The 55,759-nt window shown below is 65.2% G+C and carries 56 protein-coding genes (1 of these 56 cut by a window edge); 26 read left to right on the forward strand and 30 right to left on the reverse strand.

The features are described from left to right. From AO684_RS17420 to AO684_RS17440, 5 genes are all read right to left on the reverse strand, one after another. Positions 1-297, reverse strand: a 297-nt coding sequence (locus AO684_RS17420; protein WP_152968462.1) for an ATP-binding cassette domain-containing protein, incomplete at its 3' end; no start/stop codon positions are given. Further along, a complete protein-coding gene (locus AO684_RS17425) occupies positions 294-1,985 on the reverse strand; it encodes an ABC transporter permease (RefSeq protein WP_054304093.1) in 1,692 nt (563 codons plus the stop codon). The genes AO684_RS17420 and AO684_RS17425, both read right to left, overlap by 4 nt. After that, entirely contained in the window at positions 1,982-3,172 is a 1,191-nt protein-coding gene (locus tag AO684_RS17430; protein ID WP_152968463.1) for an ABC transporter substrate-binding protein, read from the reverse strand. The genes AO684_RS17425 and AO684_RS17430 overlap by 4 nt, the downstream gene beginning before the upstream one ends. Before the next feature lie 14 nt (positions 3,173-3,186). Beyond that, entirely contained in the window at positions 3,187-3,795 is a 609-nt protein-coding gene (locus AO684_RS17435) for a CDP-alcohol phosphatidyltransferase family protein (RefSeq protein ID WP_054304004.1), read from the reverse strand. Then, a complete protein-coding gene (locus AO684_RS17440; protein ID WP_054304005.1) occupies positions 3,792-5,942 on the reverse strand; it encodes an FAD-dependent oxidoreductase in 2,151 nt (716 codons plus the stop codon). Before AO684_RS17440 ends, AO684_RS17435 begins: the two co-directional genes overlap by 4 nt. 210 nt (positions 5,943-6,152) lie before the next feature. Here AO684_RS17440 and AO684_RS17445 point away from each other — a divergent pair, with 210 nt between their 5' ends. From AO684_RS17445 to AO684_RS17475, 7 genes are all read left to right on the forward strand, one after another. Beyond that, entirely contained in the window at positions 6,153-6,614 is a 462-nt protein-coding gene (locus AO684_RS17445; protein ID WP_054304006.1) for an Rrf2 family transcriptional regulator, read from the forward strand. Between the two features lie 72 nt (positions 6,615-6,686). Beyond that, positions 6,687-8,210 carry a 2,3-bisphosphoglycerate-independent phosphoglycerate mutase gene (gene gpmI / locus AO684_RS17450; RefSeq protein ID WP_054304007.1) on the forward strand — a complete coding sequence of 508 codons (1,524 nt, stop codon included), beginning with the start codon at positions 6,687-6,689 and terminating at the stop codon, positions 8,208-8,210. Beyond that, the gene (locus AO684_RS17455) at positions 8,210-9,358 is read left to right on the forward strand and encodes a peptidoglycan DD-metalloendopeptidase family protein (RefSeq protein ID WP_054304095.1); all 1,149 of its coding nucleotides are present in this window, start codon (positions 8,210-8,212) and stop codon (positions 9,356-9,358) included. Before gpmI ends, AO684_RS17455 begins: the two co-directional genes overlap by 1 nt. A 52-nt stretch (positions 9,359-9,410) precedes the next feature. Next, positions 9,411-10,760 (forward strand): S41 family peptidase, encoded by a 1,350-nt coding sequence (locus tag AO684_RS17460; protein WP_054304008.1) that lies wholly within the window; start codon positions 9,411-9,413, stop codon positions 10,758-10,760. Between the two features lie 40 nt (positions 10,761-10,800). Then, the gene (locus AO684_RS17465) at positions 10,801-11,283 is read left to right on the forward strand and encodes an RNA pyrophosphohydrolase (RefSeq protein ID WP_054304009.1); all 483 of its coding nucleotides are present in this window, start codon (positions 10,801-10,803) and stop codon (positions 11,281-11,283) included. 12 nt (positions 11,284-11,295) lie between these two features. Then, positions 11,296-12,345: an A/G-specific adenine glycosylase gene (mutY, locus tag AO684_RS17470; RefSeq protein WP_054304010.1), complete on the forward strand. Its 1,050-nt coding sequence runs from the start codon at positions 11,296-11,298 to the stop codon at positions 12,343-12,345. 45 nt (positions 12,346-12,390) lie between these two features. Next, positions 12,391-13,497, forward strand: a complete 1,107-nt coding sequence (locus tag AO684_RS17475; protein WP_054304011.1) for an alkane 1-monooxygenase — start codon at positions 12,391-12,393, stop codon at positions 13,495-13,497. 212 nt (positions 13,498-13,709) lie between these two features. Here AO684_RS17475 and AO684_RS17480 read toward each other — a convergent pair whose 3' ends face one another. Both AO684_RS17480 and AO684_RS17485 read right to left on the reverse strand, forming a co-directional pair. After that, entirely contained in the window at positions 13,710-14,366 is a 657-nt protein-coding gene (locus AO684_RS17480; protein WP_054304012.1) for an HAD family phosphatase, read from the reverse strand. Then, positions 14,363-16,441 carry a glycoside hydrolase family 65 protein gene (locus tag AO684_RS17485; protein WP_152968465.1) on the reverse strand — a complete coding sequence of 693 codons (2,079 nt, stop codon included), beginning with the start codon at positions 16,439-16,441 and terminating at the stop codon, positions 14,363-14,365. Before AO684_RS17485 ends, AO684_RS17480 begins: the two co-directional genes overlap by 4 nt. Before the next feature lie 254 nt (positions 16,442-16,695). Between AO684_RS17485 and AO684_RS22630 the strand changes: the two genes are divergently transcribed. After that, complete coding sequence (locus AO684_RS22630) at positions 16,696-17,454, forward strand: hypothetical protein (protein ID WP_369814617.1); 759 nt, start codon at positions 16,696-16,698, stop codon at positions 17,452-17,454. A gap of 115 nt (positions 17,455-17,569) precedes the next feature. On the opposite strand, the gene AO684_RS17495 is transcribed toward AO684_RS22630, so the two are convergent. After that, positions 17,570-19,843 carry an adenosylcobalamin-dependent ribonucleoside-diphosphate reductase gene (locus AO684_RS17495; protein WP_054304015.1) on the reverse strand — a complete coding sequence of 758 codons (2,274 nt, stop codon included), beginning with the start codon at positions 19,841-19,843 and terminating at the stop codon, positions 17,570-17,572. Positions 19,844-19,970: 127 nt separating this feature from the next. Between AO684_RS17495 and AO684_RS17500 the strand changes: the two genes are divergently transcribed. Next, a complete protein-coding gene (locus AO684_RS17500) occupies positions 19,971-20,402 on the forward strand; it encodes a DUF1489 family protein (protein ID WP_054304016.1) in 432 nt (143 codons plus the stop codon). A gap of 68 nt (positions 20,403-20,470) precedes the next feature. After that, positions 20,471-21,355 (forward strand): DMT family transporter, encoded by an 885-nt coding sequence (locus AO684_RS17505; RefSeq protein WP_054304096.1) that lies wholly within the window; start codon positions 20,471-20,473, stop codon positions 21,353-21,355. Here the strand turns inward: AO684_RS17505 and hisG are convergent. The 3 genes from hisG to hisS are packed head-to-tail and all read right to left on the reverse strand — an operon-like array spanning position 21,330 to position 24,628. Continuing rightward, the gene (gene hisG, locus AO684_RS17510; RefSeq protein WP_054304017.1) at positions 21,330-22,040 is read right to left on the reverse strand and encodes an ATP phosphoribosyltransferase; all 711 of its coding nucleotides are present in this window, start codon (positions 22,038-22,040) and stop codon (positions 21,330-21,332) included. The genes AO684_RS17505 and hisG overlap by 26 nt on opposite strands. A gap of 3 nt (positions 22,041-22,043) precedes the next feature. Then, the gene (locus AO684_RS17515) at positions 22,044-23,144 is read right to left on the reverse strand and encodes an ATP phosphoribosyltransferase regulatory subunit (RefSeq protein WP_054304018.1); all 1,101 of its coding nucleotides are present in this window, start codon (positions 23,142-23,144) and stop codon (positions 22,044-22,046) included. Continuing rightward, a complete protein-coding gene (gene hisS / locus AO684_RS17520) occupies positions 23,141-24,628 on the reverse strand; it encodes a histidine--tRNA ligase (protein WP_054304019.1) in 1,488 nt (495 codons plus the stop codon). Before hisS ends, AO684_RS17515 begins: the two co-directional genes overlap by 4 nt. Positions 24,629-24,708: 80 nt before the next feature. Between hisS and AO684_RS17525 the strand changes: the two genes are divergently transcribed. From AO684_RS17525 to AO684_RS17570, 10 genes are all read left to right on the forward strand, one after another. Next, the gene (locus AO684_RS17525; protein ID WP_082401090.1) at positions 24,709-24,909 is read left to right on the forward strand and encodes a SlyX family protein; all 201 of its coding nucleotides are present in this window, start codon (positions 24,709-24,711) and stop codon (positions 24,907-24,909) included. A 273-nt stretch (positions 24,910-25,182) separates the two neighbouring features. After that, positions 25,183-26,781: a glucan biosynthesis protein gene (locus AO684_RS17530; protein WP_054304021.1), complete on the forward strand. Its 1,599-nt coding sequence runs from the start codon at positions 25,183-25,185 to the stop codon at positions 26,779-26,781. Continuing rightward, a complete protein-coding gene (locus tag AO684_RS17535; protein ID WP_145693593.1) occupies positions 26,781-26,960 on the forward strand; it encodes a hypothetical protein in 180 nt (59 codons plus the stop codon). The genes AO684_RS17530 and AO684_RS17535 overlap by 1 nt, the downstream gene beginning before the upstream one ends. A 3-nt stretch (positions 26,961-26,963) precedes the next feature. Continuing rightward, a complete protein-coding gene (gene mdoH, locus AO684_RS17540; protein ID WP_054304023.1) occupies positions 26,964-28,754 on the forward strand; it encodes a glucans biosynthesis glucosyltransferase MdoH in 1,791 nt (596 codons plus the stop codon). Continuing rightward, a complete protein-coding gene (locus AO684_RS17545; protein ID WP_054304024.1) occupies positions 28,741-29,886 on the forward strand; it encodes an OpgC family protein in 1,146 nt (381 codons plus the stop codon). The genes mdoH and AO684_RS17545 overlap by 14 nt, the downstream gene beginning before the upstream one ends. 166 nt (positions 29,887-30,052) lie before the next feature. Continuing rightward, positions 30,053-30,688 carry a TetR/AcrR family transcriptional regulator gene (locus tag AO684_RS17550; RefSeq protein WP_229825329.1) on the forward strand — a complete coding sequence of 212 codons (636 nt, stop codon included), beginning with the start codon at positions 30,053-30,055 and terminating at the stop codon, positions 30,686-30,688. 5 nt (positions 30,689-30,693) lie between these two features. Then, entirely contained in the window at positions 30,694-31,869 is a 1,176-nt protein-coding gene (locus tag AO684_RS17555) for an efflux RND transporter periplasmic adaptor subunit (protein WP_054304097.1), read from the forward strand. 11 nt (positions 31,870-31,880) lie between these two features. Then, positions 31,881-35,192: an efflux RND transporter permease subunit gene (locus AO684_RS17560; RefSeq protein ID WP_054304026.1), complete on the forward strand. Its 3,312-nt coding sequence runs from the start codon at positions 31,881-31,883 to the stop codon at positions 35,190-35,192. A gap of 97 nt (positions 35,193-35,289) precedes the next feature. Next, positions 35,290-35,859 carry a DUF4202 domain-containing protein gene (locus AO684_RS17565; protein WP_054304027.1) on the forward strand — a complete coding sequence of 190 codons (570 nt, stop codon included), beginning with the start codon at positions 35,290-35,292 and terminating at the stop codon, positions 35,857-35,859. Next, positions 35,856-36,842 (forward strand): MDR family oxidoreductase, encoded by a 987-nt coding sequence (locus tag AO684_RS17570; protein ID WP_082401092.1) that lies wholly within the window; start codon positions 35,856-35,858, stop codon positions 36,840-36,842. Before AO684_RS17565 ends, AO684_RS17570 begins: the two co-directional genes overlap by 4 nt. Before the next feature lie 15 nt (positions 36,843-36,857). Here the strand turns inward: AO684_RS17570 and dxs are convergent, their stop codons facing one another. From dxs to AO684_RS17600, 6 genes are read right to left on the reverse strand one after another with little or no spacing between them, the layout of a single operon-like run. Continuing rightward, the gene (dxs, locus tag AO684_RS17575) at positions 36,858-38,771 is read right to left on the reverse strand and encodes a 1-deoxy-D-xylulose-5-phosphate synthase (protein ID WP_054304028.1); all 1,914 of its coding nucleotides are present in this window, start codon (positions 38,769-38,771) and stop codon (positions 36,858-36,860) included. A gap of 31 nt (positions 38,772-38,802) precedes the next feature. Then, entirely contained in the window at positions 38,803-39,672 is an 870-nt protein-coding gene (locus AO684_RS17580) for a polyprenyl synthetase family protein (protein WP_054304029.1), read from the reverse strand. Next, positions 39,669-39,908, reverse strand: a complete 240-nt coding sequence (locus tag AO684_RS17585; protein WP_054304030.1) for an exodeoxyribonuclease VII small subunit — start codon at positions 39,906-39,908, stop codon at positions 39,669-39,671. The genes AO684_RS17580 and AO684_RS17585 overlap by 4 nt, the downstream gene beginning before the upstream one ends. Next, on the reverse strand, positions 39,908-40,840 hold the full coding sequence (locus AO684_RS17590) for a histone deacetylase family protein (protein WP_235451315.1): 933 nt from the start codon (positions 40,838-40,840) through the stop codon (positions 39,908-39,910). Before AO684_RS17590 ends, AO684_RS17585 begins: the two co-directional genes overlap by 1 nt. A gap of 58 nt (positions 40,841-40,898) precedes the next feature. Then, positions 40,899-41,612: a response regulator gene (locus AO684_RS17595; protein ID WP_054304031.1), complete on the reverse strand. Its 714-nt coding sequence runs from the start codon at positions 41,610-41,612 to the stop codon at positions 40,899-40,901. Continuing rightward, positions 41,609-42,109, reverse strand: a complete 501-nt coding sequence (locus AO684_RS17600) for a MarR family winged helix-turn-helix transcriptional regulator (RefSeq protein WP_054304032.1) — start codon at positions 42,107-42,109, stop codon at positions 41,609-41,611. The genes AO684_RS17595 and AO684_RS17600 overlap by 4 nt, the downstream gene beginning before the upstream one ends. A 151-nt stretch (positions 42,110-42,260) precedes the next feature. On the opposite strand from AO684_RS17600, the gene AO684_RS17605 reads away from it, so the two are divergent. Next, complete coding sequence (locus tag AO684_RS17605; RefSeq protein ID WP_054304033.1) at positions 42,261-43,127, forward strand: branched-chain amino acid aminotransferase; 867 nt, start codon at positions 42,261-42,263, stop codon at positions 43,125-43,127. Between the two features lie 104 nt (positions 43,128-43,231). On the opposite strand, the gene AO684_RS17610 is transcribed toward AO684_RS17605, so the two are convergent. Then, a complete protein-coding gene (locus AO684_RS17610; protein ID WP_054304034.1) occupies positions 43,232-43,660 on the reverse strand; it encodes an organic hydroperoxide resistance protein in 429 nt (142 codons plus the stop codon). 106 nt (positions 43,661-43,766) lie between these two features. Between AO684_RS17610 and AO684_RS17615 the strand changes: the two genes are divergently transcribed. Continuing rightward, on the forward strand, positions 43,767-44,204 hold the full coding sequence (locus AO684_RS17615) for a MarR family winged helix-turn-helix transcriptional regulator (RefSeq protein ID WP_054304035.1): 438 nt from the start codon (positions 43,767-43,769) through the stop codon (positions 44,202-44,204). On the opposite strand, the gene AO684_RS17620 is transcribed toward AO684_RS17615, so the two are convergent. The 6 genes from AO684_RS17620 to AO684_RS17645 all read right to left on the reverse strand — a co-directional run bounded on the left by AO684_RS17620 (position 44,195) and on the right by AO684_RS17645 (position 48,371). Further along, positions 44,195-44,380, reverse strand: coding sequence for a hypothetical protein (locus AO684_RS17620; protein WP_054304036.1), 186 nt, complete (start codon positions 44,378-44,380; stop codon positions 44,195-44,197). The two genes, AO684_RS17615 and AO684_RS17620, sit on opposite strands and share 10 nt — an antisense overlap. A 60-nt stretch (positions 44,381-44,440) precedes the next feature. Next, the gene (gene queG, locus AO684_RS17625; RefSeq protein WP_235451316.1) at positions 44,441-45,487 is read right to left on the reverse strand and encodes a tRNA epoxyqueuosine(34) reductase QueG; all 1,047 of its coding nucleotides are present in this window, start codon (positions 45,485-45,487) and stop codon (positions 44,441-44,443) included. A gap of 47 nt (positions 45,488-45,534) precedes the next feature. Continuing rightward, on the reverse strand, positions 45,535-46,200 hold the full coding sequence (locus AO684_RS17630) for a glutathione S-transferase family protein (protein ID WP_054304037.1): 666 nt from the start codon (positions 46,198-46,200) through the stop codon (positions 45,535-45,537). Positions 46,201-46,314: 114 nt separating this feature from the next. Then, positions 46,315-47,088 carry a DeoR/GlpR family DNA-binding transcription regulator gene (locus AO684_RS17635; RefSeq protein ID WP_054304038.1) on the reverse strand — a complete coding sequence of 258 codons (774 nt, stop codon included), beginning with the start codon at positions 47,086-47,088 and terminating at the stop codon, positions 46,315-46,317. A 55-nt stretch (positions 47,089-47,143) separates the two neighbouring features. Continuing rightward, positions 47,144-47,923, reverse strand: coding sequence for a GFA family protein (locus AO684_RS22635; RefSeq protein WP_082401094.1), 780 nt, complete (start codon positions 47,921-47,923; stop codon positions 47,144-47,146). Continuing rightward, complete coding sequence (locus AO684_RS17645) at positions 47,913-48,371, reverse strand: GAF domain-containing protein (protein ID WP_054304039.1); 459 nt, start codon at positions 48,369-48,371, stop codon at positions 47,913-47,915. The genes AO684_RS22635 and AO684_RS17645 overlap by 11 nt, the downstream gene beginning before the upstream one ends. Positions 48,372-48,458: 87 nt before the next feature. Between AO684_RS17645 and AO684_RS17650 the strand changes: the two genes are divergently transcribed. The 3 genes from AO684_RS17650 to AO684_RS17660 all read left to right on the forward strand — a co-directional run bounded on the left by AO684_RS17650 (position 48,459) and on the right by AO684_RS17660 (position 51,028). Continuing rightward, the gene (locus AO684_RS17650) at positions 48,459-48,794 is read left to right on the forward strand and encodes an STAS domain-containing protein (RefSeq protein WP_054304040.1); all 336 of its coding nucleotides are present in this window, start codon (positions 48,459-48,461) and stop codon (positions 48,792-48,794) included. Positions 48,795-48,813: 19 nt separating this feature from the next. Continuing rightward, positions 48,814-49,236, forward strand: coding sequence for an ATP-binding protein (locus tag AO684_RS17655; protein ID WP_054304041.1), 423 nt, complete (start codon positions 48,814-48,816; stop codon positions 49,234-49,236). A 214-nt stretch (positions 49,237-49,450) separates the two neighbouring features. After that, the gene (locus AO684_RS17660) at positions 49,451-51,028 is read left to right on the forward strand and encodes a gamma-glutamyltransferase family protein (RefSeq protein WP_054304042.1); all 1,578 of its coding nucleotides are present in this window, start codon (positions 49,451-49,453) and stop codon (positions 51,026-51,028) included. Between the two features lie 51 nt (positions 51,029-51,079). Here AO684_RS17660 and hspQ read toward each other — a convergent pair whose 3' ends face one another. Continuing rightward, positions 51,080-51,406, reverse strand: coding sequence for a heat shock protein HspQ (hspQ, locus tag AO684_RS17665; protein WP_054304043.1), 327 nt, complete (start codon positions 51,404-51,406; stop codon positions 51,080-51,082). Positions 51,407-51,617: 211 nt separating this feature from the next. Between hspQ and AO684_RS17670 the strand changes: the two genes are divergently transcribed. Next, positions 51,618-52,202: a hypothetical protein gene (locus AO684_RS17670; protein WP_054304044.1), complete on the forward strand. Its 585-nt coding sequence runs from the start codon at positions 51,618-51,620 to the stop codon at positions 52,200-52,202. 11 nt (positions 52,203-52,213) lie between these two features. Here the strand turns inward: AO684_RS17670 and AO684_RS17675 are convergent, their stop codons facing one another. The 5 genes from AO684_RS17675 to AO684_RS17695 form a co-directional block, all read right to left on the reverse strand. Continuing rightward, positions 52,214-52,813: an outer membrane lipoprotein carrier protein LolA gene (locus AO684_RS17675; protein ID WP_054304101.1), complete on the reverse strand. Its 600-nt coding sequence runs from the start codon at positions 52,811-52,813 to the stop codon at positions 52,214-52,216. A gap of 198 nt (positions 52,814-53,011) precedes the next feature. Next, positions 53,012-53,647, reverse strand: a complete 636-nt coding sequence (gene parA, locus AO684_RS17680; RefSeq protein ID WP_054304045.1) for a ParA family partition ATPase — start codon at positions 53,645-53,647, stop codon at positions 53,012-53,014. A 57-nt stretch (positions 53,648-53,704) separates the two neighbouring features. Continuing rightward, positions 53,705-54,118, reverse strand: a complete 414-nt coding sequence (locus AO684_RS17685; protein WP_054304046.1) for a universal stress protein — start codon at positions 54,116-54,118, stop codon at positions 53,705-53,707. A 103-nt stretch (positions 54,119-54,221) separates the two neighbouring features. Further along, on the reverse strand, positions 54,222-54,425 hold the full coding sequence (locus AO684_RS17690; RefSeq protein ID WP_054304102.1) for a DUF2892 domain-containing protein: 204 nt from the start codon (positions 54,423-54,425) through the stop codon (positions 54,222-54,224). 68 nt (positions 54,426-54,493) lie between these two features. Beyond that, positions 54,494-55,759, reverse strand: the 3' portion of a protein-coding gene (locus tag AO684_RS17695) for a 1-acyl-sn-glycerol-3-phosphate acyltransferase (protein ID WP_054304047.1). 87 nt of this gene lie beyond the right edge of the window; the window shows 1,266 of its 1,353 coding nt (coding positions 88-1,353); its start codon lies beyond the right edge, outside the window; the stop codon is at positions 54,494-54,496.

Here is a 55,759-nt window from a genome sequence, read left to right on the forward strand (position 1 = left end):
AAGGTTGTCGCCCACAGACAGGTGCGGGAACAGCAGCGCCTCCTGAAACATCAGCCCGATGCGCCGGGCCTCGGCGGACAGGTGCGTCACATCGCGTCCTTCCAGCCAGACCCGACCCGCGCAACGAAAGCCCGGCGCCAGATGTCCCCCCACCGCATCGAGCAGCGTGGATTTCCCGACGCCTGACGACCCCATGACACTGACCACCTGCCCTGGTTCAACGCTCAGGCTGACGTCGAACAATGGCCTTGCGGCGCCCGGCAGGGTGACGGACAGAGTTTCCAGAACAAGACTCATGCGGGCACAGCTCCGGCCAGATCGCGGCGGTTGCGATGCACCCATGCGGGTAGCAGCGCCGCCAGCGCATAGGCGACAAAGGGCACCAGTGCCTGAAGGCTGGCATAGACCGCCACCACCCGGCGATCGGAGGAGGACGACAGCGTCACCGCCTCGGTCGTCAGTGTCGTCACCCTGCCCGCGCCCAGAAACAGCGTCGGCAGATATTGCGCGACCGATACCGCCACGCCAATCGCGGCGGCTGTCAGGATCGGGCGCAGCAGCATCGGCAGCTTGACGCGGATCAGCCGGCGCCATGGCCCCGCCCCCAGTGCCGCCGCCGCGCGGCTGAGGCGTGGGTCAAGCGCCCGCCAGGGCGCGGTCAGCGCGATCATCACATAGGGAAAGACGAAAATCGCCTGCGCCCAGATCACCGCGCCGGGGTGACCCGACAGGCCCGCCCGCAGCGCCACCACGTTCAGCCCGTAAAGAAACGCGATCTGCGGCAGGATCAGCGGCAGATAGATCAGCGCTTCGGCCCAGCGGGCGCGGGTGCGCTGGCCGCGATCCTCCGCTTCCAGCCACAGGATCGCCAGCGCGACGGACAGTGCGGCAGAGGCCAGTGCGAGCCAGAGCGTCATGCCCAAAGCGGCGCCCCAGCGACCCGAGGCCAGCCAGAATTTCAGCGACCAGCTTTCGGGCAGCATCTGTGGAAAGCTCCACCGCCAGGCCAGCGACCAGACGGCCAGAGCCAGCAGCGCCAGGGTGGCAAGGGTCAGCAGCCCGCCAACCAGCACGGCGGCAAGCCCCGGACCGAAGGCGCGACGCCCACCCGCCCGCACCCACCGTCGGCCAAGCCAGCGGGCCAGACGCTCCGCCCCCCACAGCAACGCAAGACCCAGCGCCACGATGCCCGCCTGCACCAGCGCCCCGGCGGCGGCGGGCAGGATGCGGGCGGGATCGGGGTCGAAGAACCAGCGGGTCAGGGCCACGGCCAGCATGGGCGGGTTCGACGGGCCAAGGATGATCGCCATATCCACCACCGACAACGCATAGGCCAGCGCCACCGCCACCGGCAGTCGCACCAGCGGCCAAAGCTGCGGCAGCAGCACCTTGGCCCAGACGGCGGCAGGCGCATAGCCCAGCGCCCTGCCCGCCGCCATCTGCCGCCCGGCGTCGATCTGGCCCAGCGCCGACCAGGTGACCAGCATGAGAAAGGGCACTTCCTTGACCAGCAGGCCAAGGATCAGCGCCAGCCCCCAAGGATCATTCACACTGGCGAGGTCCGGCGGCAGCGCCCAACCCATCAGCGGCGCCAGCCCGCGTGCGATCCAGCCCGAGGGTGCCAGAAGGAAGGCAAGACCAATCGCCATGGCCGCGTGTGGCACCGCCAGAAACGGTGCCAGCGCCCGCATCCCGCGCGCCGCCGGAACCCTCCCGGCCAGCGCCGCCACGGCGCCCATCGCCAGCACGACCGAAAGCGCCGTCGCCCCCAGCCCGGTGACCAGCGTCAGCCGCAGGCTGGTGGCCAGCCCCGGCTCGGCGGCGAGGGCCTGCCAGGCCGTGAGGCTCCAGCCATCAAACCCCAGCGCGGGCAGATGACCGAAGGCCGCAGCGGCCGTTTCCGCCAGACCGGCCAGAATCGGGGCCAGCAGCCCCGTCCCAACGATCAGCAGAACCAGCCCGCGCAGGCCCCGGCCATCGCTCATTTCGTGTAGCGCCGCGCCCATTCCCCGGTCAGGCGGGTCATCCAACTCGCATGGGGTTCCAGCAGTGTCGGCCCAAGATCCTCCAGCTGCGGCAGCGCTGGCGCCGTGGGCAGGGCGGTGAAGGCCGCGCGTCCGGCATCATCCAGTTTCGCCGGATCAAGAACCGAGAACGACCCCAGCACCTCGATATTCTGCATATGCGCCTGGGTTGCCGGGTCCAGAAGGAAGTTCGCCACCACCTCGGCGCCCGCCGCATGGGCGGCATTATAGGGGATGGCAACGAAACTGACATTGCCGATGGTGCCGCCCTCGGGCACGAAAACGCGGGCGGTATCGGGCAGCAGCCCCTGTTCGATGGCGGCTGCGGTGGAGGCAGGATCGAAGCTCATGGCGATGTCCAACTCGCCATCATTCAGCAATTGCTGCTGCACCGACTGATTTTCCGGGAATGTCGCGCCACCGCGCCACAGGTTCGGACGAAGCGCGTCATACCAGGCCCAAAGCGGCCCGGTGGTGGCTTCGAATGCGGCATCCGTCACCGGCTGTTGCAGCACCGCCGGATCGGGCGCCAGTTCGATCAGCGCCTGTTTCAGGAAGGTCGCCCCCATGAAATTCGACGGGTCGGGATGCGTCATCCGCCCCGGATGCGCCGCCGCCCAATCGACAAAGGCCGCCATGCTGCGCGGCGGTTCGGGCACGCGCGCGCTGTCATGGACGAAAACGAACTTCGCCAGCCGCCAGGGGCTTTCCATGCCTTCAACCGGCACGGTAAAATCCACCGCCGCAGGCGCGGCGCCGCTCAGATCGACATATTTCGCGTTGGGCAGATCGGCGGTGAACGGGCCGTGCAGCAGCCGCTGTTCCTTCATTGCAAGGAAGTTCGGCCCGTTGATCCAGATAAGATCTACCGAGCCACCGCTGTCCTGCCCCGCCGCTTTTTCAGCGATGACCCGAGTTACCGCCTCGGCGGTATCGGTCAGCTTCACCTGCTCGACCTTCACGCCGTAAAGCCGCTCGGTCTCCTGCCCGACCCACTGGATGAAGGCATTGGTGCGGTCATCACCGCCCCAGGCGTTCCAGTAGACCGTCTGCCCTTTCGCGGCATCCAGCGTCGCCTGCCAGTCGGCAAGCGCAGGGCTGGCAAGCGCCAGCGTCAGGGGAAGGGCGGCAAGCGTCGCAAGGCGCATGGAAACTCCTGTCATCAAGGGGCGAAAGCGCGCCAGCCCCACCACCAGCGCAGCACGGTGGTCAGGGTGCAGGCGGCGGCGAAAAGGCAGGCGAGCAGCGGGAAGGCCGTGGGCACAAGACACATGGCCAGAAACAAAGCGATGGTTTCCGCCCCTTCCGTCAGCCCGCCCAGATAGGCGATGCCTTTTGACGGATAGGCAGGCGCAACCTCACCGCGTTTGGCCGCGATGGCGGCGAAGGCAAGGAAGGACGACCCGGTGCCGATGAAGGACGCGATCAACAGCGCGGCGGGCAGCGCATTGGCGCCCGGATCGGCCAGCGCAAAACCCAGGGGCACCAGCGCGTAAAAAGCAAAGTCAAAGGCGATGTCCAGAAAGGCGCCCCGGTCGGTCGGGCCCGTCAACCGCGCCACTGCACCATCCAGCCCGTCGGCCAGCCGGTTCGCCACAATCAGCACCAGCGCCAGCCCCCAGGCGCCGAAGGCCAGCGCGGGCAGCGCCAGCGCCCCGAGGGCAAAGCCCGCCAGCGTCACCTGATCGGCGCTGATGCCACGCGCCACAAGCACCTGCGCCGGGGGGCGCAGCAGGCGGTGTTGCAGGGGCAGAAGGGCGGCGTCGATCATCCGCGCCTCCAGTCGTGGAAACGGCGGGCCAGCGCAAGAAGCTTCGGGTTCACATGCGCCCGACGCCAGTTGCCTGCCGCGTATTTGTTGGCCTCGGCCAGCGTCGGGTAGATGTGGATGGTGCCAAGGATCTTGTTCAGCCCCAGTCCGTGTTTCATGGCCAGCACAAATTCCGCGATCAGATCGCCCGCATGATGACCGACGATGGTGACGCCCAGAATACGATCCCTGCCCGGCACCGTCAGCACCTTTACGAAGCCCTCGGTCCGTCCATCGGCAATGGCACGGTCCAGATCGTCGATGCCGTAGCGTGTGACCTCGTGCGCGATGCCGCGCTCCTGCGCCTCGGTCTCGGACAGGCCGACACGGGCAACCTCGGGGTCACAGAAGGTGGCCCAGGGGATAACACGATAGTCGGCGCGGAAACGCCAGAACGGGGCGGCCATGGCGTTGACCGCAGCAAACCAGGCCTGATGCGCAGCGGTATGGGTGAACTGATAAGGTCCGGCCACATCGCCCGCTGCATAGATGTTCGTATACAGCGTTTCGAGATAGTCGTTGGTCTGCACCACCCGGTCGGTCGGAATGCCCAGCTCCTCCAGCCCGAAGCCTTGCAGCCGGGCCGCGCGACCCACAGCGGCGATGATCTCGTCGAAATGAATGCGCTGACGGCCCTGCGGCCCCTCGACCTCGATCCATTTGCCGCTTTCGCCGCGCCCGCAGGCCAGCGCCTTGTGCCCGGTCAGCACCTGCACGCCATCGGCCTCCAGCGCGGTGCGGATGTGGGCGGAAACCTCCGGGTCTTCGCGGATCATCAGGCGGTCGGCCATTTCCACCTGCGTGACCTGTGACCCGAGCCGCTGAAACGCCTGTGCAAGCTCCGTCCCGATCGGCCCGCCACCCAGCACCACAAGCCGCGCCGGGGCTGTTTCGCGCCCGCGCAGACGGGACCAGAGCGTATCCGAGGTCAGACAGTCCACCGTATCTATGCCCGGCAGCAGTGGCACCACAGGGCGCGCGCCGGTGGCGATGACGATGCTGCGGGTCGTCAGCCGCTGTATGCCGCCGCCGTTCAGCGCCACCTCCACCGTCCAGGGGTCGAGGATACGGGCGCGGCCCGGCAACACCTCGACCCCGAGTGCAGTATAGCGCTCCACACTGTCATGCGGGGCGATTTGGGTGATGGTGCGATGCACACGCTCCATCACCTCGACAAAGCGGATCTGCGGTTCCGGGGTGCCGATGCCCAGCGCCCAAGCCTGCCGCATCTCTTGCGCCAGCTTCGCGCTGCGGATCAGCGCCTTTGACGGCACGCAGCCGGTGTTCAGGCAATCGCCGCCCATCTCGCCCGCCTCGACCAGCGTGACCTTCGCCTGCGCGGCGGCGGCGATATAGGCGGTCACCAGCCCGGCGGAGCCTGCCCCGATCACCACCAGATTGCGGTCGAACCGGCGCGGCCGGGTCCAGCGCGCCTGCACCCGGCGACGGCGCAAGGCGCCCACAACCAGCCGCGCCAGCCACGGGAACAGGCCCAAGGCCGCGAAAGATGCCAGAAGCGCGGGCGAGACGAGGCCGGACAGGCTGTCGATCTTCGCAATCTGGGTGCCCGCATTCACATAGACCGCCGTCGCGGGCAGCATGGCCAGTTGACTGACGCCATAGAACACCCCGGTGCGGATCGGCGTCAGCCCCATCAGCAAATTGACGGCGAAGAAGGGCACCACCGGGATCAGCCGCAGGCTGAACAGATAGAAGGCCCCGTCGCGGCGCAGGCCCGCGTCGATGGCGCCCGCCCGCGTCCCCAGCCGGGCGCGAACCCAGTCGCGCAGCAGGTGCCGCGCCGCCAGAAAGGCCAGCGTCGCCCCGGCGGTGGAGGCAAAGGACACCAGCGCCAGCCCGGTCCAGAAGCCGAACAGCGCCCCCCCTGCCAGCGTGAGCCAGACCGCCAGCGGCAGAGACAGCGCGGTGACACCGAGGTAGAGCAGGAAGAACAGCCCCGCCGCCAGCGAAGGATGCGCCGCCCGCCAGGCCTCGACCCCCGCCAGATGCGCCCGCAGCGCCGCGAGATCGGGCACCACATCGCGCAGGAAAATCCCGGCCAGGAGCACCGCAACCGCCAGTCCAAGAAACAGCACAGGCCGTTTCATGCCGTTCCTCCGCGACTTTTGCCCGCCGTTCATCGGTCAAGCCTCCGTTCTTCCTTTATAGGTCAATACGCAGCGCGGGGCGAACTGCTACATCATTTGCATTCACGGCTGCGTCAGTGGATGAAACATTGCCCGGATTGCCCCCCGGTGATTGTCATGCCGTCCCGAGGCCGGTATGGAGGGAAAACCCCGCAGACGGCCCGGCACGACATGATCACCCAGAAGATGAAATATGCGCTGAAGGCGTTGCTGGTTCTGGCCGACGAGGCCCGGTCCGAACGGCCGGAACCGCTGACCATCGAGGAAATCGCCCGCCGCGCCGCGACGCCGAAGCGGTTTCTGGAACATATTCTGCTGGACGTGCGAAATGCGGGTGTCATCGCCTCGACCCGTGGCCGTTCGGGCGGGTATTCGCTGGTGAAGGCGCCGGGCGAGATTTCGATTTCGGATCTGCTGCGCAAGATCGACGGGCCGATTGCCCCGCTGACCTGCCTGTCGCGCAGTGCCTACCAGCGCTGCGAGGATTGTACCGACGAGGCGACCTGTCGCATCCGCAAGGTCTTTGCCGAGGTGTTCTGGTCCTATCTGGTCATCATCGACTCGCTGACTTTGGAGGACATGCTGCACGCCGGAACGGCAGAAAAGGTGCTGGGTCCGGCCGAAGGCGCCTGAGGCGCGGCGGGCAGTTGCAGCACAGCGCAGGGCGGCGTAAAACCCCGCCAACGCCAAGCAAAGGGGCCGCGCATGACCATCCCGAAACCCGTCGTTCTGTGCATTCTGGATGGCTGGGGCTACCGCGAGGATCGCACGGCCAATGCCCCTGCACTGGCTGCAACCCCGAATTTCGACCGGATCTGGGCCGAATGCCCGCATGAGCTGCTGATCACCCATGGCCCCGATGTGGGCCTGCCCACCGGGCAGATGGGCAATTCCGAGGTCGGACACACCAATATCGGCGCGGGCCGGGTGGTGGCGATGGATCTGGGGCAGATCGACCTCGCCATTGAGGATGGCAGCTTCTACCGCAATGCCGCGCTGCTCAATTTCATCGAAACGCTAAAGAAGACCGGCGGCACAGCGCATCTGATGGGTATGATTTCGGATGGCGGGGTGCATGGCCATATCCGGCATGTGCTGGCAGCCTGCACCGCAATTGCTGGTGCCGGGGTGCCGGTGGTGCTTCACGCCATCACCGACGGGCGCGACGTGGCGCCCTCATCCGCCGTCACCTTCATGCGCGAACTGACCGAGGATCTGCCAGAAGGTGCGCGCATCGGCACGGTGATCGGCCGCTACTGGGCGATGGACCGCGACAATCGGTGGGAACGTGTGGGCCGTGCCTTCGACGCTATGGTGAAAGCCGAGGGCGAACGTGCGACCACTGCCGCCCGCGCGGTCGATGCCGCCTATCAGCGCGGCGAGACCGACGAATTCATCGCCCCCACCGTGGTCGCGGGCTATGCGGGTGCGAAGGATGGCGACGGCTTCTTCTGCCTGAACTTCCGCGCCGACCGCGCGCGGGAAATCCTGCTGGCGCTGGGCCAGCCGGGCTTTGATGGCTTTGACGCCAGCGCCCGCCCACAATGGGCCGCCCTGCTGGGTATGGTGGATTATTCCACCACCCATAACACCTTCATGACCACCTGCTACCCCAAGCAGGACATCGTGAACACGCTGGGCGAATGGGTGGCCAGCCATGGCCGCAGCCAGTTCCGTCTGGCCGAGACCGAGAAATACCCCCATGTCACCTTTTTCCTGAACGGCGGCAAGGAAACCCCTTCGGCGGGCGAGGATCGGTTCATGCCGAAATCCCCCAAGGTCGCCACCTATGACCTGCAACCCGAGATGAGCGAACCCGAGGTGGCCGAGCGTCTAATCGGCGCCATCGAGCATGGCTATGACCTGATCGTGGTGAACTTCGCCAACCCCGACATGGTGGGCCATACCGGCAGCCTTCAGGCCGCGATGAAGGCCTGCGAGGCAGTTGATACCGGGCTTGGCCTTACACTGGCGGCGCTGGAGAAGGCGGGCGGCGCGATGATCGTCACCGCCGACCATGGCAATTGCGAGCTGATGGTGGATCCGGTGACCGGCGGGCCGCATACCGCCCATACCACCAACCTGGTGCCGGTGATCCTTGTCGGCGGGCCGGAAGGGGCACATCTGCGCGCGGGTGGACGGCTTGCCGATCTGGCGCCGACGGTGCTGCACCTGATGGGCCTGCCGCAACCGGCCGAAATGACCGGGCAGAGCCTGATCGCCGGATGATGCGCCGCTCTGCCGTCCTTGTCCTGTTGACCGCGCTGGCCTTCGGCGGGCCTGCGGTGGCGGCTTCCGTTGCCGAACAGGCACAGACGGCGGCACGCAACCTTCAGGAGGCAGTCGTCGCCCTGGGCGAGGCGCGGCAGGCGCGCGACCGGGTGCAGGCACTGACCCGCACCATTACCGCCTATGAACAGGGGCTGACCGCGCTGCGCGAAAGCCTGCGGCAGGCCTCGATCCGCGAGGCGACCCTGCTTTACCAGTTCGAGGCCAAGCGCGACCGGCTGGCGCAATTGCTGGGCGTGCTGGGACGGATGGAATCCGATCCGGCGCCGCTGCTGTTGCTGCATCCTTCCGGGCCGCTGGGCACCGTGCGTTCGGGCATGATGATCGCCGATGTCACCCCGGCCATCCGGGCCGAGGCGGAAACCCTGCGTGCCCAGTTGCAGGAGGTGCGCGACCTGCGGACCCTGCAAACCGCCGCCGGGCGCACGCTGGCCGACGGGCTGCGCGCCGCGCAGGAGGCCCGCACCGCGCTGAGCCAGGCGATTTCGGAACGCACGCAACTGCCGAAGCGGTTCACCGAAGATCCCGAGGTTCTGAAGAACCTGCTGCAAAGCGCCGATACGCTGGATGCCTTTGCCGCCGGCCTGTCCCTGAACGAGGTTGAGGCCGAGGGGATGGCCGATTTCGGCTTCTCGCATGGCAAGCTGCCGCTGCCTGCCCTGGGGACGCTGCTGCGCCGCCCGGACGAGGCCGACAGCGCAGGCGTGCGCCGCCCCGGCATGGTGCTGGCGACCCGCCCCCGCGCATTGATCACCGCGCCCTGGTCCGGCACGATCCGCTATCGCGGGCCCTTGCTCAATTTCGGAAACGTGATGATCCTTGAGCCCGGACCCGGCTATCTTCTGGTTCTGGCAGGGCTGGAAACCGTATATGGCGAGGTGGGCGAGGTCGTTGCGGCGGGCGCGCCACTTGGTCTGATGGGTGGCGGCGAACCGGGGGTGGACGAATTTCTCGTCCCGGCACAGGATGGCGCCACACGCGAAACGGCGACTTTGTATGTCGAGTTGCGGCAGGGGGGGCAGCCGGTAGACCCGATGCCGTGGTTCGAGGCCACCGCCCCGCTTGCCGAGCGCCAGCAGGTGCCGTGACGGGTAAAGGTGCGATGAGGCGGAAGCCTTGAGAAAGGGAACGACGAAGGCGATGAAGAAATTCGTTATGGCCGCTCTGGGCGGCACCGTGGCAGGTGTGCTTCTGTCGACGCAGGTCGCAGGCCCGCTCATCGCGCAGGAAGCCGCGAAGAACAGCTCGGTCTATGAACAGCTGGATCTGTTCGGCGACATCTTCGAACGTATCCGCGCCGAATATGTGGAAGATGTTGACAGCAAGAAGCTGATCGAGGCCGCGATCAACGGCATGCTGACCTCGCTCGACCCGCATTCAAACTACCTGCCCGCCGATGATTTCAGCGACATGCAGGTGCAGACGCGCGGCGAATTTGGCGGGCTCGGCATCGAGGTGACGCAGGAGAACGGTTTCATCAAGGTCGTGTCGCCCATGGATGACACTCCCGCCGACAAGGCCGGCATCCAGTCCGGCGATTTCATCACCCATGTCGATGGCGAAAGTGTGCTGGGCCTGAGCCTCGACGATGCGGTGAACAAGATGCGCGGCGAGGTCGGTTCGGAAATTGTCATCACCGTGGTACGCGATGGTGTCCAAGACCCGTTCGACGTGTCGATTGTCCGCGACACGATCAAGCTGACGGCGGTGAAGGGCCGCGTGGTCGGCCATACCGCCGTGCTGCGCCTGACCACCTTCAACGACCAGACCTATCCGGGGCTGGAAACGGAACTGAAGAAGGCACTGGAACAGCTGGGTGGCAAAGACAAACTGAACGGGGTCGTGCTTGATCTGCGCAACAATCCCGGCGGTCTTCTGACGCAGGCGATCAAGGTGTCGGATGCCTTCCTCGACAAGGGCGAGATCGTGTCGACCCGTGGCCGCAACCCGCAGGATGGCGAACGGTTCAACGCGACGCCGGGCGATCTGATCGAAGGCAAGCCGATGGTCGTGCTGATCAACGGCGGTTCAGCTTCGGCCTCGGAAATCGTGTCGGGGGCCTTGCAGGATCACCGCCGCGCCATCGTGGTGGGGACGAAGAGCTTCGGCAAGGGATCGGTGCAGTCGGTCATCCCGCTGCGCGGCGAAGGCGCGATGCGGCTGACCACGGCGCGTTATTACACGCCCTCGGGCCGGTCGATCCAGGCGCTTGGCATCTCGCCCGACATCGTGGTGAACCAGCCGATGAAGAAGGATGGCGAGGCGGGCACCGAGGCGGCAGCAGCCGAAGCGGCGGCCAAGGCGCGCACCGAGGCCGATCTGCGCGGCGTTCTGTCCAACGACTCGATGACCGACGACGAGAAGCGTCAGTACAAGGAAGAGCAGGAGCGTGCCGCCGAGGCCGCGAAGCTGCGGGACGAGGATTATCAGCTCGCCTATGCGGTGGACATCCTGCGCGGGGCCGAGGCCATCGCCCCGAAAGCCGAGTAAGATCAGGAAAGGGGGGCCGGGCGACCGGCCCCGATACATCATGGCGACAGATCCCGCTTCCCTGCCCTATCGCCCCTGTGTGGGCGTCGTGCTGATCAATCCCGACGGGCTGATTTTCACCGGCAACCGCAAGGACAGCACCAGTGCCGCCTGGCAGATGCCGCAGGGGGGCATCGACGAGGGCGAAAAGCCCCGCAAGGCCGCGCTGCGCGAATTGTGGGAAGAAACCGGCATAACCGAGGATTTGGTGGAATTCGTTGCCAAATCCGGCGGCTGGGTCACCTATGACCTGCCGCCCGAGCTTCTGGGCAAGGTCTGGGGGGGCAAATATCGCGGGCAGAAGCAGAAATGGTTTCTGTTCCGCTATCTGGGCCGCGACGATCAGGTGAATATCGCCACCGAACACCCCGAGTTCGACCGCTGGCAATGGACACATGCCGATGCGATGGTCGCCGCCATCGTTCCCTTCAAGCGCGCGGTCTATGAAGAAGTCGTGGCGCAGTTTCGCCGGCACCTGGCCTGAGCCACGCAGCGCATGACCGATCCCGCCACCGTGCAGGCGCCGCTTCTGGCCTGGTATGACCGGCACCACCGGATCATGCCCTGGCGCGTCTCGCCCGCCGACCGCGCCGCCGGGGCGCAGGCCGACCCCTACCGCGTCTGGCTGTCCGAGGTGATGCTCCAACAGACCACCGTGGCGGCGGTGCGCGATTATTTCCACCGTTTCACCGCGCGCTGGCCGGACGTGGCGGCGCTGGCGGCTGCGGAAGATGCCGAGGTCATGGCCGAATGGGCCGGTCTTGGCTATTACGCCCGCGCCCGCAACCTGCTGAAATGCGCCCGCGCCGTGGCGACCGATCACGGCGGGCGCTTTCCCGACACGCGCGAGGGGCTGCTGTCGCTGCCCGGTGTTGGCCCCTATACGGCAGCGGCGGTGGCCTCCATCGCCTTTGACCGGGCCGAGACGGTGGTGGATGGAAATGTCGAACGGGTAATGGCACGGCTGTTCCAGGTGGAGGAGCCGCTGCCCGGTGCGAAACCTGTTCTGGTGACCCACGCCGCACGGCTGACGCCCGCGGAACGTCCCGGCGACTATGCGCAGGCGGTGATGGACCTTGGTGCCACGATCTGCACACCTCGCAACCCGGCCTGTGCGATCTGCCCGCTGAGCGCAGAATGCGCGGCCCGCGCGGCAGGGGTACAGGCCGAACTGCCGCGTAAGACCCAGAAGCCCGCGAAACCGCAGCGCGAAGGCGTGCTTTGGATCGCCCTGCGCCCCGATGGCGCGGTGCTACTGGAGGAGCGCCCGCAATCCGGGCTGCTGGGCGGCATGGCAGGCTTTCCAACCTCTGGCTGGGATGGTTCCACTGCCCCTGCCCCTCTGAAGGCCGACTGGCAGCGCGTGGGCGAGGTGCGCCACACCTTCACCCATTTCCATCTGGTGCTGGAGATATTGACTGCGGTGACCGAAGCGCAGCCGGAGCGCGGCACCTTCCTGCCGCGCGCCGCCTTTCGCCCCGCCGCCCTGCCCACGGTCATGCGCAAGGGCTGGGATCTCGTGCCCCGCGACATCACGGGTGGTTGAGCCCGCCCCGGCGCCCGCCTACACTCCGCCGCGACGGAGGCCCCCATGCGCAACATCGCCGATTTTCGCAACGCTCTGCCCTTCTGGCTGTCGCTGGGCCTCGTGCCGCTGGTGATGATCGGCGTCACGCAAGGAGGCTGGACCGTGGCTCTGATGCCCGCCTACGCCTGGACGCTGACGACATTTCTGGACCTGCTGCTGGGCCGGAGCGAGGAAAACCCCGATCCGCAGACCGAAGAGGCGGACCTGTTCTGGTATCGCGTCATCACGCTGATCTGGCTGCCGCTTCAGGCGCTGATCATCTATGGCTCGATCTGGTGGATCACCCGTTCCGGCGGGCTGTCGGTGCCGGAACAGCTGGCGCTGATGTTCGGCGTCGGCGTCGCCTCGGGCACCATCGGCATCGTCTATGCGCATGAGCTGATGCACCAGAGCAACCGGGTCGAGCGCTGGCTGGCCGATTTGCTACTTGCGACCGTGCTTTACAGCCATTTCCGCACCGAACATCTGCTGGTGCATCACCGCTATGTCGGCACCCCGCGCGACGCGGTGACGGCGCGGTACAATGAAGGGTTCCACCGCTTCTTCTGGCGTGTGCTGCGCGAATGCCCGGCTTCGGCCTGGGTGGCGGAAAAGGAAAAGCTCGCCCGCGCGGGCCGCCCGATCTGGCATCCGTCTAACCCGTTCTGGCGCTACGGCGGGCTGCAACTGGCGGCGCTGGCGCTGGCCTGGCTGGTCGGCGGCTGGGCAGGGCTGGTGCTGTTCTTGCTTCAGGCCTTCTTCGCGGTCTGGCAGCTGGAGCTGACCAACTACATCGAGCATTACGGCCTGACCCGTCGCCAGCTTCCCGGCGGCAAATACGAACCCGTCCGCCCGCACCACAGCTGGAACGCCCCGCATAAGGCGTCAAACTGGCTGCTGATCAACCTGCAACGCCATTCCGACCACCATTACAAGCCCGACCGGCGCTTCCCGCTGCTGCAAACCTATTCCGCCGACGAAGCGCCGATGCTGCCGATGGGATATCCCGCGATGGGCGTTCTGGCGATGATCCCACCGCTCTGGCGGCGCCGGATGAACCCGCGCGTCCGGGCATGGCGCCGCCGGTATTATCCCGACGTCACCGACTGGCGTGCCGGGACTGCCGGGTGACGTTCGGAAAACGCGCCCCGGAGGGCCATTCCTGTTTGTTCAGTCCTGGCGCCCCCTGACCCCCTGCCGCCAGTTCGATATAGCTGCCTCGCCGAGGCGGCCATTCAGAAAGAAGCCGGCATCAGAGGTGCGGGACCAGCGACACTCGCAGCCGCGTTTCGCCGCACCTGACGTTGATTGCCCGCTTCGGAGGAACCGCCTGCCCTGTGCGCTCATTTCTTCATGAGTTTCTCGATTTCACAGGGCCGCAGCTCTGAGAGGCTCGCGACGATCAGATCGGCCCCGGCAAGGCGTTGGCTTTGCCCGCTGCGGTCGATCCCGATGCAGAAAAACCCGCCGGTCTTGGCGGCGGCAACGCCCGAGATCGCATCTTCAATGACAATGCAGGCGTCTGGCGCCATTCCAAGCCGCTCAGCCGCCAGCAGAAAAATATCGGGATTGGGTTTCCCATTGGCAACATCGTCGCCTCCGACGATCGCCGCAAATTCATCAGCAATCCCTGCCTTTTCCAGCACGAGGCGGACGTTGCGGCTGCTGTAGGCTGTCGCAAGCACGATCCCCTCTGCGCGGCAGGCCCGCAGGAAATCGAGCGTGTCGGCAAAGACCTCGAATTGCCCCTGCTCGATCTGCGCCAGGAAATAGGCATCCTTGCGCGCGGCGGCTGCGCTGACGCGGTCTGGCGTCGCATCCACCATCACCGCCCGCGCACCGTCAAACCTGCGGCGCCCGTCCACCTTGTCATGATAGACTTGGTCGTCAAAGGCATAGCCCTCTTCTTCGAACATCCGCTTCCAGGCGGCGTAATGGGCGGGCACGGTGTCGGCGATCACGCCGTCCAGATCGAAAATCACACCTTTCAGAAGGGTCACGCCGCTGCCTCCGGGCAGAGGGAAACCGTGACGACATGCCCGGTTTCCAGATTGATTTCCCGATTTTCGACGCAGATGGTCAGGCGGGACACAGAGCCGGGTTCCAGAAGGAAGGTCGCATCTTCCTGCCTGATACACACCGTGATCCGGCTTCCATGCCACCACAGAGAAAATCGCACCGCCGTCCAGCCCGGGGGCAGCCATGGACGGAAACTCATCCGCCCGTCACGGACGCGGAAGCCGCCAAAACCGAAAACCAGTGCCTGCCAGGTTCCCCCGGCCGAAGCGATATGCATGCCGTCCTGTGTATTGCCCTGATTGTCGATCAGATCGACCAGGGCAGAACGGCGGAAGTATTGCAGCGCCCGCGCCCTGTCACCCACCTCGATTCCCATGATTGAATGGATCGCCGGGCTGAGCGATGATTTGTGCAGGGTACGCGGCTCGTAATGGGCATAGTTGACGCGCTTCGCCGCATCGCTGAATTCGTCAGGCAGCACATACATCAGCATGACCACATCGGGCTGTTTCAACAATGTGGTCTCGCCCGCATTGAAATGATCATAGCCCACCGGATAGCAGGGCATGTCATTCCCATCCCATTCGGCTACCGGCACCTCCCTGAGGGCGAAATAACCCTCGAACTGCTCGATCAACCCACGCCCTGCATCGAAGGGGATCAGGACACGCCCGGCGGCCTGACGCCACTCCGCAGCCTCATCCGGTGACAGGCCGATGCGCGCAGCGACCGCGGCAAGGGCCTGCGGGTCATGCTGCGCAAGATCGTCGTGGATACGGGCGGCCTGCACCAGATGCCACTGCACCATGCGGTTAGTAAAGGCATTGTTATCGACATGCTCGTGGAACTCGTCGGGGCCGATCACCCGGCGCAGCACCAGTTTTCCGGTCGCTGCATCTTCCTCCAGACGCGAAAGCCAGAACCGGCTGGTTTCGAACAGGATCTCGGCGCCGAAACGGGACAGAAAGGCGGTATCGCCCGTGGCGTTGACGTAAGTCAGCACGCCATAGGCCACATCGGCGGTGACGTGGATCTCTTCCTCTCCGGTCCAGATCCGGTGGCGGCCGTCCGCCGTCCATTTCGGTGTGGTTTCCTGCCCGGTATCGGCGGATTCCCAGGCGAACTGCGCGCCCCGGAAGCCGTTCGCACGGGCATTGGTGCGGGCGCCCCGCAGTGTATGATAGCGATACATCAGCAGAGCCCGCGCGGTGTCGGGTTGCGTGTAGATGTAAAACGGCAGCAGAAAGATCTCGGTGTCCCAGAAGACGTGACCGCGATAACCTTCGCCTGACAGAGACTTGGCACCGATATTGACCTTGGGATCATTGGGATTCGCCGCGATCAGCAGATGATAGATGCTGAACCGGGCGGCCTGGGTCATCTCGGGATCGCTTTCGATGACAACATCGCAGTCATGCCACTTCTGCCGCCAGACGCCTGCATTCGCCGCAAGTGCGTGATCAAAGCCCAACGAGAGATGGGCGCCCAGCTTCTCTCTGCACAGGGCAGAAATGCGGTCGGCGGGCGCCTCGCGCGAGGTATGGATGGTCACGAACTTGTCGACAGACACGGTTTCGCCCATGACCGGCTCGAACATCTGCCGCTCTGCCAGCCAGGCGGAACGCCGTTCGGTGGAATTGGAACGCGGCGGGATCGAGGGCAGCAATGTCGATGCAAGGCCGACATGTATGCCGCTATGGATTGTGCGCATCTCCAGATAAAGATCATCATCGCCGGCGTTTAAGGCGACCGGCTCCAGATGCAGGGATTTTGCCCATTTCTCCCACTTCACTTCGGGGGCGAACACCGGCGCACCGACATAGGCGGGCAGCCGTTCCAGATTGCTGCGGCACCCGTCAAGAGCACTTTCGAAGATCACCGGCCCGCTGTGATTGAGTGGCGTGACTGCCAGTCGCAGGACGCAGAGGTTCTGATCGGCAAAGCTGGCAAAACGCAGGCTTTCGATCTGCGTGCGCCGCCCCTGATCGTCCTCGAAGACGGTTTTGCGCCAAAGAACCCCTTGCCGCAGGTCAAGGGCGCGACGGTGTGAAACCACCTTGCAGCTTTGCACATCAAGCCGGATAGATCTGCTGCATCGTCGGCTTGTCGGGCGACAGATAGATCAGAGGCGACTTGCAGGCCCTTCTGACACTGGAAGGCCGTGCCTCCGTCGAGGATCATCCAGGCCGGAACAACAGACGCTCCCCACCATGCAGCCTTGGCGTCGTCATGCTCGACACGATCGACAGGTGCGGAAGGGACCTGTTTGGAGCGCTTGCGGCGCTGAGCAACCAGACCAGCGTTTTGGGAATGAGAGACGGTCATGCGCAGACCTCCTTCACCTTGAACACCAAGGGCTGCTATCAGTATGCGAAGTTCGACTCCGATCCAGAACGCAAGCTGGCGATCATCCTTGAGAAAGACAGCTCTGTCCGCCTTTGGATGAAACCTGGTCCCAACCAGTTCAAAATTTTCGATAATCACGGTGCGCCATACCAGCCCGATTTCGTTGTGGAAACCAACACGGGCAAGCTGATCATCGAGGTAAAACGCCAGTCGGAAATGACCGCCGCCGAGGTTTTGCGTAAGGCAGACGCAGCAAGCTTGGCTGAGCCCCGAGACCTTGGCACGCGCCCGCATCACCCGACGCGCGCGGCGCAAGACCTTGGTCCGATCCTTCTCCGAGAGATGCACCGCGATAAGGTCCTCGTTCCAGCGCAACTCATCTTCAAAGTCTCCCGGCACCTTCGGAGACACCCCGTCTCGGAGCGCACGGAGCTTGCGCAGGTGCCATTCGAAGCGGCGCTTGAGGGCGAACTCGTCCTCGTCGGGATCGGCGATGCGGGCATCGATGAACTTGATCTTCGTCATGGAGGTCCTTTCAGGCGCGTTGCGCCATGCCCTCGGGCAGACGCTCTGCACGAGGGGGAAGTTGGAAAGAACCCGGCCGGATTGGCCCTGAGGGATGCCGAAAGCGCCGGTGGCCGTCAACGGCACCCACCAGGACGGAGCGCTCCATCGGAGCACCGAAGGCCGCAAATCCGCCAAACGCGCAAGATATTGATATAAAAAGAAACCACCGGCTGCGTGGCAGCCGATGGTCATTTGGTCTGTGCCGGAATGGTCAAATCCCACCGGACCGACCAATTTATTGTGGGTCAGACAACAACCACAAAACCTTGTCTCAGCCACACTTGCTCTGACCACAGCTGCCGCAGGTCATGCAGCCTTCGACCATGCGCAGGTCATAGCTGCCACAGCTGTCGCAGGACTTGCCGGGGCGGCCGCCAATGGCGACGACTTCGGCCTTGGGGTCGGATTTCAGGCCCATGCCCTCGCCCTCGATGAAGCCGATGGAGATGAGGTGGCGTTCGATCACGCCGCCGATCGCCGCGAGGATCGAGGGAATGTAGCGCCCTTCCATCCAGGCACCGCCGCGCGGGTCGAATACGGCTTTCAACTCCTCCACCACGAAGGACACATCGCCACCACGCCGGAACACCGCCGAAATCATCCGGGTCAGCGCCACGGTCCAGGCAAAATGCTCCATGTTCTTGGAATTGATGAAAACCTCGAACGGGCGGCGATGGTTCGCAATGACGATGTCGTTGATGGTGATGTAGAGCGCATGTTCGCTGCCCGGCCATTTCACCTTGTAGGTCTGCCCCTCCAGCGCGGCGGGGCGATCCAGCGGTTCGGACAGATAGACCACCTCGCCGCCCTCCACCGGGGCATGTGCCTCGGCCGGAGTCTTTTCGCTGCTTTCCGAAACGGTCAGCACGGAACCCGTCACCGCATTCGGACGGTAGGTGGTGCAGCCCTTGCAGCCCAGATCCCAGGCGGCCATGTAGACCTCCTTGAAATCGTCAAAGCTGATGTCCTCGGGGCAGTTGATGGTTTTGGAGATCGACGAGTCGATCCATTTCTGCGCGGCGGCCTGCATGCGCACATGATCCAGCGGCGGCAGGGTCTGGGCGTTGACAAAATAATCCGGCAGGGCCGCATCGCCCTTCAGATCGCGCCACAGCTTCACCGCGTAATCGACCACCTCTTCCTCGGTGCGCGAGCCGTCTTTCTGCAAGACCTTGCGCTTGTAGGCATAGGCAAAGACCGGCTCGATCCCGGACGAGACGTTGCCCGCGTAAAGCGAGATGGTGCCGGTAGGCGCGATGGACGTCAGCAGGGCGTTGCGGATGCCATGCGTGCGGATCGCCTCGCGCACGTCCTCGTCCATCTGCATCATGTTGCCGGAGGCCAGATATCCCTCGGCATCGAACAGCGGGAAGGGCCCTTTCTCTTTCGCCAGATCGACCGAGGCGAGGTAGGAGGCGCGGGCAATGGCCTTCATCCAGGCTTCGGTCTGCGCCGCAGCCTCGGTGCTGCCATAGCGCAGGCCCAGCATCAGCAGGGCATCCGCGAGGCCGGTCACGCCCAGCCCGATGCGGCGCTTGTTGCGCGCCTCAAGCGCCTGCTGTTCCAGCGGGAAGCGGCTGGCGTCCACCACATTGTCCATCATCCGCACCGAAAGGCGGACCAGTTCATCCAGCGCGACCGGATCAAGCTTTGCTTTCGGCGTGAAAGGGTCCGTCACCAGCGTCGCAAGATTGACCGACCCCAGCAGGCAGGCGCCATAGGGCGGCAGCGGCTGTTCCCCGCAGGGGTTGGTCGCGGCGATGGTTTCCACATAGCCAAGATTGTTCATCTTGTTGATGCGGTCGATGAAGATGACGCCGGGTTCTGCGAAATCATAGGTGTTGCGCATGATCTTGTTCCACAGATCGCGCGCCTGAACCGTGTGATAGACCTTGCCGCCGAATTGCAGCTCCCACGGGCCATCAGCCTTCACCGCATCCATGAAGGCATCGGTGACCAGAACCGACAGGTTGAACATTCGCAGGCGGGCCGGGTCTTTCTTGGCCTCGATGAAGGCCTCCACATCCGGGTGGTCACAGCGCATGGTGGCCATCATCGCGCCCCGACGCGAACCGGCCGACATGATGGTGCGGCACATCGCATCCCACACATCCATGAACGACAGCGGGCCGGAGGCATCGGCAGCGACGCCCTTCACCTCGGCGCCGCGCGGGCGGATGGTCGAGAAATCATAGCCGATCCCGCCGCCCTGCTGCATGGTCAGCGCGGCTTCCTTCAGCGCGTCGAAAATGCCCGACATGCTGTCCGGCACGGTGCCCATGACAAAGCAGTTGAACAAAGTGACGCTGCGGCCGGTGCCCGCACCGGCGGTAATCCGCCCGGCGGGCAGATATTTGAAACCTTCCAGCGCGGAATAGAATCGCTCTTCCCACAGCGCCGGGTCTTTTTCCACCTCAGCCAGCGACCGCGCGATGCGGCGCCAGGTATCCTCGACCGAACCGTCCACCGGCGTGCCATCCGCCTGTTTCAGCCGGTATTTCATGTCCCAGATCTGCTCGGCAATGGGTGCTGCGAATCGAGACATCGGATTTTCCTTCATATGGTGGTCTGCGGGGGGAGGCCCTACAGGATACGCTTGTCAGACGGAAGCGTCAAAGGGCTTGCCGTGACGGGATCATCGTCCTAACTGCGGATCAGCAACGGGGGGCAAGGTGGCCGATTTCGTCAATCTTCTGAAACTCTGCGTCGGCGCCGATTCCGTCGAGGATCTGGAGGACTGGCAGCAATCGCAGGCCCATCGCTGGCCGGAAGGCCGGGCGGTGCATGTCACCCGCATGTGGCCCAAGCGCGAGGCCGAGGTTCTGGCGGGCGGTTCGCTCTATTGGGTCATCAAGGGCGAGGTGCTGGCCCGCCAGCGCATTCTGGGGCTGGAGCGTGTGGAAGGTGGCGACGGCATCGCGCGCTGCGCGCTGCTGCTGGACCCGCAGGTCATCCGCACCGAGGCCGCGCCCCGCCGCCCGTTTCAGGGCTGGCGCTATCTGACCGCCGAAGACAGCCCGCGCGACCTGCCGAAAAGCCGCGCGCAGGACGATGCCCTGCCCGAAGACCTTGCGCGCGCGCTGGCCGAGATCGGGTTGCGTTAAGGCATTTCCGACACCGCATGTCGCGGCTGCGGCTTGCGCAAACCGGGGTGGCACAGGATGGTGCGGCCATGCAAAGCACCCGTCCCCTCTGGCTGATCCTCGCCCCCGTCATCTTCCTGATCCTGTGGTCGGCGGGCTTCGCCGTGGCCAAGATCGCCGTCGCCCATGCCGCGCCACTGACCATCCTTGCGCTGCGTTATTCGCTGGTACTGGCGCTGCTGATCCCCGTGGCACTGGTGATGCGCCCGCCCCTGCCGAAAAGCTGGCGCGCGGCGGGGGATGTGGCGCTGGTCGGGTTCCTCATTCAGGTGGTCTATTTCGGCCTGTGCTATGTGGCCTTCAAGCTGGGCGTTTCGGCAGGCGGGGTGGCGATCATCGTCTGCCTGCAACCGATCCTCGTGGCGCTGGCCGCACCGTGGACAGTGGGCGAGCGGCTGGGCCGCAAGGCATGGACCGGCCTTGCGCTGGGGCTGGCGGGATCGGTCATGGTGATCCTTGGCCGTTCGGCAGTGGCTGCGGAAAACACGCTCGGTCTGGTGCTGACCTTCGTGGCCCTGCTGGGCATCACCGGCGGCACACTTTACGAGAAACGCTTCGGGGTCAGCCACCATCCGGTGACATCGAACCTGATCCAATATGCCGTCGGCGCAGCCTGCACCCTGCCCGTGGCACTGGCGACCGAAAGCATGGCGATCAACTGGGATGCCGAATTCCTCTGGGCCATGGCCTATCTGGTGATCGGCAATTCGCTGCTGGCCATGACGCTTCTGCTGGCGATGATCCGCGTGGGCGAGGTCGCGCGGGTCTCGGCGCTGTTCTACCTTGTCCCCGCGCTGTCGGCCCTGTTCGCATGGCCCCTGCTGGGCGAGGCCATGCCGCCGCTTTCCTGGGCCGGCATGGCGCTGGCCGCCTTCGGGGTCGCGTTGGTCAGCCGGAAAGCGCGGGCGCGCTGAGCCCGAGCTTCGCCACCAGCGCCTCCAGCACCGCGCGTTCCGCGCCCCAGTCGGCGCGATGCGACAGGAACAGCGTCGCCTGACTGCGGTGGATCACCGCATCGGTCAGGATCTTCAGATGGTTGGCGCGCAGCGTCTCGCCGGTCGAGGTGATGTCCGCAATCGCCTCGGCCGTCAGGTTCTTCACCGTGCCCTCGGTCGCGCCCTGGCTATCGACAAGCTGGTAATCCGCCACACCATTCGCCGTCAGGAAATCCCGCACCAGACGGTGATATTTGGTGGCGATGCGCAGGCGGAAGCCGTGCCGCGCGCGAAAGGCGCTGGCCGCAGCATCCAGATCGTCCAGCGTATCAACGTCAATCCAGCAGGCCGGAACCGCGATGATGAGGTCCGCATGACCAAAGCCCAGCTGCGCCAGTTCGGCCACCTGCTTGTTCCAGTCCGCCAGCTTGTCGCGCACAAGGTCCGATCCGGTAACGCCCAGATGGATGCGCCCGGCTGCCAGTTCGCGCGGGATCTCCCCCGCAGACAGCAGCACCAGTTCCACGCCCCCGATGCCTTCCACCGCGCCGGCATATTCGCGCTCCGACCCGGTGCGCACCATGGTCACGCCGCGCGCGCCGAACCAGTCGAAGGTCTTTTCCATCAGCCGCCCCTTGGACGGCACCCCGATCTTGAGGCTCATGGTTCAGGCCCCTTTCCGTTCGGCCACCAGCGCGGGCCGGATGATCCCGCCGACGGCGGGGATGGACCGGCCCTGACCCAGAATCGCGGTCAGCGCGTCATAGCGCCCGCCCGAGGCCAGCGGCGGCGTCTCCGCCCCCGCATCGCCCGCATGGAAGGTAAAGACGAAGCCGTCGTAATATTCCAGCGTGGTGCGGCCGTGGCTGGCCTCGAACGGCAGGCTGGCGGTGTCGATACCATGGGCGCGCAGCGCGGCCAGCCGCGCCTCGAACCGGTCCACCGCCGGGGCGATGGCGGGCATCAGGGGCTGAATGCCGCGCAGATGCGCCAGCGCCGAATCCGCAGGGGCGGCAAGACCCAGCAGATCATACAGCAACGCGGCTTCGGGCGCGGCAATCGGCGGTGCCTCGGCATCCTCGATCAGCGCGCGGGCACGGTCGGCGATTTCATCGGCACCGCGCAATCCGGTCAACGGCCCGGCGGCCTGCATCAGCGCCTCGGCACTGTCGGTTTTCAGGTGACCGAGCAGACGCGCCCGCGCCTCGGACACCGGCGCGCGGCCTGCAAATCGATCCAGCAGCGCGCGGAACCGCCGGGGCCGCCAGACATGACGACGCAGCGCGGCCTTGCGGCGCGGCGTGGTGGTCAGCCCCTCGATGGCCGCCAGCAGAATGCCGATGTCGCCGGTCAGCGCCTTGGGCGCCAGCGGTGCCAGAAGGCGCGCGAACAGGGCAAAGACCTCGGCATCGGCCTTGGGTGCATCGCGATCGAACACCTCGAACCCGACTTGCAGATATTCACTGGCGCGCGGGCCAAGATGATCCTGTTTGCGGAACACCTCGCCCATATAGCAATAGCGCGCCGGTTCCGCCCCGCCCGACATATGCGCCTGCACCACCGGCACGGTGAAATCGGGGCGCAGCACCATTTCGCCGCGCAGCGGGTCTTGCGTGACATAGGCGCGGGCGCGGATGTCCTCGCCATACAGGTCCAGCAGGGTGCCGGCGGGTTGCAGCACATCCGCCTCCACCGGCGCGGCGCCGGTGGCGCGGAAGGCCGCAAACAGCGCCTCGGCCTCGGCGCGGGCGGCGGGACTGATGGTCATTGGTCCAGCATCCGGCGCACGGCGCTGACCAGATCGCCACGCGCAACTTCGACCTGCGCGGGGCGATCCTTCCATTCCTCCAGCGAGGCGCTTTGCGCGATCTTCGCCCCGAGGATCAGGTCTTTCAGCACCACAGTGCCCTTGGCCGCCTCGTCGCCACCCTGGATCACGGCCACCGGGCTTTCGCGTTTATCGGCATATTTCAACTGGTTGCCAAAGTTCTTGGGGTTGCCCAGATACATCTCGGCCCGGATACCCGCGCGGCGCAGTTCGCCCACCATGGCCATGTAATCGGCCATGCGGTCGCGGTCCATCACGGTCACGACAACCGGCCCCTGCGCCGCCTGCCCCATCCGCCCCTTGGCGCGCAGCGCAGCCAGCAGACGGTCCACCCCGATGGAAACCCCGGTCGCCGGCACCGCCTGCCCGGTGAAGCGCTTGACCAGATCGTCATAGCGCCCGCCGCCCGAGACCGAACCGAACTGCCGCTTGCGGCCCTTTTCGTCGAGGATCTCAAAGGTCAGTTCGGCCTCGAAAACCGGGCCGGTGTAATAGCCAAGGCCCCGCACCACGCCGGGGTCGATCACGATGCGGTCAGCGCCATAGCCCTGTGCGTCCAGCAGCTCGGCCATGGTTTCGAGTTCCTGGACGCCCTCGGAGCCCGCCACAGTATTATAGATCATGTCCCGCAGAACGCTGACAGTTGCTGCGTTGGTATTACGCTTTGCCAGCAAGAACGCCATCACCATTTCAGCATGCTCGTAGCACAGTCCTGCGCCTTTGGTGAAGTCACCGGACGGATCTAGGCGACCCCCAGTGAGAAGTTGCATAACCCCATCTCTGCCAAATTTGTCGAACTTATCTATCGCACGAAGTGCAATGCCGCGCTCTGCCTCACGCACCGTGGGGTCGTGGTTGTCCAGCAGACCGACAACATTCAAAATACCGTTCAGAACCTTGCGGTTATTGACCCGCACGATGTAGTCGCCGCGCGGAATGCCGACCACTTCCAAAGCGTCCGACAGCATGGCGCAGATTTCCGCATCCGCCGCGACGGTGGGGCTGCCCACCGTATCGGCATCGCATTGATAGAACTGACGGAACCGCCCCGGACCCGGCTTTTCATTGCGCCAGACCGGGCCCATGGCATAGCGCCGGTAGGGCGATGGCAGATCATTCCTGAACTGCGCCGCCACCCGCGCCAGCGGCGCCGTCAGGTCATAGCGCAGGGCAAGCCATTGGTCGTCCTCATCCTGCCAGCCGAACACGCCTTCATTCGGGCGGTCCACATCGGGCAGGAACTTGCCCAGCGCCTCGACCGTCTCGACCGCGCTGGTTTCCAGCGGATCGAAACCATAGGCATGGTAAACCCCGGCGATCTGGTCCAGCATCGCCTTGCGCTCGGTGACTTCGGCACCGAAATAGTCGCGGAAGCCCTTGGGAGGTTCAGCCTTCGGGCGGCGGGCGGGTTTGTCCTTCGACATGGGGATGGCCTCGCTTGCAATCGCGTTTGCCTTAGCGGATGGGGGGCAGCGCGACAAGTGCGGGAAGGGAAAGGCCGGACATGGACAGGATCACCACGCTGGAAGAACAACTCGCCCATCTGGCGCGCATGGTCGAGGATCTGTCGGATATCGTGGTCCGCCAGAGCCGCGAAATGGACATCATGGCCCGCCGCATCGGTCTGCTGATGGAGCGTGAGGCCGAACGCGAGGCCGAGGGCGGCACTATCCCGCTGGCCGACCAGAAGCCGCCGCACTGGTAAGCCCGCGGAGAGAATCGCCCCCGCAGAAAGGGCGTGCCGGCGCCAACCGGCAAGAGTGCGCCATCGCACTCGCCCCCCGGAAATCTTCATTCTGCGCCTGCAAATTGCACAGCTTCGGCAAGGCTCCGCAGGCGGCCGCGCAACAGGCGGGCAATTTCGCGCTGATAGGCTGGCCAAGTCACCGGCACACCTTGCAAATCCCGCGCGGGCACAGATATAGCACCCCGAATGCGGCACTGTCCCGAGTGCCCGGAATCTCTTGGAATTCTTGCTATGCTGCCTGGCTCTTCGGCCGAGCTCACCCTCTCGCGCCGCGCTCTGATTCTCTCTGCTGCCTCGGGCGCCATCATGGCGGCTGCCGGTCGTGGTTTCGCACAGGAGGCTGCGACCCCCGCCCCAGATGCTGCGCCGCAGCAATTCAGCTTCGACATGCTGACGCGCCAGATGCAGGACCGGGCGGCCCTGCCCTATGCTGCGCCGGAAAAGATCAGCGGCTTCTTTGCCGGACTGAAGTATGATGACTATCGTCTGGTCAGCTTCGATCCGGAAAAGGCACGCTGGAACGATGACAAGGACAGCCAGTTCCAGCTTCATGCCTTCCCGATGGGCTGGCTGTTTGCCGAACCCGTGCGCCTTTACGAAGTGCGCGACGGCCACGCCAGCGAGATGGTGTTTACCACCGACGATTTCCGCTTCCTGAACGAACTGGCCGCCAAAGTGCCGCCGGGCGAGGTGATGCCGGGTGTCGCGGGCTTCCGCCTGCATTATCCGCTGAACCGGCTGGATGTGATGGACGAAGTGGTCGCCTTCCTTGGCGCCAGCTACTTCCGTGCCCTCGGTCAGGGATCGGCCTATGGCCTGTCGGCCCGGGGTCTGGCGCTGAACACCGCGACCGACACGGCCGAGGAATTTCCGCGCTTCTCTGCCTTCTGGATCGACCGTCCGGCGCCGGGCGCGCGCAGCGTCACGGTCTGCGCCGCGCTGGATTCGCCCAGCGTGACCGGGGCATACCGCTTCGTCATCACCCCCGGCGAGGAAACGGTGATGGATGTGACCGCGCGGCTGTTCTTCCGGGCCGATGTGGTGCAGCTTGGCGTGGCGCCACTGACCTCGATGTATCTGTTCTCGGAACGCAACCGTCACGCCTTTGACGATTACCGCCCGCAGGTTCACGACAGCGACGGCCTGCGCATTACCCGCGCCGATGGCGATGTGCTTTGGCGTCCGCTCAGCAACCCGCCCCGTCTGGCAGGTTCGCATTTCGCCGAAACGACCCCGCATGCCTTCGGTCTTCATCAGCGCGACCGAGAGTTCGCGCATTATCAGGATGCCGAAGCCCGGTACGAGCGCCGCCCCTCTCTGGAGGTGGAGCCGCTGGGGGACTGGGGCAAGGGCGTTGTCCGTCTGGTTGAGATCCCGTCGGACCTTGAGGTGAACGACAATATCGTCGCCTTCTGGGTGCCCGAAGGCTCGGTCAAGGCCGGGGACACGCGCGAATTTAACTACCGCCTGCGCTGGGGCAATCTGCCGGTCGAGGATCGGACCGATCTGGCGCATGTGCTGGAAACGCGGTCGGGTGTCGGCGGGGTTTCGGGGGTGGAAAGCGCCCAGAATACCCGCAAGTTCGTGGTGGATTTCACCGGCGATCCGCTGAACCCGCTGCCCGCTGACGCGCCGGTCGAGCCGGTCGTATCGGTCCATGGCGGCGAGATCGTCTCGCAGAGCTTCCAGCGTGTCTGGGGTTCTGACATCTGGCGGCTGGCGATGGATGTGAAGGCAGAAGAAGGGGCGACCGTGGAACTGGTTGCCCATGTTGCGGGTTTCGGAAGGAAGCTTTCGGAAACCTGGCTCTATCAATGGATCAACGCGTGATGCAAAACACCGCCCCCCTCTCCTCTGCCGAGGTCGAGCGTATGGTGCAGGCCATCGGCACACCTGTTTCGGCGCCCATGGTCATGCCCAAACAGATTCTCGAAGCGCCGCATGGCGGCCTCCTGCGCGGACTGATGCTGCGCCTGCACCTGCTGGCGTCGCCGCGTCAGGGGCTGTAACCCATGTCCGGCCCTGCGGGGCAACCCGGCGCCGCGCTGCCGCGCGCCGTTGCCGTTGTGCTCAGCCTCATCGCCGGGGCCGGGGCCTTCATGCTGTTTCTTCAGTTCGGCATGTCGGACGGGCTGGATTCCATCGATATCGCGCGGTCGGTCCTCATCTTCATTTCGACCTGGTGGCTGGCTTGGGGTGCAGTTCAGGGCCTCATGGGCCTGACAACACAGGCCGCCGCCCCTGCCCTGCCCGATGCACCGCTGACCGCGAAAGTCGCAGTTCTGGTGCCGGTCTATAACGAAGATCCGGTGGCCACCTTCTCGCGCGTGGCGGCGATGGACGAAAGCCTTCAGGCTACAGGACTTGGTCATCTGTTCCACATCGCCATCCTGTCGGACAGCCGGAACGAGGCGATTGCCGCGCGCGAACGCCTCTGGTTCCTGCGTCTGGTCGGGGATCGGGCGGCAGAAGGACGCATCTTCTATCGCCGCCGTGCCGATAACCGGGGCAAGAAGGCCGGGAATATCGAGGATTTCATCCAGAAATCCGGTGGGGCCTATGATTTTGCCCTGATCCTCGACGCCGACAGCCTGATGGAAGGCGCGACAATTGTGGAAATGGCCCGCCGGATGCAGGCTGCCCCCGATCTGGGTCTGCTGCAAACCCTGCCGGTGGTGACCCGCGCCGAAACCCGCTTCGGCCGCGCCATGCAGTTTTCCGCAGCCTTCCACTCGCCGGTCTTCGCGCGCGGGCTGGCAATGATGCAGGGTCGCACCGGGCCGTTCTGGGGCCATAACGCCATGGTCCGGGTCCGCGCCTTCGCCGAAAGCTGCGGTCTGCCGGAACTGCGCGGCAAGCCGCCATTCGGTGGCCATGTGATGAGCCACGATTATGTCGAGGCCGCGCTGCTGGCCCGTGCGGGCTGGCGCGTGCGGCTGGACGACGATCTGGGCGGGTCGTATGAGGAAGGCCCCGAAAACATCGTCGATCATGCGAAACGCGATCGGCGCTGGTGTCAGGGCAATCTGCAACACAGCCGCCTGCTGCTGGCGCCCGGCCTGAAACCCTGGAGCCGGTTCGTGTTCTTTCAGGGCATCATGGCCTATATCTCGCCGCTGTTCTGGATCGGCTTCATGGTCGCATCGGTTCTGGCGCCCTATTTCGCACCGCCGCCCGATTACTTCCCCGAACCCTACTGGCCCTTCCCGATCTTCCCGCAGGCTGAAACCTCCAAGGCCATCGGCCTTGCCATCGGTGTATTCGGCCTGTTGATCCTGCCGAAATTCGCCATCGCCCTGCATGCCTCGATGAGCGGTCGCGCCCGCAGTTTCGGTGGCGCCGCACGGGTCTTCGCTTCGGTCTTTGCGGAACTGTTGTTTTCCTCGCTCACCGCGCCGGTGCTGCTCGCCTGGCAGACGCGCAGTGTGTTTCAGGTGTTTCTGGGCCGCGATGGCGGCTGGCCCACCAACAACCGGGGCGATGCCACGCTGAGCCTCGGAGAGGCCTGGGCGGCAAGCCACTGGATCGTGATGACCGGCGCCGTGGCGCTGGCGGGCACCTGGGCCATGGCGCCCGGTCTGGTGGTCTGGATGCTGCCGGTGATCCTGCCGATGCTGGCCGCCCCGCTACTGCTGTCCTGGTCTTCGCGCCCCTCGCGCAGCGGTCTGTTCGTCACGCCCACCGATCTGGCCGAGCCCGCGGTGATGCAGCGCCAGCGCGAAATCCTTGCAATATGGGAGGGTGAAACCGCCCTTCCCAACGCCGCACTTGCCGGAACCGAACCTTCCCATGTCAGCGCCTGAACCCCGCGCCGCGCGCGATCCCCGGCTCGACGTGTTTCGCGGCCTGTGTCTGATGATGATCTTCATCAACCACACGCCCGGCACGATTTACGAGAATTTCACCACCCGGAACTTCGGCTTCTCCGATGCGGCAGAGGCGTTCGTGCTGATGTCGGGCATCGCTGCCGGGCTGGCCTATGGCAAGTATTTCGACCGCCCCGCCCCGTTCTGGGAAGGCGTCGGCCATATCTGGCGACGGGTCTGGACGCTGTATCAGGTGCATATCGTGACCACGGTGATTGCGCTTGGCATCTCGGCCGCGACGATGCTGTGGTTCGACGCGCCCGAGGCGATGCGCCTGCATGCGATCCGTTTCCAGTGGCAGAAACCGCTGGAGTTTCTGATCGGCATCCCGCTGCTGACCCATCAGATCGGCTATGCCAACATCCTGCCGCTGTATGCCGTTCTGCTGGCCTTCGCGCCGCTGACACTCTGGGCAGGGTTGCGCTGGCCGCGTGTGACCATGGCACTGTCGGTTGTGCTGTGGCTGGCGGCGGCAATGATCTACTTCAACATGCCCAACTATCCGATGGATGGCGGCTGGTTCTTCAATCCGTTCAGTTGGCAGGTGATCTTCACCGTCGGCTTGCTGAGCGGGATGGCCATTCGCCGGGGCGGCAGCTTCGTTCCGAAGCGGCGCTGGCTGATCTGGCTGGCGCTGGCATGGGTCGGTTTCGCGCTGGTCGCCTCGCTGGTCAAGCCGGTGTCGGATGCTTTCGGGCACATGCTGTATCTTGCCGCCGAGTATCTGCATTTCCACTGGATCTTCATTTCCTTCGACAAGACCTTCCTCGCCCTGCCCCGGCTGAGCCATGCGCTTGCACTGGCCTATCTGCTGGCCTGCTGGCCGCTGGTGCGGCAACTGGCGGCGCATCGGGCAGCCGCGCCTTTCGCGCTTCTGGGGCGCAACGGGCTGGCGGTGTTCGGGCTGGGCGTCGTGCTGTGCTATGCCGCGAACGGGGTGAAGCTGGTCCTGCCGCAGAGCTTTGCACTGGATACCGCGATCATCGGTGGCGGAATTGGGCTTATGCTGCTGCTCGCCTGGTCGAAAGAGGCCTGGCGCCGCGCCGAAAAACGCGCCCGCCTGACCTGATCCCCCTGCAAAACGTGACAGGAACGCCGCAGAAACGGGCAAACCCGTATCTGCGGCGTTCTTTTCAGCATGAAAAATTCAACGCCAGTTGACGCAAGACAGAACTTGCCTCATCTGATGAATGAACATTCACTCGCGACAGGCGGCCCCCGCCGGAGATTCCCTGATGACAAGCCCCCGTATGGCCCTTGCCACGGCCGCGCGTCCGCGCGAGGCCGAAATTCTTGACAGTATCCGCCAGACCTTTGCCGAAAAGGGGTTCGACGGCGCCTCGATGCAGGATCTGGCCCGCGCGGCGGGGATGAGCGTCGGCAATTTCTATCGCTACTTCCCGTCCAAGGCCGCGATGGTCGAGGCTATCGTGACCCGCGATCTGGCCGAGGTTGAGGAAAAGTTCACCAGCATCGCCGCCGCAGCCGATCCGCTGGCCGCGCTGCGCTGCGGGCTGCACCAGCATATCGAGGAAGAATGCTCGGGCTGCGACGACGGCCCGCTCTGGGCCGAAATCACCGCCGCCGCGCTGCGCAAACCGGAAATCGGCGCGGTTGTGCAGAAGATGGAAAGCGAAATTCGCGGCTATCTGCTGTCGGCCTTCGCCATGATTGCCGGAATGCCGCGTGACGAGGCCGAACGCCACTTTGCTGCCCATTCCGCCATGGTGGTGATGCTGGTGAAGGCTGCGGCGATCCAGGCACAGGCCGGGGACCAGGTCAGCGCCGGACGGACTGAACTGAATGAATTGGTAAAACGTATGATCGACGCGGTTCTGGCCGAAGTGGCTGCCGCGAAGTCGAAGGATTGATGAAAATGCGTCATTTCGCTGTCAGCCTGATAATGGCCGCAACTCTGGCCACGCCCGGTGCTTCGCGGGCCGAAGAACCCGTGGCCGCCACGGAAACGGCAAAACCTGCCCTGCCCGCAATCACCGTCTCCGCCGTCGCCCGCCGCGATCTGCGCGACCGGGTGATTGCCGGAGGGCTGGTTGGCGCCGTGGAAGAGGTAATCGTACAGCCGCTGATCGAGGGCCAGCCCATCGAGACGCTGGAGGCTGAGGTCGGCGATTACGTCGAGGCCGGTCAGGTACTGGCCACGCTGTCGCTGACCGCGCTGGAATTGCAGCGCAGCCAGTTGAAGGCCGGGCTGGCCTCGGCACGCGCGACTGTGGCGCAGGCGGAGGCACAGGTGCTGGAGGCCCAATCCTCGGCGGATGAGGCGGGGCGTGTCGCCGCCCGCACCGCCGCGCTGAAGGATCGCGGTCAGGCCAGCACCGCCGCCAACGATCAGGCGCAGGCCGCCGCCGTTTCCGCCACCGCCCGTGTCACGGTCGCCCGGCAATCGCTGGAGGCCGCGCGCGCCCAGGTCGAACTGGCCGAGGCGCAGCTTGCCAATATCGACCTGAACCTGACGCGCACCAAGGTCGTCGCGCCGGTCGCGGGCGAGGTGCTGGCCCGCAATGCGCAGGTCGGTGCGGTGGCCAGCGCCGCCGGGCAGCCGATGTTCGTGCTTATGAAGGATGGGGCGCTGGAACTGCGCGCCGACATCGCAGAGGCCGATCTGGTGCGTCTGCAACCGGAGATGAGCGCCGAAATCCGCACTGTCGGCGCGACCGGCGCCCTGCGTGGCACCGTCCGGCTGGTGGAGCCCGGCGTGAATACGGCGACCCGCCTCGGGACCGCGCGCATCACGCTGGACAATGCCCGCACCGTGCGGTCCGGCATGTATGCCGATGCCGAAATCCTGCTGGCCGAGCACGAGGCGCTGGCCGTCCCGGTCAGCGCCGTGGGCTCCGGCCCTGAGGGCGCGACGGTCATGGTGGTGAAGGATGGCACTGTCACCCGCACGCCGGTGGAAACCGGCATCCGCGACAATGGCTGGGTCGAGATCGTCTCGGGCCTGACGGAGGGCGATCAGGTGGTGATCAAGGCCGCCGCCTTCGTGCGCGACGGCGACCGCGTCAATCCCATCGCCGCCGTGACGCAGTAAGGAGGGCCGCGATGAACTTCTCCGCATGGGCGATCCGAAATCCGGTCGCGCCGCTTCTGGCCTTCTTCATGCTCATGGTGCTGGGCTGGCAAAGCTTCAACAGCCTGCCCATCACCCGCTTCCCCAATATCGACGTGCCGCTGGTTGCGGTGGTGGTGGCTCAGCCCGGAGCCGCCCCCGCCGAGATGGAAACGCAGGTCACCAAAGAGGTGGAGGATGCCGTCTCGGGCATCTCGGGGGTGAAGAACGTCACCTCCACCATCACCGACGGCAATTCGCAAACGCTGGTCGAGTTCCGCATGGAAGTGCCGACCGACAAGGCCGTGCAGGATGTGAAGGACGCCATCGACAAGATCCGCGGTGATCTGCCCGGCGATGTTGAGGCTCCCATCGTCAGCCGCATCGACGTGGAAGGCCAGGCCATCTTGACCTTCGCCGTTTCCGCGCCGAACATGACGATGGAGGAACTGTCATGGTTCGTCGATGACACCATCACCCGCTCGCTTCAGGGCCGTCCCGGCGTCGGTAAGGTTGATCGTTTCGGCGGAGCCGACCGCGAAATCCGCATCGAGCTGGACCCCGTGCGGCTGGGCAGCTACGGCATCACCGCGCAGCAGGTGAGCCAGCAACTGCGGCTGACCAATGCCAATCTGGGCGGCGGCCGGTCAGAACTCGGCACCAGCGAACAGGCGATCCGCACGCTGGGCAATGCCGATACCGTGGCACGACTGTCCAATACCACCATCGCCGTCGGCGGCGGGCGCCATGTGCGGCTGTCGGACCTTGGCACGATCAATGACACCTACGAGGAGCTGCGGTCGTTCTCCAAGTTCAACGGCGATCAGGTGGTGACCTTCGCGGTGTTCCGCGCCAAGGGCGCCTCCGAGGTTTCGGTGGCCGAGGTGGTGAACAGCACGCTGGACGAAGTGCGGGCGAAGCACCCGGATGTTGGCATCTCGCTGGTGGATGACACGGTCTATTACACCTACGGCAACTACGAAAGCGCGCTGCATACGCTGATCGAAGGCGCGCTGCTGGCGGTGCTGGTGGTCTTTGCCTTCCTGCGCAACTGGCGTGCCACGATGATCGCGGCGGTGGCGCTGCCGTTGTCGGCGGTGCCCACCTTCTATGTGATGGACCTGCTGGGCTTCTCGCTGAACCTCGTGAGCTTCCTTGCCATCACGCTTGCCACGGGCATTCTGGTCGATGACGCCATCGTGGAGATCGAGAATATCGCGCGACACATGAGGATGGGCAAATCGCCCTATCGCGCCTCAATCGACGCGGCGGATGAAATCGGCCTCGCCGTCATCGCCACCACTTTCACCATCATCGCGGTCTTTGTCCCGGTCAGCTTCATGCCCGGCATTCCGGGGCAGTATTTCCGGCAATTCGGCCTGACGGTGGCGATTTCGGTGCTGTTCTCGCTGCTGGTCGCGCGGCTGATCACGCCGATGATGACCGCCTATCTGATGCGGTCCAAAGATGCCGCAGGCCATGACGATGCGCATGGTGATGGCTGGTTCATGCGGCAATATCTGCGGCTGGTGCGGCTTTCCACCAGTGGCGGGCTGTTCACCCTGCGGTCAGGCCACCACCTTGTGCCGGCCCGCTATATCACGCTGGTAACAGGCATTCTGGTTCTGGTCATATCTGTCCACTTCATGCTGCAAGTCCCCGGCAGCTTCATGCCGCCCGAGGATGTCAGCCGCGTTGCCATCAGTGTCGAACTGCCGCCCGGCTCGACGCTGGAGGATACCGAGCAGAAGACCGACGAGATGGTGGCCCGCATCCGCGATATCGAAGGGGTGGCGAATGTCTTTGTCCTTGGCGGGTCGTCGCCGACCGGCGATCTGGACATCCGCCGTGCCTCGGTCACCGTGCTTCTGGAAAAGCTGGATCATTCGCTGCTTTACAAGCTGTCGCAGATCGGGAACAGCATTCCCGGTCTGGCGGCCATCGTGCCGGATGTGGAAAGCCACGGCCGCACCGTGCCACAGAACGAGATCGAGGCCGAAATCTTTGCCCGGCTGCATGACGTGCCCGATATCCGTGCCTTCAAGCTGAATGACCGGGGGGAGCGCGATCTGTCGTTCTCGATCCTGTCGGACAACGAGGATGACCTGAACCTTGCAGTCGCCCGGCTGGAGGCCGCCCTGTCGGCCGAACCGCTGCTGGCCAACGTCGCCTCGGAAGGTGCCCTTCCCCGGCCCGAATTGCAGATCGAGCCGAAGCTGGAAGAGGCCGCGCGTCTGGGCGTGACCACCTCGGCCATCGCGGGTGTGGTGCGGGTGGCGACCATTGGCGATGTGGATGCGGCGCTGGCGAAGCTTTCCATCGACAACCGGCTGATCCCGGTGCGGGTGCGGCTGGATGATGCCAGCCGGGGCGATCTGGCGCAGCTTGCGGCGCTTGGCGTGCCCACGGCATCAGGCGCGACGGTGCCGCTGGGGGCGGTGGCCGACATCCGTATCGCGGAAGGCCCGTCCATGGTGGACCGCCTGAATCGCGAACGCCGCGCCACCATCGGCGCCAACCTGCCGGTCGGTGTGGCGCTTGGCACTGCATCGGAACGCTTCAAGGCAATCACCGACAGCGTCGATCTGCCGCCCAGCGTCCGCGTGGCGGAATCGGGCGATGCCGAGATTCAGGCTGAACTGATGCAAAGCTTCGGCAATGCGATGATCATGGGCCTGATGCTGGTTCTGACCGTGCTGATCCTGCTGTTCGGCTCGGTCATCCAGCCCTTCACCATCCTGCTGTCGCTGCCGCTTGCCATCGGCGGCGTGGCGGCGGCGCTGATCCTCACAGGCAATGCGCTGTCGATGCCGGTGATGATCGGGATGCTGATGCTGATGGGCATCGTGACCAAGAACGCCATCCTGCTGGTGGATTTCGCCATCGAGATGCGCAATCGCGGGATGGATCGGTTCCAGTCGGTCATCGAGGCCGGACACAAGCGGGCGCAGCCCATCGTGATGACCTCCATCGCCATGTCGGCGGGCATGATGCCCTCGGCGCTGGGGGTGGGCGAAGGTGGCGCCTTCCGCGCGCCCATGGCCATCGCGGTGATCGGCGGCATCATCATGTCCACGGTGCTGAGCCTTGTCGTGGTGCCCGCTTTCTTCCTGATCATGGACGACTTGTCGCGCCTGCTGGCCCGGCTGGCCCGTCTGCTGATCGGTCCGAAGGAGGCCGAGCCCGAAGTGCTGAGCCCCGAGGCGATGACGAAAGAGCTGACCGATCTCGAATCCCGGCTCTCGCATCTGGAGGCGAAGCGCCCGCCGCCTGACAGCAAGCCCAAGCTGATCGTGGCCGAATGACACCGGAAGCGCCGCCCTTCGGGGCGGCGTTTGCTTTTGCCCGCCCTTGCATCCCCTGCCCCGCCGTCGCAGGATCGCGGCAAAGGGGAGGGATGCGATGGGCAATCTGACAGCCGCGCTGGCCGCAATCGACGCGGCGAATGCTGCCGATCCGACGCAGGAAGACGGCCAGCCGGCCGCGCTGCTTTACGGCGAAAGGATGAGCGCGGAACTGGCCCGCCAGTATCCCGATGCCCCGGACATCCTGCAAATCGCGGCACGCGGGCAACATGTGGAACGCTGGCTGCTGCCCCGCTCCGACTACCCCGAGGGCAAAACAGGCTATCTGAACTGGCGCCGCGAACAGGGCCGCCGCCACGCGGAACGCGTCGCCGGAATCATGGCGGAGGCGGGCTATGACCGTGATGCGCAGGACCGCGTGGGTGTTCTGCTGCGCAAGGAAGGCATCAAGCGCGACGCCGAAGTGCAGGCTTTGGAGGATGTCATCTGTTTCGTCTTCCTGCGCCACTATTTCGCGCCCTTCGCCGCAAAACACGCGCCGGAGGCCGTGCGCGATATCGTGGCCAAGACCGCGCGCAAGATGTCGCCCCCCGCACGGGCGCGTGCGCTGGAGAAATTTAAACTGCCACCGGATCTGGCAGCGGCCGTAAGGGAGGCAGAGGCATGAGCATCGACCAAGGCAAGGCGCTGATCGCGCGGGCGGGCGAAGGCAAAAGCTATACCGTGGGGGTGGAAACCCTGACGCTGGCTGACTGGCCCGAAGGTGTGCCGATCCGCGTTGCCCATTCGGCACTGAACTACAAGGATGCGCTGGCCATCACCGGCCGCGCCCCGATCATCCGCAACTTCCCCATGGTTCTGGGTATCGACCTTGCGGGCGAGGTGCTGGAAGACAGCGGGCGTTTCAAGGCCGGTGAAAGAGTGCTGGTCAACGGATGGGGCCTGTCGGAAACCCGCTGGGGCGCCTATTCGCAACTGGTGCGCATGCCGGACGAAATCGTGCAGCCCCTGCCCGCCGGGTTCAGCACCGAACAGGCCATGCAGATCGGCACCGCTGGTTATACGGCCATGCTCTGTGTCATGGCACTGGATGATCACGGGCTGCAACCGGGCCGCGATGCGGTGCTGGTCACCGGCGCTTCGGGCGGGGTTGGCTCGGTCGCGGTCAGCCTGCTGGCGCGGCGCGGCTATCACGTCATCGCGGTTTCGGGGCGCCCCGAGCAGGCGGGTTTCCTGCAAGAGCTTGGCGCCGCCGAGGTGCTGAGCCGCGACGCAATTTCCTCTGGCGGCCGCCCGATGGCAAAAGAGCGTTGGGCGGGCGTGGTGGATGTGGCAGGCGGGCCGATGCTGGCCGATGCCATTGCGCAGACCCGGTATGACGGCATCGTCGCGGCCTGCGGCATGGCGGGCGGCGGGTCACTGGCAACCACGGTTTACCCGTTCATCCTGCGTGGCGTCACGCTGCGCGGCGTCGATTCTGTCATGGTGCCCATGGCACGGCGTGAGGCCGCCTGGGCACGGCTGGAAGCCGAACTGGATCGTGGACTGCTGGCGCGCCTGTCCTCGACCCGGCAGTTTGACGAATTGCCGACGCTGGGCGCAGACCTGCTGGACGGCCGCCTGCACGGTCGTATCGCCATCGCGCTGTAAAGACGGGCGGGCCGCTCAGGCCCGCTTCGCCACAACAGCAATGCCCAGCGTTTCCAGCACCTTCGCCTCGATCTGCGGGGCGTTCATGCCTGCAACCGCATACATCGCCTCGGGGCTGGCCTGGTCGATGAACGTATCGGGCAGCACCATGGAGCGGTATTTCAGCCCCCGGTCAAACACGCCCTCCTCGGCCAGCAATTGTGCCACATGGCTGCCGAAACCGCCGATGGCTCCCTCTTCCACCGTGATCAGCGCCTCGTGATGCTTGGCGAGTTGCAGGATCAACTCACGATCCAGTGGCTTGGCAAACCGCGCATCGGCCACGGTGCAGGCGATGCCGCGCGCCGCCAGCGCCTCGGCCGCGCGCATCACTTCCGCCAGACGGGTGCCGAAGGACAAGAGCGCCACGCGTCCACCCTCGCGGATCAGCCGCCCCTTGCCGATCTGCAAGGGCTGACCCCGCTCGGGCATTTCCAGCCCGACACCCTCGCCGCGCGGATAGCGGAAGGCGCTGGGGCCTTCGTCATAGGCTGCCGCTGTGGCAACCATGTGCACAAGCTCCGCCTCATCCGCCGCCGCCATCACCACGATGCCGGGCAGATTGGCAAGAAAAGCCACGTCGAACGACCCGGCATGCGTGGCGCCATCGGCCCCTACCAGACCGGCGCGATCGATGGCAAAGCGCACGGGAAGGCGCTGGATCGCCACGTCATGCACGACCTGATCGTAACCGCGTTGCAGGAAGGTGGAATAAAGCGCGCAGAACGGCTTCAGCCCGCCCGCCGCCAGACCGGCGGCAAAGGTCACAGCATGCTGTTCGGCGATGCCCACGTCGAAACAGCGCTTCGGAAAGCGTTCGGCGAACAGGTTCAGCCCGGTGCCATCCGGCATCGCCGCCGTCACCGCGACGATCTTGTCATCCCGCGCTGCTTCGTCCACCAGTGCCTGCGCGAAAACCTTAGTATAGCTGGGCGCATTGGACTTCGCCTTGACCTGCACCCCGGTCAACACATCGAATTTCGCCGTGGCATGGCCCCTGTCCGCCGCCGCCTCGGCCGGGGCATAGCCCTTGCCCTTCCTGGTGATCACATGAAGAAGCATCGGCCCGGTCGCCCGCGCTTTCACCGTGCGCAGCAGCGGCAGAAGCTGGTCGAGGTCATGCCCGTCGACCGGCCCGACATAGCTGAACCCCAGTTCCTCGAACAACGTCCCGCCGACCGTCATGCCCTTGAGCATTTCCTTCGCCCGCCGCGCGCCTTCCTGAAACGGTTCGGGCAGCAGGCTGACCATGCCCTTGGCGGCCTGTTTCAGTTCCTGAAACGGAGCCTCGGCATAAAGCCGCGACAGATAAGACGACAGCGCCCCCACCGGGGGGGCGATGGACATTTCATTGTCATTCAGGATGACGAACAGCCGCTTCTTCAGATGGCCAGCGTTGTTCATCGCTTCGAAGGCCATGCCTGCGCTCATCGAGCCGTCGCCGATCACCGCGATGGCATCGCCCGGATCGCCGCCCAGATCGGCCGCCGCCTTGAAACCCAGCGCCGCGCTGATGGAGGTCGAGCTATGCGCCGCCCCGAACGGATCATAGGGGCTTTCGCTGCGCTTGGTGAAGCCCGACAGGCCGCCTTCGGTCCGCAGGGTGCGGATGCGGTCACGCCGCCCGGTCAGGATCTTGTGCGGATAGCACTGATGCCCCACGTCCCAGATCAGCTTGTCGCGCGGCGTGTCGAACACGGCATGCAGCGCCACGGTCAGTTCCACCACCCCCAGCCCTGCGCCCAGATGGCCGCCGGTTTCCGACACCGCGCTGATCGTCTCGGCCCGCAGTTCATCGGCAAGCTGGCGCAATTCACGGTCGCTCAGCGCCTTCATGTCGGCAGGCAGGCGCACGCGGTCCAGAACGGGGGTCTTCGGTCGGTCGGTCATGGCAGCCCTTTGGCTCAGGCGTAGGGGGGCGTCAGCTTTGCCGCGAGATAACGAAGCGCGCCGCCGCGATCAAGGCAGCGGCCCGCTCACCATAGGGGGAAACTGCGGCTTCCGCCTCGGCAATCAAGTCACTTGCGCGATTTTTCGCGCCTTCCAGCCCCAGAAGCGAAACGAAAGTGGCCTTGCCAGCGCCCGCATCCTTGCCGACGCGCTTGCCCGTCGCCGCTTCGTCGCCCTCGACATCCAGAATATCGTCGGCGATCTGGAAGGCGAGGCCCAGAGCCGTCGCATAGGCGCGCAGCCGCGCGGGGTCGGCCCCGGCAAGCACCGCGCCCGCCTCGGCAGAAAAGCAGATCAGCGCGCCGGTCTTGCCGGCTTGCAGTCGGGTGATCTCGGGCAGGGTCAGCGGCGTGGCAGCGGTTTCAGCGGCGATATCCAGCGCCTGTCCCAGCACCATGCCCTCGGCGCCGCTGGCGCGCGCCAGCCCCGCCACCAGCGCCAGCCGCCGGTCAGGCGCCCCGAGCGCCGGGTCACACAGCAGTTCAAACGCCAGCGTCTGAAGCGCATCGCCCGCCAGCACCGCCGTCGCCTCGTCCCATTTCACATGGACGGTCGGCAGGCCGCGGCGCAGGTCGTCATCATCCATGCAGGGCAGATCGTCATGGATCAGGCTATAGGCATGCAGCGCCTCGACCGCCGCCGCCGCCGTAACCGCAGCCTCTGGCGCAATGCCATGCAGCCGGGCCGATTCCAGCACCAGAAAGGCGCGCAGCCGCTTGCCGCCCTGCACCGCATAGCGCATGGCCTGCACCACCGGCACATCGTCCTGCGTGGCCAGCGCCGCATCCAGCCGCGCCTGCACCAGCGCGGCATCCTGTTTCAGCAGGTCGGGAAAGGTCACAGCCCCTCCGCCGGTGCGGTTCCGGTGGCGCGGCCTTCCTGCGCGCGGATCATCTCGACCTTTTCTTCCGCCACGCGCAGCTTGTCGGCGCAATGCGCCTTCAGCTTCGCGCCGCGTTCGTAAAGCGCGATCGACTGTTCCAGCGCCACATCGCCGCGCTCAAGCTGCGTCACCACACCTTCCAGCGCGGCCATCGCCTCTTCAAAGCTCATCTCGGCAATCGGTTTGTCGGTCATCAGGCTCTCCGCATCATCTCATCGACATGGGCGGCAACAGAGGCGCCCAGCGCGGGCAGATCATAGCCGCCCTCCAAGGCGGATACCACCCGCCCGCCACAGACCTGATCCGCCAGATCGCAGATCGCAGCGGTGAGCCAGCGGAAATCCTCCACCTCCCATTCCAGACTGGCGAGAGGATCATCCGCATGGGCATCGAACCCGGCGCTGACAAGGATGAGGTCGGGGGCGAAATCGCGTACCCGCGCCAGCGCAGGGGCCCAGACCGCCCGCATCGCCGCCCCGCCCGAACCCGCGCGCAGCGGCAGGTTCACCACCTGTCCATGTGCGCCGGTTTCCCGCGCGGCCCCCGTGCCGGGATAAAGCGGCATCTCGTGGCTGGAGACAAACATCGCGCGCGACTCGTCCCACAGCAGATCCTGCGTGCCATTGCCGTGATGCACGTCGAAATCCAGCACTGCGACACGAGAGAGACGGTGATGATCCAGCGCCCGTTTCGCCGCGATGGCAACGCTGCCGAACAGGCAAAACCCCATGGCCCGCGCGGTTTCGGCATGATGGCCGGGCGGACGGCAGGCGATGAAGGCGCGCTTCGCCTCGCCCACCAGCACCGCATCGACCGCCGCACAAACCCCGCCCACCGCGCGCAGCGCCGCCGTCAGCGACCCCGGCGCCAGCCAAGTGTCACCATCCAGCATTGACCAGCCGTCCGCAGGCACCGCCGCCTCGACTTGAGCGACATATCCCGCCGGGTGACAGCGCAACACCTCGCTCCGCCCGGCCAGCGGGGCCGCGCGGCGGTCGAGATCGAACCCGGCCAGGGCCCGTTCAACCGCCATCAGCCGCGCCGCCTGCTCCGGGTGACCCGGCGGTTCGGCATGGCCCAGGCAGTCCTCATGGCTGAACAACAGCATACGCCCGATGTCGGTCATTTTCTGTCCTCAAGTATCCCGGAGGTCAGGGGACACAGCCCCCGAGACCGGGCGCGGATCAATCCGGCTGAAGCATATAGCCCGCGCCGCGCACGGTTTGCAGATAGCGCGGCTGCTTCGGGTCGACCTCGATCTTGCGGCGCAGCCGGGTGATCTGCACATCCACCGCGCGTTCCTGCGCCTTTTCGGCACTGTCCGCCTCGGTCGTGCCCAGATCGCCCACCAACGCCTCGCGGCTGACCGGCTCGCCGGGGCGGGCAGCGAATATCCGCATAAGCTGCGCTTCGGTCGCGGTCAGCCGCACCGGCTCGTCCCCGCGCCACAATTCACCGCGCTCCGGGTCATAGCGCACCGCGCCCAGATGCAGCACCTTGGGCACCGCCACTTCGGGCCGTGCCGCCGGCACCCGGCGCAGAATGGCGTTGATCCGCAGCAGCAGTTCCTTCGGCTCGAACGGCTTCACCAGATAGTCATCCGCCCCGGCCTCCAGCCCCTCGATCCGGTTGGCGCTTTCGCCCTTGGCCGTCAGCAGCAGGATCGGCACCCCGCTTTTCGCCCGAAGATCGCGGGTCAGCGCAATGCCATTCTCGCCCGGCATCATCACATCCAGCACGATCAGGTCGAACTCCAGCCCGCCCAGCAGCCGCCGCGCCTGTGCCGCATCCCGCGCCACGCTGACCAGAAAGCCGTTGCGGATGAGGAATTTCTGCAAAAGCCCCCGGATGCGTTCGTCATCATCAACGACCAGAAGATGCGCTTGCGGTTCGGTCATGCCCCGCCCTCCTTCAAGGTCTGATACTGCCGCCGCTGGTCGGGGTCCATCATCGCCTCCAGCACCTGACGGAAGCCCTGCACCGCCACCGGCCCCGCCGCGCGGTAAGCCGCCCGCATCCGTGCCCGCTGCGCATCGGACAATTCGCGCTCCAGTTCCGCGCCCTTGACGGTCAGGAACAGATGCCGCTCGCGCTTGTCCTCGCGCCCGACGCGGCTTTCCACCAGCCCGTCGTCGATCAGCGTGCGCAACACCCGGTTCAGGCTTTGCTTGGTCACACCGAGGATCGACAGCAGGTTGTTCACCGTCGTGCCCGGGCTGCGATGGATGAAATGGATCGCCCGGTGGTGCGCCCGCCCGTAATCCATCCCGTCCAGAATGCGGTCGGGATCAGCCGTGAAGCCGCGATAGGCGAAGAACATCGCCTCAATCCCCTTGCGCAGCTGCTCGTCGGTCAGAAACAGCAGGCTTTCGCCACCCGATGCCGGCTCACTCATCACGGCTCCCCCTCACTTCGGTGCGAAGTTACGTCAGCCTTGTTGACTTTCCAAGATGCAACTGTTAGCGAAACGCAGTTTTTACGCAACTTTATGTCCACAGCGGGCCAAAGTGGCGCAACTTTTGGAAAATGGCCCTGAGGAGGCTTCGATGGCTGGCTATGATGACCGCGATGGCAAGATCTGGATGGATGGCAAGCTGGTGGAATGGCGCGACGCCAATGTCCACATCCTGACCCATGCACTGCACTATGCCTCGTCGGTATTCGAGGGCGAGCGGTGCTATAACGGCAAGATCTTCAAATCGACCGAACATTCGCAGCGCCTGCTGAAATCGGGCGAGCTGCTGGATATGCCGGTGCCCTATACGGTCGAACAGCTGAATGCCGCCAAGGACGAGGTGCTGGCCGCCAATGGCCTGACGGATGCCTATGTGCGCGCGCTGGCCTTCCGGGGCGCTGGCGAGGAAATGGGAGTGGCGAGCCTGGGCAATCCGGTGCGCGTTGCCATCGCCTGCTGGAGCTGGGGCGCCTATTACGGCGACGCCAAGATGAAGGGCGCCAAGCTCGACATCGCCAAGTGGAAACGCCCCTCGCCCGAAACGATCCCCACTGCCGCCAAGGCCGCCGGGCTCTACATGATCTGCACCATGTCAAAGCATGCGGCACAGGCCAAAGGCTGCTCTGACGCGCTGTTCTTTGACTATCGCGGCTATGTGGCCGAGGCGACGGGGGCCAATATCTTCTTTGTCAAGGATGGCGAAGTGCATACGCCGCTGCCCGATGCGATCCTGAACGGCATCACCCGCCAGACCGTCATCGGGATGCTGCGCGCGAAAGGCATCACCGTGCACGAACGCCATATTCAGCCTTCGGAACTGGAAGGCTTCCAGCAATGCTGGCTGACCGGCACCGCCGCCGAGGTTACCCCCGTCGGCCAGATCGGCGATTATATGTTCGAGGTGGGCGCCCTGACCCGCGATATCGCCACCGAATACGAGGCGCTGGTCCGGGCCTGAGGGAGGAAGGGCGTTCTGCCGCGCTGCGATGCACGCGCCTCCCCCCAAGGATATCTGCAACAAGGCGAAAGGCCCGGCCCTATCAGGAGCCGGGCCTTTTCACATCAGGCCAGAATGGTCACCACATGAACATTGCCCTTGATTGCATTCGAATAGGGGCAGATGAAATGCCCGCGCTCGACCATGCGCTGCGCGACCTGGCGCTCCACCCCCGGCAGATGAACCGTCAGGGTCACCGCGATCCCAAAGCCACCTTCGGCGCGCGGTCCGATACCGACCTCGGCCTGAACCGTCGCTTCCGCCGGAACCTCGCCAATCTTCTCGTTGCTGGCAGCGAACCGCAGGGCGCCCAGATAGCAGGCCGCATAACCCACTGCGAAAAGCTGTTCCGGGTTATTGCCCTTACCCTCGCCCCCCATTTCCTTCGGCACGCTCAGCGTGACACCCAGCGCACCGTCCAGCGTGGCGGACTGCCCGTTGCGACCACCGCCCTTGGCTTCGGCGGCGGTGCGGTAAACGATCTCTTTGACCATCTTCTCTCTCCATTTCTATCTTACACGATAATATCGCGCAAGATACATGCTTCGGACGATGCGTCAATCCCTTGCGATTTAATCGCGCACGATTTACATTTACGGAATGACCCAGCCCCTCCCGCTCTCGCAGCTTCTGTGCTTCGCTCTGTATTCCGCCAGCCACGCCGTTCAGGCGAGCTACAAACCCCTGTTGGATCGCATGGGGCTGACCTACCCGCAGTTCCTCGTACTGACGCTTCTATGGGAAACCGATGATCAGCCGATGTCCCGGCTTGCGCAAGCGCTGCAACTGGAAAGCAATACGCTGACCCCGATGCTCAAACGCATGGAGTCAGCGGGCTTTCTGACCCGCAGCCGCGACGCGCAGGATGAGCGTCAGGTGCGGCTGCGGCTGACCGAAAAGGGCCTGGGCCTGCGGGCAGAGGCGACAGAAATCCCGGCCTGTTTTCTGGCGCAAAGCGGCCTTGACCCCACGACGATCCGGTCTCTGACCGACGAGATCGCGACACTGCGGGACAGGTTGCGCGCGGCTCAGACCTGATCGCCGCGGTCAATCCGCAGGTATTCGGCGGCGCGGCGGTTCGCCACGGGCTTCTCGGTGGGGCGCCGGCGCAGCCCGTCCCACAGCTTCTCGCTGCCATCATGGTCGATACGCAGGAACTGCCGGGTCCGCCCGCCGTCCGAGGGCTTGCGCTTGTCTGCAAGGTGCTTGCTCATGGCCATCTCCTCCGGTTGCCTTAAGGCAATATAGGACCGAATCGGTCCCTTCCCAACCCCTCAGCACCGCGAAAGGCGATCAACCGCCCAGGCGGCGGCCTCGGCCACAACGGGATCCGGGTCTGCAAGCAGGGCACTGGCGGCCCCGCGCAGCGCGACCTCACCCGAATTCCCGATAGCATAGAGGACATTGCGCACGAAACGGTCCCGCCCGATCCGCTTGATCGGGCTGCCCGCGAAACGCGCACGAAACGCAGTGTGATCCAGCGCCGCCAGTTCCGCAAGCTCGGGGGCGCCAACGCGTGGCTGATAGCCCGCGTCCCGCGCCGCCTGCGCGAACTTGTTCCACGGGCAAACCGCCAGACAATCATCGCAGCCGTAAATCCGGTTGCCCATCAGGGCGCGCAAATCCGGCTCCACCGGCCCTTTGTGCTCGATCGTCAGATAGGAAATGCAGCGCCGCGCATCCAGCTGATAGGGCGCGGGGAAAGCGCCGGTCGGGCAGATGTCCAGACAGGCACGGCACGATCCGCAATGGCTGACCTCGGCCACGTCCTTCGGCAGATCCAGCGTGGTGAAGATTGCGCCCAGAAAGAACCAGCTGCCCAGATCACGCGCCAGCAGGTTGGTATGCTTGCCCTGCCATCCCAGACCCGCAGCCTGCGCCAGCGGCTTTTCCATCACCGGCGCGGTATCGACGAAAACCTTGATCTCGCCCCCCGCCTGGTCCAGCAGCCAGCGCCCCAGCCGCTTCAGCCGCCGTTTCACCAGATCATGATAATCCTTGCCCTGCGCATAGACGCTGATCGCCGCCCTTTCGCGCTGCGCCAGCACCGCCAGCGGATCAACCTCGGGCGTATAAACCTCGGCCAGCATGATCACCGATCGCGCCTCAGGCCAAAGCGCCGCCGCCGACCCGCGCCAGCCCTCGCGCTCGGCCATCCAGCCCATCTGCCCGTGCCGTCCGGCGGCCAGAAACGTCCGCAACCGCCCGGCCGCTTCGGGCACGGCATCCGGCGCGCAGATCCCGGTCTTGGAGAAACCCTCCTCCACCGCCCGCGCGACCAGACGGTCCTTCAGCACCGAAGGCTCCATGCCCTTGCTCATTGCCCAAATACTCCGGGGGTCCGGGGGCTGGCCCCCGGCGGCCGGGTTCAGAAATCCAGATCGGCGTAATGACCGGGCTGAGTGAAGCCGGGCACCTGATCCGCCAGCAGGGTGCGGAAACTCGGCCGGGATTTCAGCTTTACATACCAGTCCTTCACCACCGCATGCCGGTTCCAGTCGACATCCGAGATATAGTCCAGACAGCTCAGATGCGCGGCAGCCGCGAAATCGGCCAGCGTCATGCTGTCGCCCGCCAGCCAGCGGCGCTGATCAAGGAGCCACGCCATGTAATCGAGGTGATACTTGATCCGGCTCGCTCCGAACTTCACCGCCTTGCTGTCGGGGTAACCCGTGCCCTGCACCTTGCGGTTCACCCGTTCATACAGCAGCTTCGAAGTCACCTCGTTGTGGAACTTGTCGTCAAACCAGTTGCACAGGCGGCGCACCTCATAGCGCGCGTCCACATCGCGGGGCATCAGCGCGGGCGTCGGATAGGCCTCTTCCAGCCATTCGCAGATCGCCTGGCTTTCGCTCATCAACCGGCTTTCCATCCGCAGCACCGGCACCTTGCCTGCCGGGTTGCGGCGCAGGAAATCGGGTTGCTGCTCCCAGTAACGCTCCTCGACCAGCTCCACCTCAATCCGTTTCTCCGCAAGGGTCAGGCGGACCTTGCGGCAAAAGGGGGAAAGAGGAACGTGATACAGTCGGTTCATGATGCGGTCCGGGGTCTGGTCCCCCCGGTGATATCGCCCTCCGCGCAGGGGATCAATGCCACATGGCCTGCTTTGCGGGCTCGCCCGCGCGCCCGGCGGCCTGCCGCGCGCGCCTCACCCGGCAGATTGCACAGCCACATGCACCTCGGTGCCCCAGTCGCGGCAGCGCTGCATCAGCGCCTCTGGCAGCGGGCGGTCGATGAAGATCGCGTCGATATCGGCAAGGCTCGCCAGCCGGGCCGGGGCCGAACGTTCCAGCTTCGACGCATCGGTAACCAGATAGACCCGGCGCGATTGCCGAATGATCGCCTTCGAAACCCGGACCTCGTTCAGGTCATAGTCCAGCAGGTCGCCATCAGGGTCGAGCGCCGAGATGCCGATGACACCGTAATCGACCTTGAACTGCTCCATGAACTGCGAGGTCAGCTCCCCCACCAGCCCGCCATCGGACCGTCGCAGCGCGCCGCCCGCCACCATGATCTCGCACGAGGGGTTGGCCACAAGGATATTGGCCACGTTCATGTTGTTGGTGACAACGGTGATTTCGCGGTGGTGCAACAATTCGCGGGCCACCGCCTCGGTCGTGGTGCCCAGGTTGAGGATCATCGAGCAATTGTCGGGGATCGCCTGCGCGCAGGCCCGGCCAATCGCGGATTTGGCGCCCCCATGCATCCCGCGCCGCTCTTCATAACCGATATTGCTGACCCCGGCCCGGATGACCGCCCCGCCATGAACCCGGTCCAGATGCCCGGCCTCGGCGAGTTCCGTCAGGTCGCGGCGGATGGTTTGCAGCGTCACGCCAAAGCGTTCGGCCAGGGTTTCGACCACCACGCGGCCTTCGCTGCGCGCGATGGCCAGAATTTCGGTCTGCCGGAAACTCAGCGCCACGGGCACCCTCTTGGTTTGCTGTCGTTCCGCACTGTCTGCGGCGCGGGGCGGCGCGTCAAGGCTCGGCCCCTGCGAACTGCGGCACGGCATCGTCGAGGCTGTAGTAGTCGCCCCGCTCGGCCACGAAGATATGCGCGGCCAGTTTCCCGCCGGTCGGCCCGTCCACCGCACCGGCCTCGACCGAAAACGCGCCATCGGCGGCCCGGAACCACAGGCTTGACCCGCAGGAGCGGCAGAAGCCGCGTGTGCCACCCGCCGCGCTGCGGTATTCCGCCAGCCCGTCACGGCGCTGCCAGTGGACACTCTGCTCGGACACATCGAAACTGGCGCTGAAGTGACCCGAAGCCTTGCGGCATTGCACGCAATGACAGGCGGTGATCGGCCCGGAGGGTGCGGGCAGGTCAAGGACGCAGTCACCGCACAGGCACGAGGCTTTCAGGCGGGCGCCCGGCGTCGCAGGTGCGGCGGTGCTTTCGGCATAATAGTCGCCGCCATCTTCGGTGAAGATATGCGCCTCGGTCTGCAAGCCGGTCGCAGTTTCCAATGCGCCAGGTGAAAAGGATATCCGCGCTTCGCCCTCGGGCTGCCAGAACAGCGCAGCCCCGCAACCGCCGCAATGCCCGCGACGCGCCGTCGGGGAGGAGCGGTACCAGACAAGCCCATCCGCCCGGATCAGCCGGAACCTCTCGTGTGGCACCGAGGATGCTGCCCAGTAATGCCCCGAGGTCTTGCGGCACTGGGTACAATGACAGGCGACCACATCGCGCAGCGGCGTTTCCACCTCAAAAACCACCGCCCCGCACAGGCAGGCGCCACGGTGAACCTCATTCGGCATGGCGGAACACATCCTCCAGAATCGTCGTCAGATGACGGACATCGGTTTCGGTGAAGGCCGCCTCGGTATTGCTGTCCAGATCCAGCACCCCCAGCAGGCGCCCCGCCCCGTTGCGCACCGGCATCACCAGCTCCGACCGGGTGGTGGACGAGCAGGCGATATGATCGGGGAAGGCCTCGACATCCGGCACAAGCTGCACCTCACCCGTCCGTGCCGCCGCGCCACAGACCCCGCGGCTGAACGGTATCACCAGACAGCCATGCCCGCCCTGATAGGGACCGATCTTCAGAAGCTCGGGCCCGGTCACGCGGTAGAACCCGGTCCAGTCCGACAGAGGATGCCCGTGATGCAACTCGCAGACCACCGTCGCCATCAGCGCCACGGTATCGGTTTCACCCGCGCATAATGCCGCGATGCTGCGCGCGAGTTCTGAATAGTCGGGTGTCATCGGGCCTCCTGAAATTGCCGGCTGGCGCTTACCGGATGCTAACGAACGCGCCGTAACCTGCAAGCCATCGACAGAAGGAAGCGGAACATGAACCTGTATGCAAGGGAACTGGCGGACACCCTGGTGGTCGAGGTGGGCGCAGACCGGATCGACGCTGCCTGCGCGATCCAGTTCAAGGATGCGATGCGCGAACTGGCGGGCCGGGCGGGGACGCGCGTGCTGATCGACATGTCGCGCGTGCGGTTCCTCGACAGTTCCGGCCTCGGTGCCGTGGTCGCCGTGATGAAACTGCTTGGTCCAGACCGACGGCTGGAACTTGCGGGACTGACCCCCGCCGTGGACAAGGTGTTTCGTCTGACCCGGATGGACAGCGTTTTCCTGATCCACCCCGATCTGCCCGCCGGATTGAGGGAGGCGGGCTGATACGGGATGCCGCAATCGCATGTCTGATCCTGCCCCGATCTGCCTGCGCATCACCGCAACCCCGGTCGAAGTGCGTGCGGCCCTGACCGGCCTGATGGCCCGGCCCGACCTGACCGGCGACAGCGATTTCCGGCAGCGCCTGGAAATCGTTCTGGCCGAAATACTGAACAACATCGCCGAACATGCCTATCCCGCCGCACCAGGGCGGATCGGGCTATGTCTGTCTCCCGGTGCAACGGGCATGATCTGTCAGGTGATCGATTACGGCCTGCCGATGCCGGGGCTTGCCGCCCCTGCGGGCCACCCGCCCCCCATGACGGAGGCAAACCTGCCGGAGGGCGGCTTTGGCTGGTTCCTGATTCGCAGCCTTTGCGCCGGGTTGACCTATCGTCACCGCAACGGTCAGAACGATCTGACACTGATCGTGCCGTGGCATCAATGAGCGCACAGGGGGCGCATTGCCTGTCCGGCGGAAAAAATGCCGGAATGCCGCCACAATCTTCGCCCAAAAGCGCCGCAGCATTCTGCCAACAACGCGGTGTAGCTGCACAAGGCTTCCCTCGGCGCTGTGAGAAAGCCCCCACCCAGATCGCGGCGCCGAGGCTCTTCCCCTTCCTGTTCGCGCGCCCTAACCTCGCTGCAAAGCGGAGGGTCAGATGCGTGATTTTCAGAAACCCGGACGATCGGCAGTACTGGCCAGCAATGGCGTCTGTGCCACCTCGCATCCGCTGGCGGCGAAGGTCGCCCTGGATGTATTGCAATCCGGGGGCAATGCCGCCGATGCGGCCATCGCCGGGGCGGTGCTGCTGGGTATTTGCGAACCGCAGATGACCGGGATCGGCGGCGATTGCTTCATCCTGATGAAGCCCGCCGGGGAAGAGCGGGTGATCGCGCTGAATGGCTCGGGCGCCGCGCCGGCAGGCCTGTCTGCCGATGCCCTGCGCGCCAGAGGGCTGACGGTCATGCCAATTCACGGCATTGACGCCGTGACGTTGCCCGGCGCGATGGATGCCTTCTGCCGGCTCAGCGCCGATTGGGGCCGGATCGGGCTGGCCGAGGCGCTTGCCCCCGCCATCCGCTATGCCGAGGAAGGTGTGCCGGTCGCCCCGCGCGTCGCTTTTGACTGGGCCACAGATGCGGCGGTTTTGCAGGGCGAGGCGCGGCGGCACTTCCTGCTGGACGGCGGTGCCCCGAAAATCGGTCAGATCTTCCGCGCGCCCGGTCAGGCCGAGGTTCTGCGCCGCGTTGCCCGCGAGGGGAGGGCCGGGTTCTACGAGGGCGAAGTTGCCGAAGACATGATCGCCTCGCTGAATGCGCTGGGCGGGCCGCATACGATGGACGATCTGGCCGAGGTGCGAAGCTTCTATACCGATCCGGTCGCCGCCCCCTACAAAGGCGCCGAGGTGATCGAACATCCGCCAAATGGCCAGGGCGCGACAGCGCTGCTGCTGTTGAACATCCTGTCGCATTTCGATCTGCCCGCCATGGCCTCCTTCGGGGCCGCCCGCGCCCATATCGAGGCAGAGGCCGCGAAGCTCGCCTATGACGCACGCAACCGTTTCCTGGCCGACCCCGACCATACGACACGGCTGGCACATATGCTGGCGCCCGAAACCGCGGCCCGGCTGGCGGCGCTGATCGACCCGCGCCGCGCCAGTGCCAACCCTGCGGCCCTGGCCGAGGCGGTTCACAAGGACACGGTTTATATCACCGTGGTGGACCGCGACCGCATGGCGGTTTCGCTGATCTATTCGATCTTCTGGGGCTTCGGGGCGGGGCTTGCCTCCACCAAATTCGGCATCAATTTCCAGAACCGCGGCGCGGGCTTCAGCCTGACACCGGGCCACCCGAACGAGGCGGCGGGTGGCAAGCGCCCGATGCACACGATCATCCCCGGCATGCTGGCCGAAAGCGGCCGCGTGACCATGCCCTTTGGCGTCATGGGCGGCGCCTATCAGCCTTGCGGCCATGCCCGGCTGGTCACCAACCTGCGCGACTACGGGATGGAGCTGCAGGAGGCTATCGACGCCCCGCGCTGCTTCACTACGCCGGAAGGATTCACGCTGGAGCGCGGCTATGATCCGGCGGTTGCTGCCGAACTGGCCGGGATGGGGCATGCGGTTCAGACGGCCGAAGAGCCGATCGGCGGCGCGCAGGCCATTCTCATCCACCCCTCGGGCGTTCTGGAAGGCGCGTCAGACCCGCGCAAGGACGGCTGCGCCCTGGGGTATTGAAAGCTCTGGGGTATGAACCTGACCGGAACCAGCGGGACCGCCCGCTGCGTCTCAATTCAGGTTGAATTGCAGAGGGTAACGCCCGTCCTCGAAATCGCCGAACAGATCGTGCAGGTCGGGGTGATCCACCGGCTCGCCCGTTTCGTCCGGGATCAGGTTCTGCTCTGACACATAAGCGACGTAATAGCTTTGGTCGTTTTCAGCCAGAAGGTGATAGAAGGGCTGGTCCCGCTCCGGGCGGCTGTCCTCGGGCATGGCGGCATACCATTCCTCGGTATTCGAGAACATGGCGTCCACGTCGAAAACCACCCCGCGAAACGGGTGTTTCCGATGCCGCAGCACCTGGCCGAGATGATATTTCGCCTGCGCCTTGAGCATTCGTGACGGACCCCCTTTGGCGACTCCTAATCCTTTGATCGCCTCAGGTCCACTGGGCGCGGGTGATTCGGGGGGAAACAGTCTGTCAGGCATCGACCCACAGTTTGCCTGTACCGCTCGCGGAATACTGATGTGAAATCCTGCGGCGCCCCATTTCCCCCCCGCAGGAAATCGCATATCCTTGCAAAAAACAAAGACACGCGAGGGGCAGATGAGCAGACTTCTCCGTGCGTCGATCCTTCTTCTTCTCCTCGCCTCCTGCGGCGGGGGCAGCAGGTTTGCGGCGCCACGCAATCTCGACGATGCCTGTGCGATCCTGCGGGAGCGCCCGGAATACTACCGCGCCATGAAGGCGACGGAACGCCGCTGGGGCGTGCCGGTGCATGTGCAGATGGCGACCATCCATCAGGAAAGCAAATTCATCGGCAATGCCCGCACCCCGCATCGTTTTGCGCTGGGGATCATTCCGATGGGGCGGCAAAGCACGGCCTATGGCTATAGCCAGGCGCTGGACGGCACCTGGGAAGAGTACCAGAAGGAAACGCGCAACGGTCGGGCCAAGCGGGACCGGATCGACGATGCGACCGATTTCATGGGCTGGTACATGGATGGCACCGAGAAACGTCTGGGCGTTTCCAAATGGGATGCCCGCAGCCAGTATCTTGCCTATCACGAAGGTCGCACAGGCTTTGCCAATGGCAGCTACAATGCGAAAACCTGGCTGGTTGACGTGGCGAACCGGGTGCAACAGCGCGCCGACAATTACGCCTCGCAGCTTTCCGGCTGCGGAAGATAAGAGGGCGGCGCCTAGTTGCGCCGCTCCATCTCCAGCGGGATATCGAAGAAGCCGGGCTTGAAACTGCGGCCCTTGGCCATCTCGCCCAGGATCACAGTTGTCGTGCTGCCGGCGTCATCGGTGATGATCCACTGGCGCAGTTCCACCGGATTGGCGGTAAACACCATTTCGATGCTGCCGTATTCCGGGTGCTTCGGGTCTTGCGCCACGACGCGCGTGGTATTGCCATCCTCGCGGTGGCCGATCACCATTTTCGCCTGCGCCAGATCGACATTCTTCGCCAGGATCAGGTTCAGCGGTGTCTTGGCCAGCGGATATTGCTCTGGCGGCTGGTTCGACTTGCGGTCGAAGATCGCCACATTGCCGGAACTGGCCAGCACCAGCGATTTGTCGGGGGGCGCGTATTCAAACCGCACCCGGCCGGGGCGCGAGATATAGATAGTGCCGGTGCCGATGCTGCCATCGCTGTTCACCTGCGTGAACTGCGATTCAACGGTGGTCAACCCGTTGAGGTATTTCGACAGGGCGGAAAGCGAAATCTTCTCGGCCTGCGCGGGCAGGGCGAAGACAAGCGCGGCGAGCGGGGCCAGAAGGGCGGAACGAAGCATCATGGCCGCAATATAGTCGGCTCTGCGCGGGCGAACATCCCCCTGCGCGAAAGCGTGATGCAGCGACATACACGGAACCATCACGGCCCCGCGAACGTTGCCTGTTCAGCAACCGACGGAGGATAAGATGAAAGGTATTCTGGCCTGGCTGATCGGCATTCCGATCCCGCTGATCATCCTGCTTTACCTGTTCGACGTGTTCTAGGTTTCGGCCCCGAGGTCGAGTTCGTCAAGAACCTCGGCCATAAGCGCGCGCGCCTCGGCCGCCGCGGCGCCGCGCCCTTCCGCAACCCCCAGCCCCTGCCCCAGCGTTTCGGCAAAGGCCACCCGCGCCGCAAGTCGCGACTTCGCAACCCGCGCTACGCCCTCGGCCGCCCTGGCGACATCCTCGGCCAGCCGGGTGCCTGTGTTCATGCGATTGAGCACGATGAGCGCCCGCCCGCTTTCCCGCGCCACCAGATCCAGCACGCCATCCGTAGCCCAGAGATCCACATGGCTGGCCGCAACCGGCACCAGCACGAGATCGGCCTCGCGCAGTGCTGGGCGAAGATCGCTGTCGACCTTGGGCGGGGTATCGACGATCACAACGTCATGGTGCGCGCGCAATTTCTTGCATTCATAGCCGACCCCCCAGGCCGAGGCGGTGGAGAAATCCATGTCCGGCTCACCCAGTCGGTCGAGCCGGGTCATGAACCAGCGGCCAAGGCTGCCTTGTGGATCGCTGTCCACCAGCGCGACATCCAGCCCCTGCCGCACCAGACAGACAGCAAGATTCGCGGCAAGCGTGGTCTTGCCCGCCCCGCCCTTCTGCTGTGCGACCGTGATGACCTTGCCCATCCGATTCCCCCTTATTCTGCGATGCAGCATAACGGAAACCGGCCGGGGCAAACAGCGTCAGCGTGCCACAGTCACCGTGCAATGCGCACGCGCCATGACATCGGCAGCAACTGACCCCAGCATCAGCCGCGAAATTCCGCGCTTGTCGCCGGTGCCGACGACGATGTGGTCGTAGCCATTCTGTTCTGCATAATGGACGATGCCCGCCGCCGCCTCGCGGCTGACGATATCGACGCGCTTGACGTCCGGCGCGCCGTGCTGACCGGCCAGTGCCACCGCCGCATCAAGCAGCGCCACGACTTCGGCATCGGTCCAGTGATGGATCAGCGGGCCCTTCGCGCCGCCATGGGCCACATTGACGAGGCAGATCGACAGCGCGGCCCCTGATTTGGCCGCCAGTTCGGCGGCATAGGCAACGGCGATATTCGAATGGTCGGTGCCGTCGGTCGGGCACAGGATCTTGTGGGTCATTCAATCCTCCTCATGTTGCTCGCGCATTATACTACAATGCAACAAATTTTCACATGAGGATTTTGCGCCCGCCATGATCTGCGTCAAGCGGGCGCGGATTTCCTTACTGGAAGGCGCAACCGGCCTTGATGCCGAAAGCACGGAAGATCATGGCCGCAGGGCAGAAGCCGGTAAACGACGACTGGATCAGGTTCGCGCCGATAAAGACGGTGAACCAGACGAAGTAGGGCGACACCCAGACGGTCAGCGCGACGCTGAGCAGCACCATCACGCCGGCGAAAAGGAAGATCGTGCGATCGAGGGTCATGTGAAGCTCCATCTCCATGGGCGCGAAATGCGCCCTTGCGACTCAGATAGCATGTCACATAAACAAATTCAACTTATTGAATTTGAAATCCGCTGCTCCACGGTGCCCGCCTGAAAGGCCAGCAGCGCCATCTGGTCCGCAGGCACCTGCCCCGCAGCATCCATCATCCCCCGCATCCGCAAAACCTCGAACGCCCCGACCAGTGCTGTCTCCGGGGCCTCACCCAGTTCCATCACCGCGCCTTGCGCGCGCAGATCTTGCGCCAGCGCCATGGCCCGCGACACTAGTTCCGGCACGGCTGCCGCCCCTCTGCGCAGGGCGGCGGCGGCCAGAGGCACCGGCAGCACCGGCACAGCCTCGCCCACCCGCTGCATCAGGGCCGCCCCCAACGCCTCGGCATCGGCGGGATGCGTGGCCAGCCAGTCCCGCAGGGATATCGGCGCCCCGAAAGCCACCCCGGCATGGCCAAAACCGGAATAGGTGCCTTTCCACTTGCGCCGCGCCATACGCCAGAGGAACCCCAGCACCCCCAGCGGGCCTGCCCGGAACCTGCGTTCCCCTTTGGCCGCCGCCTCGACCAGCAGCCGATCTTCCAGCACCCGGTCATATCCGATGCCAACCGGCACGAACACCACATCGCGATGGTCCGGCCCAAAGTCCTGCAAGATGTAGGAAAGCAACCCCATTCGCGCCGCGCCAACCCGGCCATCAAGGCTCAGGCCGCCCTCGGGGAAAATCGCCTGCGTCACGCCTTCGGCGGTGATGATCTGCACATAGCGCGCCAGCACCCGGCGATAAAGCGGATCGCGCGAGCCACGGCGAATGAAATAGGCGCCCATCGCCCGGATCATCGCCGACAGCGGCCAGACGCGGGCCCATTCCCCCACCGCATAGCTCAGCGCCGAACGGTTGGCGACGAGCCAGGTGACCAGCACATAATCCATATTGCTGCGATGATTCATCACGAAAACCACCGTCGCCTCACGGTCGATCCCGGCCAGCGCCGCATCCACCGGCCGCACGCGCACCGTGTAAAGCGCCCGGCTGAGCCAGCGCGCCAATCGCGTCGCCACACCAAAATAGACCAGCGCCGAAAAGCCCGGCACGATTTCTCGCGCGGCCTTGCGGGCAGCCTCGAAGGCGACCGGCTCGGGCGTGCCGGTTTCCTGCGCATGGTCCATCGCGGCCTGCACCACCTTGGGATCATAGGTCAGCTGCACGATGCGATCCGCCCGCGCCATAAGGCGGAACGGGCGGATCGGCCGCGCCAGATGGATATTCAGCCGCGCCACCAGCCGCTCGGCCCGCCGCCGCAGGAACCAGCGTGCCGAAGG

Source organism: Gemmobacter sp. LW-1 (assembly GCF_001303875.1).
In the GTDB taxonomy this organism is placed as follows: Bacteria; Pseudomonadota; Alphaproteobacteria; order Rhodobacterales; family Rhodobacteraceae; genus Gemmobacter; species Gemmobacter caeni.

Excerpts from the sequence above, each read along its gene's own strand:
- AO684_RS17425 (WP_054304093.1), bottom strand. The coding sequence starts at position 1,985 with ATGAGCGATGGCCGGGGCCTGCGCGGGCTGGTTCTGCTGATCGTTGGG.
- AO684_RS17430 (WP_152968463.1), bottom strand. The coding sequence starts at position 3,172 with ATGCGCCTTGCGACGCTTGCCGCCCTTCCCCTGACGCTGGCGCTTGCC.
- AO684_RS17435 (WP_054304004.1), bottom strand. The coding sequence starts at position 3,795 with ATGATCGACGCCGCCCTTCTGCCCCTGCAACACCGCCTGCTGCGCCCC.
- AO684_RS17440 (WP_054304005.1), bottom strand. The coding sequence starts at position 5,942 with ATGAAACGGCCTGTGCTGTTTCTTGGACTGGCGGTTGCGGTGCTCCTG.
- AO684_RS17445 (WP_054304006.1), top strand. The coding sequence starts at position 6,153 with ATGATCACCCAGAAGATGAAATATGCGCTGAAGGCGTTGCTGGTTCTG.
- gpmI (WP_054304007.1), top strand. The coding sequence starts at position 6,687 with ATGACCATCCCGAAACCCGTCGTTCTGTGCATTCTGGATGGCTGGGGC.
- AO684_RS17455 (WP_054304095.1), top strand. The coding sequence starts at position 8,210 with ATGCGCCGCTCTGCCGTCCTTGTCCTGTTGACCGCGCTGGCCTTCGGC.
- AO684_RS17460 (WP_054304008.1), top strand. The coding sequence starts at position 9,411 with ATGAAGAAATTCGTTATGGCCGCTCTGGGCGGCACCGTGGCAGGTGTG.
- AO684_RS17465 (WP_054304009.1), top strand. The coding sequence starts at position 10,801 with ATGGCGACAGATCCCGCTTCCCTGCCCTATCGCCCCTGTGTGGGCGTC.
- mutY (WP_054304010.1), top strand. The coding sequence starts at position 11,296 with ATGACCGATCCCGCCACCGTGCAGGCGCCGCTTCTGGCCTGGTATGAC.
- AO684_RS17475 (WP_054304011.1), top strand. The coding sequence starts at position 12,391 with ATGCGCAACATCGCCGATTTTCGCAACGCTCTGCCCTTCTGGCTGTCG.
- AO684_RS22630 (WP_369814617.1), top strand. The coding sequence starts at position 16,696 with ATGAGAGACGGTCATGCGCAGACCTCCTTCACCTTGAACACCAAGGGC.
- AO684_RS17495 (WP_054304015.1), bottom strand. The coding sequence starts at position 19,843 with ATGTCTCGATTCGCAGCACCCATTGCCGAGCAGATCTGGGACATGAAA.
- AO684_RS17505 (WP_054304096.1), top strand. The coding sequence starts at position 20,471 with ATGCAAAGCACCCGTCCCCTCTGGCTGATCCTCGCCCCCGTCATCTTC.
- hisG (WP_054304017.1), bottom strand. The coding sequence starts at position 22,040 with ATGAGCCTCAAGATCGGGGTGCCGTCCAAGGGGCGGCTGATGGAAAAG.
- AO684_RS17515 (WP_054304018.1), bottom strand. The coding sequence starts at position 23,144 with ATGACCATCAGTCCCGCCGCCCGCGCCGAGGCCGAGGCGCTGTTTGCG.
- hisS (WP_054304019.1), bottom strand. The coding sequence starts at position 24,628 with ATGTCGAAGGACAAACCCGCCCGCCGCCCGAAGGCTGAACCTCCCAAG.
- AO684_RS17525 (WP_082401090.1), top strand. The coding sequence starts at position 24,709 with ATGGACAGGATCACCACGCTGGAAGAACAACTCGCCCATCTGGCGCGC.
- AO684_RS17530 (WP_054304021.1), top strand. The coding sequence starts at position 25,183 with ATGCTGCCTGGCTCTTCGGCCGAGCTCACCCTCTCGCGCCGCGCTCTG.
- AO684_RS17535 (WP_145693593.1), top strand. The coding sequence starts at position 26,781 with ATGCAAAACACCGCCCCCCTCTCCTCTGCCGAGGTCGAGCGTATGGTG.
- mdoH (WP_054304023.1), top strand. The coding sequence starts at position 26,964 with ATGTCCGGCCCTGCGGGGCAACCCGGCGCCGCGCTGCCGCGCGCCGTT.
- AO684_RS17545 (WP_054304024.1), top strand. The coding sequence starts at position 28,741 with ATGTCAGCGCCTGAACCCCGCGCCGCGCGCGATCCCCGGCTCGACGTG.
- AO684_RS17550 (WP_229825329.1), top strand. The coding sequence starts at position 30,053 with ATGACAAGCCCCCGTATGGCCCTTGCCACGGCCGCGCGTCCGCGCGAG.
- AO684_RS17555 (WP_054304097.1), top strand. The coding sequence starts at position 30,694 with ATGCGTCATTTCGCTGTCAGCCTGATAATGGCCGCAACTCTGGCCACG.
- AO684_RS17560 (WP_054304026.1), top strand. The coding sequence starts at position 31,881 with ATGAACTTCTCCGCATGGGCGATCCGAAATCCGGTCGCGCCGCTTCTG.
- AO684_RS17565 (WP_054304027.1), top strand. The coding sequence starts at position 35,290 with ATGGGCAATCTGACAGCCGCGCTGGCCGCAATCGACGCGGCGAATGCT.
- AO684_RS17570 (WP_082401092.1), top strand. The coding sequence starts at position 35,856 with ATGAGCATCGACCAAGGCAAGGCGCTGATCGCGCGGGCGGGCGAAGGC.
- dxs (WP_054304028.1), bottom strand. The coding sequence starts at position 38,771 with ATGACCGACCGACCGAAGACCCCCGTTCTGGACCGCGTGCGCCTGCCT.
- AO684_RS17585 (WP_054304030.1), bottom strand. The coding sequence starts at position 39,908 with ATGACCGACAAACCGATTGCCGAGATGAGCTTTGAAGAGGCGATGGCC.
- AO684_RS17590 (WP_235451315.1), bottom strand. The coding sequence starts at position 40,840 with ATGACCGACATCGGGCGTATGCTGTTGTTCAGCCATGAGGACTGCCTG.
- AO684_RS17595 (WP_054304031.1), bottom strand. The coding sequence starts at position 41,612 with ATGACCGAACCGCAAGCGCATCTTCTGGTCGTTGATGATGACGAACGC.
- AO684_RS17600 (WP_054304032.1), bottom strand. The coding sequence starts at position 42,109 with ATGAGTGAGCCGGCATCGGGTGGCGAAAGCCTGCTGTTTCTGACCGAC.
- AO684_RS17605 (WP_054304033.1), top strand. The coding sequence starts at position 42,261 with ATGGCTGGCTATGATGACCGCGATGGCAAGATCTGGATGGATGGCAAG.
- AO684_RS17610 (WP_054304034.1), bottom strand. The coding sequence starts at position 43,660 with ATGGTCAAAGAGATCGTTTACCGCACCGCCGCCGAAGCCAAGGGCGGT.
- AO684_RS17615 (WP_054304035.1), top strand. The coding sequence starts at position 43,767 with ATGACCCAGCCCCTCCCGCTCTCGCAGCTTCTGTGCTTCGCTCTGTAT.
- AO684_RS17620 (WP_054304036.1), bottom strand. The coding sequence starts at position 44,380 with ATGAGCAAGCACCTTGCAGACAAGCGCAAGCCCTCGGACGGCGGGCGG.
- queG (WP_235451316.1), bottom strand. The coding sequence starts at position 45,487 with ATGAGCAAGGGCATGGAGCCTTCGGTGCTGAAGGACCGTCTGGTCGCG.
- AO684_RS17630 (WP_054304037.1), bottom strand. The coding sequence starts at position 46,200 with ATGAACCGACTGTATCACGTTCCTCTTTCCCCCTTTTGCCGCAAGGTC.
- AO684_RS22635 (WP_082401094.1), bottom strand. The coding sequence starts at position 47,923 with ATGCCGAATGAGGTTCACCGTGGCGCCTGCCTGTGCGGGGCGGTGGTT.
- AO684_RS17645 (WP_054304039.1), bottom strand. The coding sequence starts at position 48,371 with ATGACACCCGACTATTCAGAACTCGCGCGCAGCATCGCGGCATTATGC.
- AO684_RS17650 (WP_054304040.1), top strand. The coding sequence starts at position 48,459 with ATGAACCTGTATGCAAGGGAACTGGCGGACACCCTGGTGGTCGAGGTG.
- AO684_RS17655 (WP_054304041.1), top strand. The coding sequence starts at position 48,814 with ATGTCTGATCCTGCCCCGATCTGCCTGCGCATCACCGCAACCCCGGTC.
- AO684_RS17660 (WP_054304042.1), top strand. The coding sequence starts at position 49,451 with ATGCGTGATTTTCAGAAACCCGGACGATCGGCAGTACTGGCCAGCAAT.
- hspQ (WP_054304043.1), bottom strand. The coding sequence starts at position 51,406 with ATGCTCAAGGCGCAGGCGAAATATCATCTCGGCCAGGTGCTGCGGCAT.
- AO684_RS17670 (WP_054304044.1), top strand. The coding sequence starts at position 51,618 with ATGAGCAGACTTCTCCGTGCGTCGATCCTTCTTCTTCTCCTCGCCTCC.
- AO684_RS17675 (WP_054304101.1), bottom strand. The coding sequence starts at position 52,813 with ATGATGCTTCGTTCCGCCCTTCTGGCCCCGCTCGCCGCGCTTGTCTTC.
- parA (WP_054304045.1), bottom strand. The coding sequence starts at position 53,647 with ATGGGCAAGGTCATCACGGTCGCACAGCAGAAGGGCGGGGCGGGCAAG.
- AO684_RS17685 (WP_054304046.1), bottom strand. The coding sequence starts at position 54,118 with ATGACCCACAAGATCCTGTGCCCGACCGACGGCACCGACCATTCGAAT.
- AO684_RS17690 (WP_054304102.1), bottom strand. The coding sequence starts at position 54,425 with ATGACCCTCGATCGCACGATCTTCCTTTTCGCCGGCGTGATGGTGCTG.